The sequence below is a fragment of the Agrobacterium cavarae genome (assembly GCF_004310285.1).
GTDB lineage: Bacteria > Pseudomonadota > Alphaproteobacteria > Rhizobiales > Rhizobiaceae > Agrobacterium > Agrobacterium cavarae.
This window is the reverse complement of record NZ_SISF01000029.1, coordinates 154,755-212,425: the sequence shown is the minus strand read 5'-3', so window position 1 is coordinate 212,425 and position 57,671 is coordinate 154,755. Positions and strand designations below refer to the sequence as shown.

Here is a 57,671-nt window from a genome sequence, read left to right as displayed (position 1 = left end):
TGGGATTCAACTGATAGCGACCGGCCCAACAGCTTGTTTGGCTGTGAGCGTTTCAACCAAATGGTCTGCCAGTCGCATACTGAGTGCGACTGCGGGCATGGTCGGGTTTGCGTGCCCGCCCGTGGGGAAAACGCAACTTCCCGCAACGAAAAGATTGCTGACGCCGTGAACCTTGCAGTCACGATCGACAACGCCCTCTTCGGGCGAAGCGCTCATCCGCGTCAAGCCGATCTGGTGAAAGCCGTCATAGGCCTGATCACGGAGTGCTTGCAGGCGGGCGGATGCCGGGTGCAGGTAATCGAGCCTTCCCATCCCTCTTTCTTTCAGCCACCGATCGAGAACAGCATGCGACCTTTCTATCGATATGAGGTCCTCATTCCGCACGCGATAATCGATCGCAACCGCTGCCACTTGATCCTCCTGCGTCGACGGCGATGGCATGACGGTGCTGGACATGTCGGGAGCCTGTTCGGCATGGTAGCGCAGCAAATAGCGCCGGGCGGGGTTGACGATCGGCACTCTCCGATCGCGGCGCCGCAGCAATTGGCCGATGGTGCGGCGAATATCCTTCAAGACTGACGCAGAGGGGACGAGATTGCGAAGATGATCCCGGTATCGACGACCTCTTCGAAGCCGCGAGCCAGCAGCTTTACCATTGGCAAAAAAACGGTAGAGACCCGTCAGTTGAAGGGCGAGAAACACCGCGGAAAGTCCAGCCGAATGGTGGAGGGCATTCGAGATGGAGATCGTGTCGAGCCAGAAGACGCAATTGAGTAAGCCGAGGCGCTGTTGCGCATCACCTGAAAGCTGGAAACGGCGCCGAAAGATGCCTCCCCCTTTGGTCGCTTGAAATGACAGTGCATCGACGCCAACGTCGTCTTCTAGTTCCACAATGGCAATGTAACCCGTCAGATGTCCTTGGTAATAGCGCCCAAGTGCAGGGGAAAGAACCCCGGGATGCGCCGTGTGCAATTGGTGGAGCAATCGCACGTTCCCGATGCCACCGGCGGCAAGCACCAGCCTTTGAGCGTGAATTCGCAAAGTCCCCGCCTTGCCTTGAAGCTGCAGATGAGTGACGGCGTGGTTAGAATCGAGCTCGATCGCGCTGAGAACCGTGTCTGGGAGAAAATGGATCAGCTTGGATTGATCGATACGGTCGCGGTACTGCAGTCCGAGGTTGGGCTGAGAACTCCACCACTCTATGGCGTCGAGGTGAACCTCATCGGGATCGCCGTTTATTTGCTTATCACCTAAATCGATGTCGGCGACATTCAAAAACTTTAGCGCGTCTCCGTAGTAGCGACTTACCTCCTTATGGGAGATCGGCCATCCGGAGTTCGGAACGTATGGGCGCCGAAGAAAATCGATGTCGTCAAAGGCGACGCATCGCCCTCCCCATAGCGATGATGTACCGCCCAGCCCACTCGCCGTTGCAGACATCAATGGAGCATGATGTTGATTTGCGACACTGACGTGGCGTCCTCCATCGCCGTTCTCACCCGCTTCTACTAGGAGAACGCAGATACCCTGCTCTTCCAACCTGCACGCAAGAGCAAGGCCAACCGGACCAGCCCCGACAATGCAGACCTGAAACGGTATCGATGTCGCGTTGAGCGCGTCGTGAATCATGGCTTCTCATTTCTGCAAACCATGAACACTAAAAGGCGATCCTGCAGTCGTTACAACGACCAGATCTTGTCCTTCACTTTATATCAGAAAACTGCCTAAAAACGGGTGACCGATCCGTTGCCTGAGGTTGATCGAACCCGCAAGCAAACGCCCAAATCCGTCTCAACGCAAAGCCGCTCCCAAGCCTGTTAAGCGCGCGTCTATAAAAAAGTTCTGGTAAAAAAACGCACCTTCCAGCTGCACCGCAAAGGAGTACCAAGGCGGCGGGATCTACGGGGAAGCATCTGATAAAGGAGAGAAATTTGACAAAACTGATGAGATTTTTTGTTTGTCTGGCGTTCACCATGGTCCTCGCCCCAGCTGCTTGGGCGCAATCTGGAGAAGAGGATCACGGTGCTGCGGTGGAGAAAATGAATGCCTATGTCGGCTTCATGAACCGCGCGATCCGCGCGTCGGACTCGCTTTCCCGATACGAAAGCTGGGTAAACATGAAGAAGGGTCCAACCGGTAAGGAACGCATCATTTACGGGCTTTACGCACCTTATGACGTTCGCACCGAAATTGCCAAAGCGGAAGAGGCAACAGGCGCAGAGCCAAAGATGCCTGATCTCGACGCAGCCATGACGCGGTTCATTGCCGTCTATAAGGAGCTTGCGCCGGTTCTGGAAAAGGCCAGCAAATATTACGACCGTTCAGACTATAAGAGCGACAAGATGCAGGGTGGCAAGGAATTTCACGCTCGGATCATAAAGTTTGCGGATGAATTTTCAACGGCAAGGACCGAGGCCGACACGCTTCTGGCCAAGGAGAAGCGTCAAATCGACTTGCAGGAATTGGCATCGCTGGAGAAAGCCGAGGGCAAGAAATCCCGCTGGCAGGTGCGTAACATCATGATCAAGGCGCAAGCCGTCATGGAGACATTGCCGAGCGGCAATGAGACAAAAGTCGACCTCGGCGCCTATAACGCGTCGCTCAAGGACTATGCCGAAGCCGTCAAGGTGTTCGATGACTACGCGACTGAACATCCCGGCTCGTTCCACGTCTTCGAATCCAGCCCAGGAACGCTTCTCAGCAAGCTGCGGGACTTCCAGGAAAAACTGCAGAAGGCCAAGGGCGATGCTCGTAAAGCCGCCAATGATCTGGAGTGGATTTACAACGACTACAATATGATGGTTTCAACATCTCAGAGCGCAACGACGTTCTCAAATGATTGATCTTTCCTGTTGTGCAAATAGGATTTTCGGCGCGGCGGCCTTAGAACGCCGCGCGTAATCTTAGACGCATCAGAACCGTACGACGTCCTTTTTGCCCACACAGCGTACAATTTAAGATCAGTCCAGATTTCGGGTCCGATGAGGCGTGGCTGCCAAGATCAGAGGAAGCTGCATCCACCGGAGGGCTCGAGCCTATTGATCTGTATTCACGCGGTCACCGTTGCTGTCAAAGACGTGGAGCCTGGCTTGCGGCAGACCAACGCTGATCGAAGCCCCGGGCTGCAACAGTGCACGATCGGAAGAAAACAGCTTGAAGGGAAGCCCGTGTACCGTGAGGTGCAGGATAATACCGAGGCCTGTCGGCTCGACAAGCTCCACCTTGGCATCGACACCACCCGTCTCTGGTGAGACAACGACGTGCTCGGGACGGATACCGAGGGTCATGGCCTCGCCATCTCTAAGCGGAATCGTTCGGCCCAGGGGAAGCTGGCTACCGTCTGGCAAGGACATTGCGCTTCCATAGGGCTTTTGAACACAGCGGCCTTCAAGAAAGTTCATTCCTGGCGAACCGATAAACCCGGCGACAAAGAGGTTGGCCGGACGATCGTAAAGATCGAGCGGCGCACCGATCTGCTGCACATAGCCGGCATTCATTGCGACGATGCGCGAGGCGAGCGTCATCGCCTCGATCTGGTCATGGGTGACGTAGACGGAGGTAGCACGTAGATCGGCATGCATCCGCTTGATTTCGGCGCGCATCTGCTCACGCAGACGCGCGTCGAGGTTGGACAAGGGTTCGTCAAAAAGGAAGGCTTTGGGTTGGCGCACAATGGCGCGCCCCATGGCAACGCGTTGACGCTGGCCGCCGGACAGCGCCTTCGGGCGCCTTGCAAGATAGGGATCGAGACCGAGCTTACTCGATGCTGACGAAACGGCCGCAGCAATCGCCTCCTTGGGGCTGCGGCGAAGCCGCAGGCTGTAGCTCATATTGTCGGCGACGCTCATATGCGGGTAGAGCGCATAGGACTGAAACACCATGGCAATGTCACGGTCCTTGGGCTTGAGATTGTTGACGAGTTGCCCATCGATGGAGAGCGTGCCCGAGGTGATTTCCTCCAGACCAGCGATCATACGCAGCAGGGTGGATTTGCCGCAACCGGAGGGGCCGACGAGAACCACGAACTCGCCATCGGCAATGGAAAGATCGACACCGTGCAGGACAGGATGATCCCCATAGGACTTGGCGACGCGGTTCAGCTCGATGGAAGCCATGGATTTATCCTTTCACTGCACCGGCCGTCAGGCCCTGTACGAGGTATCTTTGGATCAGCAGGAAGAAGAGGCATGCGGGAATGAGCGCCAGGACGCCCGCTGCCATCATCTGCCCGAAATCGACGGAGAATTTCGACACGAATGTCAGGAGGCCGACCGGGAAGGTCGCGTTTTGATTTCCAGAAATCAGCATCAGCGCAAAGAGAAGCTCGCTCCAGGCCGCGGTGAAGACGAAGCCAAGCGTCGCGGCAATTCCCGGAAGCGTCAGAGGCAGGATGATCTGGCGGAAGGCGGTAAAGCGGCTTGCGCCGTCGATCATGGCGGCCTCCTCCAGATCCTTCGGAATGCCGTCGAAGAACGACTGCATAAGGAACGTGGCGAAAGGCACGTTGAACGCGGTGTAGACGATGACGAGGCCGGTCAGGCTGTTGGTCAGGCCGAGCGGAGACAGCATCTTGAAGATCGGTGCCACCAGCATGACCAGCGGGAACATCTGGGTGATGAGCATCAGGGCGATGATCCAGTATTTCCCGCGGAACTGGAAGCGTGAAAGCGCATAGCCGGAGAGTGACGACAGCACCGTAACGGCAAAAGCCGTTGATCCCGCCACGATGACGCTGTTCTTGAAGAACGTCGGAAAAGCGCTGTTTTCAATGACGAAGCGATAGTGGTCGAAGGTTGCGCGCGACGGCCATAGCCGCACACCCTCGCTATAGAGCAAGTCGTTCGGCGTCACCGAAACCTTGAGTAGCCAGAACAAGGGAAAGAGCGCGAATGCGATGTAGACGAGGATCGCCAGGCGGTGCGCGACTGTCAAAAAAATTCGGCCGGTCACGGATCAATCCTTCTCGATGAGGCGCTGGCGCATGATGACGATCAACATGGAGTAGGCGAGCAGAAGCACGAGCAGAACCAGCGCGATCGCCGACGCATAGCCAAAGTCCAGCCGCTTGAAGGCCTGGGTAAAAATATAGCTTGCAACGATTTGCGTGCGGTCGGCCGGGCCACCATTCGTCATGACGATGATGAGATCGGCGAAATTGGCGATCCAGACGGTACGAAGCAGAACGGTGATGGCGATCGTCGGGGCCAGAAACGGCAGGGTGATCGAGGTAAACCGCTGGAGCGGGCTCGCTCCATCGATAGAAGCCGCCTCGTAAAGGTCGCGGGGAATGGCCTGCAAGGCGGCCAATAGCGTGATGGCGAAGAAAGGTATGCCCCACCAGACATTGGCGATGATCGGTCCCCACATGGCAAGATGCGGATCGGCCAGAATGTTATTCGGTGCCGAGAGCATGCCGAGCGACGTCATCCAGTACGGCAGCGGTCCGATCACCGGGTTGAACAACCAGGCCCAATTGAGGCCGGCCAGAAAGGTTGGAACAGCCCATGGAAGAAAGACCAAGGCTTGGGCGATACCGCGACCGGCAAAGGGCTTGTCGAGCAACAGGGCAAGGACAAGGCCGAAGAAGAATTGAAGGAACACCGACGCGCCCGTCCACCACAGCGTGTTCTTGAGAGCGCGGTAGAAGGCGGCATCCTGAGACAATGTCTTGAAATGCTCGAGGCCGATGAAGCCCCCGGAAAACGGATTGAGCAACTGGACGTCGCGGAATGCGTAGGAAAGCCCGAGCACCAGCGGCACCATCATCACGGTGACGATGAGAACGAGGACTGGCGCGCTATAAAGCCATGGCTCAGCCGAGGTGGCCAGCCTTCGCAACATAGGTTTGCGCGACATCGCAGGTGCGGCGCTTGAAAATGACGACATCAATGGCTCCTCAGCGTAACGAAGTCTGGGCCGTAGGCCACGCGCTAATCTCAACTTCACGGCACGTCGCACAAAGGTGTTCGAGAACTTTGCGGTAACGACATGTGACAAAACAACGGCTTAAAGCGCGGGCGTATCGACAAGCTCGCGAAGCGCTTCAAAGCTCGTGGCAGCAGGAAGGTGGCGTACCTTGAAAGATACGCCACCGGTGTCCCTTACTTGGACTGAAGGAACCTCTGCTGCGCCTTCGTCATGTAGTCCGCCCATTGCTTGGCGAGGTCTTCAGGTGTGATGTCACCCAGAAGAGCTTCCTGGGACGTCTTGATCACAAGCGAATCCTTGAAGTAGGCAAACTCCTGAAGGTAGGTCGGCATGGTTGTCGGCACGGCATTCTTGTCGGCCAGTTCCTCGAACCATCCCTTGAACTGCTCGCTTGCATAGAATGGGTCCTTCTCGGCGGAGGTGTGAACCGGAAGAGCACCGGTCTTCTTGTTCCACTCGATATTGCCTTCAGGTCCTTCCAGCGTTTCGATCAGCTTCCAGGAAAGATCCTTGTCCTTGGAAGACGCCATCATCGACCAGCCGGCAAAACCGATTGTCGGGAAGGTCTTTCCATCCGGACCCTTCGGCATGGTCATGACACCGAAATCTTCGCTTTTCATGCGCTGGGCGATGGCGATCAAAGCGTCCGGATCCTGATCAAGGAAGGCGCACGTGCCGGAATAGAAGCCAGCGACGATCTCGTTGAAGCCCCAGTTGACGCTGTCCTTTGGCGCGTAGCTGTTCTTGTAGAGATCGACGACGTAGGTGAGGCCCTTGACCCAGCCGGGGCTGTCGAATGTCGACTTTCCGTCCTTGGTGAAGAACTCGTTGGAGCCGGCCATGGATGCGCCGAACATCACCCAGCCATTCAGACCTCCGGCGCCGCCACGAAGGCAATAGCCATACTTGCCGGGAATGGCCGAAATCTTCTTCGACGCGTCGGCAAATTCGTCCAGCGTCTTCGGCAGTTCCTTCACGCCAGCCTGCTCAAGCAGCTTCTTGTTGTAGAACATCGCGCGCAGGTAGAAGCCGTAGGGCAGCATGTAGGCGGTGTTCTTCACGTCGCGGCCGAGTTCCAATGCGCGTGGTGTCAGATCCGACGTGTACTGCCACTTTGCCAGATAGGGCTCCAGGCTCTCGAGCATGCCGTTATTGGCATAAAGCGACAGCCAAGTGTCAGGCATTTCCATCACGTCTGGAACATCGCCAGCCGATACCATGGTGGCAAACTTCTGGAAGGCCTCGTTCCATGGAAGCGAAATGATCTCGACCTTCGTACCGGGATTGGCGGCCTCGAATTTACCCACGAGGCTTTTCAGAGTCTCGGTGCGCTCCGGGCTGGTGATGACCTCCACCAGTTTCAGGGTCGTGTCGGCAAGTGCCGTTCCGGCCATCATGGCGGTAAAGAATGCTGCTGCTACCAGTTTTTTCATGTCGTTCTCCCTTTTTGTTGTCGTCACGATGCGTCAGGCTGCGGCAGATGCCGCTCTGATGGCTGGTTCAAGATCATTCCAGAGAGCTTCAGTACCCTCCAGGCCCACATGCAGGCGCACGGAGCGCGCGCTGATACCGAAAGTATGTGCTGAATTCGGCTGCGCCTTCTGCTCAAGCACCACCTCCCCTGGGACGATCAGGCTTTCATGTCCTCCCCAGGAAACACCCAGTTTGAAAAGCTGAAGCTGGTCGGCGAAGGCCCGTACATCCACACCTTCTCGGAAGATGAAGGAGAAAAGACCGGACGTGCCGTTCAGCCCAGGCGGAAGACGGTTTGCAAGTCCCGGATGACAAACAGCCTCTACGACGTCGAGCGCCTGCAAACGCGATGCGATCGCAAGCGCCGATTCCTGATGCGCCTTCATGCGGATGGGGAGCGTGCGCAGCCCTCGGATCAACAGCCATGCGTCGAAGGGCGACATCTTGCCGCCAAGATAGGGGTAAGCTTCCGCACGGATACGGTCGATCATCGCCTTGGAACCGGCAACGACGCCCGAAACAACGTCGCTGTGACCACCGAGATATTTCGAAGCCGAATGCACCACCATATCGACGCCAAGCGCCAGAGGCGTCTGGAAAATCGGGCTGGCCCAGGAATTGTCGATGACAGAGAGCGCGCCGTGTCGCTTGGCAATCGCTGCCAAAGCACCGACATCATGCGCCTCCATCACCCAGCTTGTCGGGCTCTCCATGTAAAACAGCTTGGCGCCGGGCATCGCCTTCTCGACTGCGGCCTCATCGCGACCGTCGACATAGGTCACGTCAATCTTCATCCGCTTCATCAGGGTACCAAACAGACGGAAGGCATCCGGGTAGACGTGGCGGACCGCGACGATACGATCGCCGGGAGAAACGAAGGACAGTACGGTGGACGAAATCGCTGCCATGCCACTGGCAAAACCGAGTGCGTCTTCAGCACCTTCCAGCTTAGCCAGCATCTCTTCGAACATTCGAACCGTGGGGTTCAGCCCGCGTGTGTAAACAGGACGGCTCTTTTCGCCACGATAGGTCGCGACCATTTCGTCATAGCTTGAGAAGGTGAAGAGCGATGTCTGCACCAGCGGTGGGACCACGGCTTCGAAAGCGTGGGTTTCGTCATGCGCGACAACGAGCGATGCTGCATCAAAAAAATCAGAGCCTTGGCTCATTTGGACATGTCCTTAATATCTTCCTCGACGATCGCGAGGATTTTCAATGTTTCCTGCCGCGCCGCCGACGTGTCGCCAGCCACAATCGCGTCGAACAGGGTGCGGTGAAATGGAAAGGAGCGAGAGGCGAAATCGGGCCTGTCGAACGGCTTGGACCAGAAGCGCTCGAAGCCTTCGCGCATCTGCTCGAGCAATTGCTTGAACAGCGAATTGTGAGTGGCGTCGTAGATCGAAAGGTGAAAGGCAAGGTCCGCCTTGCCGGACGTACCCTCAGCCAGATGAACGCGCTCCATCTCTTCCAGCCGAAGACGCATCGTTTCGATATCGTCCTCGGTGCGGCGGCGAGCCGCCGCCATCGACGCCTCAACCTCGATCCCACGCCGCACTTCCAGCGTCATCAAAAGCGCGTCTCGCAAGCTCTGCGCCTCAATGGAAATCGGCATATGCACAGTCGCGGTGGAAATCGGCTTCAAAAGATAATTGCCGCTGCCCTTGCGAGAATCGATAATTCCAAGAGCTTGAAACTTTCGGATCACCTCACGAATGGTGGAACGCCCGACGCCAAGCGCTGACATCAACTCCCGCTCTGCAGGCAGCCGGCTCCCCGGCTTCAGATCAGCCCGTTCAACAAACTCGACAAGCGCGCCTTCGACCTGCCGCACCCGGTCTATGATCGGCAGCGGCGTCATCGCGTGTTTTTCGAGCGTCTGATCCATTTGCCCCCGCAACGTCAGCACCGTGAAATTGGTCTGACATCTTACCGATTAACATAATCTTCATTTTTAGAACGCGTCAAGCTGGGTTTCCAAGTTTTTGAGCGGCTCCGAAAATTGCACAGCGCCCGGCCTGAACAGTGAAACGGCGATGCCGATCAGATCATCGGCAAAGCTTCGCCCATTCCATCGTGGCTTAGGACTGTGCACGATACGCGAAAGAGGAGACGTTCCGTAGGTCCGCAGGTGTGGGGCCTAATCCAGTCAACGAGGACGCTTACTTACCAGGCTGATCTTTAAGCTCTATCCAGACCGGTGCATGGTCACTGCTGTGATCCCACGCTCGAACATGCCTGTCGACATCAGCTGCGATAAGGTCGCAGGCAGCTTCCGGACTGAGCAGGAAGTGGTCGATCCTGAGCCCGGCATTTCGGCCAAAAGCGTTTCTGAAATAGTCCCAGAATGTGTAGATCTGCTCGTCGGGATGAAGATGCCTCAAAGCATCCGTCCACCCCTGCTCAACAAGCGTTTTGAAAGCGTTCCGCGCTTCGACGCGAAAGAGTGCGTCGTCTTTCCACCGCTCCGGTTTGTAAACGTCGAGCTCTGTCGGCATGACATTGTAATCGCCGATAAGGATCGATAATATGTTCAGTTCGAGAAGCTCGGCTGCGTAGGCGCGCAACCGTTTAAGCCATCTGAGTTTGTAGTTGAATTTCGGTCCGGGATAGGGGTTGCCGTTCGGGGCATAAAGACAGCCGATCAGTATTCCATCGACAATTGCTTCGATGTAGCGGCTTTGGTCGTCTTTGCTGTCGCCTGGCAGTGCACGTCTGGTGAGATGAGGTTGCTGACCCTTAGCCAGGATCGCCACACCATTCCAGGATTTCTGCCCAAGCCAGACAGCGCCGTAGCCAGCCGTTTCTATTGCTTTGATAGGAAACTTGTTCTGTGGCGCTTTCAGCTCTTGAAGACACACAATGTCAGGCGACGCTTCATCGAGCCACCGGATAAGGTTCGGCAGCCGCCCGTTCACACCGTTGACATTGTAGGTCGCAATTTTCAAGCGTTGACCCCGTGGGTGACGCGCGAATACGGAACGGCGCATCCGATCTAAACTGTTGGCAGGCTGATCCCGTGTCGCTGTGGACTTGAACGAGCCGACGGCGAAAGACCGAAGCGTAGGAAGCTCGGTCTTGTCATCTCAAATTTAGCGATCAGCGGCCGAACTGAGCGCGCGGTGTGGGGCTATTTCTGAACGTCCGGCGTCTCAAGCGCGATCGGTATCACCGTTCTGGAACGTGCGGCGACCGTCACCTTTTGGCGGATCGAAGTCTTCCACCGAAGACGGTACCGGTTCAACCGGATCATGCGCGACACCGTCCGCAGCGGGCCAGTCATTGGACGGCTCGTGTACCTGCTCTTTATCGACCGTTCCGGTCGATGTCGGCGGAGAGACACCCCCGCCATGATCTGCCGACCATGTTTGCGGTGTCGCCTTTTTGTCGTCATTGGATGTGTTGGTCATGGCTTATCTCCCAAGTTGCTAAAGCTAACACAGTGGGACGGTTGTTGTTCCAGAGCAGGAAAAATGCGCTGCCCGTCCCTTTCCGCTGCTGGATGCCACCACGACAGACATCAATTCTCGGCCACGAGGTGGCCTTTAGACACTTCACGAAAACGAGCAGGCATCACCTTGTACTCGACCGGGCGTATGGGACTTTTCAGTTCCTCGACAACAGCTGCGCTTTTTACGCGTCTGCGTTCCGGGTCTGGCACCGGCACGGCAGCCATCAGCCGCTTGGTGTAAGGATGCTGCGGGTTCCCGAAGACGGCAGCGCGAGGGCCGATCTCGACAATCTCGCCCAGATACATGACGGCGACGCGGTGGCTGACACGTTCCACCACGGCCATGTCGTGCGAGATGAACAGGAAGGCGAGGCCAAGGCTTTGCTGAAGGTCGAGCATCAGATTGATCACTTGCGCCTTGATCGACACATCCAGTGCCGAGACGCTTTCGTCGGCAACGATGACCTTTGGCTGTAGCGCCAGTGCACGCGCGATACAGACACGCTGTCTTTGCCCACCAGAAAACTCGTGCGGGTATCGACCCGCCATATCGGGTGTTAGGCCCACTTTCGTCAGCATGTCGGCCACGACATCTTTCGCCTCTTTGGCACTTCCCATTCTGTGCTCGAGAAACGGCTCGGCGATGGCCGCGCCAACGGTCATGCGCGGATTGAGAGAGGCAAATGGATCCTGGAAGATCATCTGCACGGATTTGCGCATCTCGCGCATATCCTGCTTGTTCAGCGCCAGCACATCGCGGCCCTCAACGATAACGGAGCCGCTATCGGGTTCGATGAGCCGCATGATGGCGCGGCCTGTCGTCGACTTGCCGCATCCGGACTCGCCGACAAGGGAGAGCGTCTCCCCCGCTTGGAGATCGAAAGACACGTCTTCCACGGCATGCACGCGGCCGGTAAGCGTGCCAAAGAGGCCGGAGTGAATATCGAAGCGCTTGGTGAGATTGCGAACTTCCAGAACCGGCCGGCCTTCGACGACCGTATTCTTCACTTCAACAGGCACATCGGACTGACCTGTCGTGACATCCACCACCGGAAAGCGCAAAGGTCTCTGGTGGTTTTGCATCGAGCCAAGCACTGGGACAGCGGACAAGAGCGCGCGGGTATAGGGATGTTGACCACGATGGAAGATGTCGGCGGTCGGGCCCGTTTCCACCTGCTCGCCCCGATACATGACGACAGTCCGGTCGGCGATCTCGGCGACGACCCCCATGTCGTGGGTGATGAAGAGGACGGACGTTCCTTCCTCCTCCTGCAGCATTTTGATCAGGTCGAGGATCTGTCCCTGAATGGTCACGTCGAGCGCCGTGGTCGGCTCATCGGCGATCAGCAACGAAGGCTTGGTTGCAAGCGCCATGGCAATCATCACGCGTTGACGCATGCCGCCGGAAAATCGGTGCGGATACTCATCGAAACGAGAGGCGGCGGAAGGAATGCGCACCTTCTCCAGAATGCGGATGGTCTCGGCACGCGCATCCGCCTTGCTCATCGGTAGATGAGAAAGCAAGGCCTCGGAGATCTGATCGCCGATGGTAAGCAAGGGGTTCAGGCTCGTCATCGGCTCCTGAAAAATCATCGCGACATCATTGCCGCGCACCTTGCGCATCTCGTGCTCCGGTAGCGCAAGAAGATCACGCCCTCCCAGCATGACCTTGCCTTCGATCTTGCTCATGTCAGGTTGGAGCAAGCGCATGATGGAGAGCGAGGTGACCGATTTGCCGGAGCCACTTTCGCCGACGATCGCGACCGTCTCGCCAGGCATGACCGTAAAGGAGATATCGCGAACCACCGGCTTCCAGGCACCGTCGACAAGGAAGGATGTTCTGAGATTTTCAACGGCAAAAACCGGGCCGGTGGCCGGTGCAGTCGCGGTCTTGTTCAGGGCGTTGGACATCATCATCGTCGATCCTCGTCAATTCGTTGGAGTGGCAGGCTATGCGGCCGCTCCGGGCCGCACGCTTGCTCAGTCGGGCCAGCGCAACGCACCATCGAAACGATGGCGGCTCAGATCTTCGAACGGCGTGGCGATGACCTCGTTCGAGGCACGCGCCTTATCCAGTTCTTCCGCCAGCCGCGCCGCGACGATGCGCTCCTGACCGGGGTGAAGATTGCAGGGATCGAGGTAGAAGTAGTGGTGCTCTACCTCATGGTCGCGCACGATGATCGGTGTCGGGCCGCTGCGAAGGCGTGCGGCAAGATCCCAGGCCGTGATGTGAGCCTCCTGGGGAGAGACAATCACCCGCATACGATCCAATGGATTGTTCGTCGGGTCTGGTTCGATCAAAGCGGTGATGCCGGGGCGATCGGAAAGCGTCTCCTTCCACAGGTTCAGATAGCCGGTCTCGCGCTCGCGTATGCCCACATGGTCACGCTTTTCCCAAGCTTCCAAGGCCGCCATCACGCCGAAGATGCTTTCCTTGCCCACCTTCATGCCGCGACCAATTCCCATGTTCTGGAGAAAGGCATTGCGCACGAGCTCCTTCTTGCCGGCCACGATGCCGGAGGTAGGGCCGCCCAGAAACTTGTGGCCGGAATAAAGCGCGATATCGGCACCCTGCTCCAGGAAGAGTCGCAGGTCATATTCGGATGCAGCATCGACGATAACCGGCACGCCCTTGGCATGCGCGATCTCGACAAATTCCTTGAGATTGAGGAGACCATAATCGACCACGTGGTGGGAAACGACATAGACAGCCGCTGCAGTCCTGTCGGTAATCGCGTTTTCCATGTGATAGCGATGGGTGGAGGTTGCCTGGCCAATCATCACCACCTTGCCGCCCGCAAGCCGGATCGACTGATCGACGGGCGCGCCATAGCTGACCATATGCCCCATTTGCACCAGAACTTCGTTCTTTGGCGTGGACGTTTCCGGCAGTCTCTCGATTGCCAGAAGATCTGGCCCTGTGATGGTGCCGGCAACCGCGAGGCTAATACCAGCGGAGCAGGAGGCCGTAACAAAGCCGGCTTCACCGCCCGTCAGACGAGCAATGACTGCACTTGCCTTGCGCTGCAGATCATTGATCTCCACGAACTGCGGCAGGATCGCCGCCATAGCCTCGATCGCTTCGGGAACCACGATGGACGCGCCAAGGCTCGTCATCGTGCCGGAAACGTTGATGACTGGCCGAAGGCCCATCTTCGTGCGGATATCGTCTGACATTCTCATCTCTCCAGTTTGCCAGCCTGTCTGGCGCATGATTTCTGTTGCCCCGCGTCAGGCTATGCCATAATAACGCAATAGGTTCTTTGATGTGCGGGAGCGTGAATTGGATATGAAGTCTTCATCTGGTAATGCCCTTGAGCTTTCGTCTTCCGAGGAAGGAAGCAAGGCGCGGCGCTCGCGCGTCAGCGGCATCGACCGAGCCATTCAGATCATTGACCATCTGTACGAAACGGGTGCGCCGGCCGGTGCCTACGCCATTGCCAAGGCGGTGAAGGCACCGCTTTCGACGATTTATGCGATCATTGACGACCTTGTGGAAAAGAACATGCTGGCCCGTAACGACGATGGCAGCATCTGGCTTGGTGCGCGCCTCTATCATTACGGCCTCGCCTATGCTCGCTCGCTGGATTTCATGAGCGTCGCCATGCATGAAATGCACGATCTTTGCCGCGCGGCCGGTGAAACGGTGCAGGTTTGCGGACGCGACGACGAGCATATGCTGGTCCTCGCCATGGCTGATGGCCCCAGCCATTTTCAGGTTGCCTCGCGGGTTGGTACCCGCGTACCCCTGAACTGGACCGCGTCTGGACGCCTTCTTGTGGGCCATATGCCGGAGGAGCAGCGCATCGATTTGTTCAAGCGCGGAGCCCGCATCTCGCCGACGGGCCGCGCAACCATTGACGCCAAGAACCTGTCGGACGCCGCGCGCAAGGCTTTCGAAGAACGTCTGTCGATCCAGGCGGGGGAATCCGACTACTCGGTAGCCTGCATCGCCTCGCCCATTGTCGACAACCGCGGAGACTGCGTTGCGACGATTTCCATCGTCCTTCCCGAGCAGAAAGTCATGGCTGACAAGACCGGCTACGCAGACCGCGTGAAAGCGTCGGCCGCAAGGATCGAACAGCTGATGGGATGGCGCAACCACTAATCGTCTCCTTGCCGGTTAATCCTGCAATGCAATGATCGCTTCGATTTCGACGGTGATGTTTCCCGGAAGCGAGCCGAAGCCGACAGCGGAGCGGGCATGACGACCAGCCTCGCCGAAGACGGCGTTGAACAGGTCCGAGCAGCCGTTGATAACCTGCGGGTGGTCCTTGAAGTCCGGTGAGGCATTGACCATGCCCAGCAGCTTCACGACCCGCTTGACCCGGGATAGATCGCCGAGCGCCTCATTCATCACCGCCAGAAGATTGACGCCAGTCAGCCGCGCATCCTCATAGGCCTGCTCGACCGAAACATCCACGCCCACCTTGCCGGTGTGCATGAAACCATTCGCCTCGCGCGGCCCCTGCCCCGAAAGATACAACATGTTGCCTTCGACGACGTGGGTGACGAAATTGGCGATGGGCGGTGGCGCCGGTGGGAGATCTATACCGAGTGCGGCAAGCCGATCGCGCGGCGTCTCTGCTTTCGCTTCGATCTTGATCGGGGACTGTGTCACGCAAACTCCTGTCATCTTTTCATTCATTCCAGCGGCGACCCGCCATCTTATCGGTACGAGTAGCCGTGGCTGTGGCGCACAAGCTTGCGAGCGCGTGGTATGTAACGGCTCGCGGTAATGGCTTCCCCGCCGATGACGGCATAGCGCGGCTCAAAGAGCTGCTTCAGCACCGAGACGTCGCCATTGGAGTCGGTTGCCTCCAGATCGGAATCGACCAGATCGAAAATGGTGAAATCGGCGCGCGCTCCGACGGACAGCCGGTTTAGCATGTCGAGCTTGATGACCTCTGCCGGCGCATGCGTCACAGCATTCACCACCTTGTCGAAAGGCATTCCGACCGACAGAAGCTTCGACATGGTCGTTGCGAGATCCCAAACCGGGAAGTTCATCGAATGGCCGTGCAGGTCGGTCGAGATGGAATGGGGCAGAAGTCCACGCGCAATCGCAGCCTCTGCCACCTTGAAGGAGAAGGACGCGCCGCCATGGCCGATATCGAGCCGGACCCCTTCGGATGCGCAGCGTTCGGCGAGGTTGAACAAGTCCTCGTCTTCCATGATTGACGAACCGGATTTGCCATTAAAGCAATGGGTCACAACGTCGCCGGGGCCCAAGATTTCCAGCACCTCATCATAAAGTGCCGGTGGCTCGCCGACATGAACCATCATCGGAACTTTGAGGATCTTGGCGATCTTCTTGCCGAGCTTGACCGGTGTTACGCCCCAGGATCCGGTGATGACATGGCTGGCGCGAACTTTGATGCCGACAATATGCTCGCTGTTTTCCGCGTAGCATTCGAGGATGCGGTCGAGATCGATATCCCTGATGTCGCGAAGTTCCGCAACGCGGTTACAGGCAACAAGACCGATCGAACCGAGATTGAGGAATGCCTTGATCCGCTCTCTGGACGGCTCGATGATATATTCGCGGAAGCCATGAAAGTTCGCTTCACCCGCAGATCCTGCATCGACAAGCGTCGTGACACCGCGCTCGGCACCGCATTCGGACGGACGGATCGAGATGTCTGTGCCGCCGTGCCAGATATGGACGTGCAGATCCACCCAGCCCGGCGAGATCCAGGCACCTTTACCATCGATCACCGTTGCCTCATCGGACGCAAGCGCTTGTCCGATGGCGGCAATGTTGCCGTCGCTGTTCACCAGAATGTCGGTGACGGCATCTTTTCCGCTTCCGCCGAAAGCCATGGGCTTGACGTTCTTGATGAGCAGCGGCTTTGCCTGTTGGCCGGTCATATTACAAATCCCTTCGCAGTCTTGGATCGAGCATGTCCCGCAACCCGTCGCCGACCATTTGCAGCGAGAGAACGGAAAGAATGATGGCGAAGCCGGGGAAATAGGTCATCCAGTCGGCTTGCCCGATATATTGGCGACCAGCGGCAATCATCGTGCCCCAGGTCGGAATTTCCGGGCTGACACCTAGCCCGAGAAAAGAGAGGCCTGCTTCCGCCAGCATGGCGCTGGCAAACAGGAAGGAGGCCTGCACCAGGATCGGCGACAACAGATTGCGCAGCACATGCCGCGTCATGATGTGGAAGGTCGATATCCCAAGCGCCTGGGCCGCCTCGACATAGGGAAGCTCCCTGATGACAAGGGTCGAGGCGCGCACGATGCGGGCAAGGCGCGGCGAATAGACGATGGAAAGCGCGACGATCACGGTGGTGAGCGATGGTCCAAGGGCTGCAACGAGCGCAATGGCGAGAAGAATATCCGGGAACGCCATCATCGCATCGATCAGGCGTGCAATCGGTGTGTCCAACCGCTTGAAGAAACCGGCCAGCAGACCAAGCGTCACACCGATGATCGCGGACAAAGAAACAACGGACGCGCCCACAAGCAGCGACAATCGGCCTGCATAAATGGTGCGCGAGAAGACGTCGCGGCCAAACTCATCCGTGCCGAACCAGAAGGTTTCGCTGGGCGGCTTGAGGCGATTGACGATGGACAGCTTAGATGGCGAGTAAGGTGCAATCCAGGGCGCGAGCGCGGCCAGAAGTACGAAGATGACAAGCACGATCAGGCCGAAGGCCACCGTCTTTCGTTTCAGAAACCGTTTGAAAAACTTCATGCCTTCGCTGCTAGAAGGGGCCGGTGTAGTTGTAGCAATATCCGTCATCGGTTCCCGCCCCCTTTAATAGCGCACGCGCGGATCGATCAGCAGGTAGAGCATGTCGATCGCGAAATTGATGAGGACGTAGAGCGCTGCAATGACGAGAAGCGCACCTTGAATGACCGGATAGTCTCGTCGCAGAACCGCGGAAACCACGAGACTGCCAACGCCTGGAAGCCCGAAGACCGTCTCGGTGACGACAGCGCCTGAAATGAGTACCGCAGCCGTCAACCCGAGAACGGTGAGGATGGGGATGAGCGCGTTCTTCAACGCATGTTTCATCACCACCCGCCGTTCGACCACACCCTTCGCCCGAGCGGTGCGAATATAATCATCACCGAGCACATCAAGCATTGATGCGCGGGTGAAGCGGAGGATCAATGCCGACGACACCAATCCAAGTGCGAAAGCCGGAAGAGTGAGGTGATACATGCGATCGAGGAAGCTTGAACCAGGCCCCCCATAGCCCGACACCGGGAAAAGATTGAGCCGCACCGCAAAGAACTGCATGAGGATAAGGCCAAGCCAGAAGCTCGGAATGCTGGCCGCAAGCATCGCAACGGTCGTTGCAGCCTGGTCCACGAAAGATCCGCGGCGATAGGCGGCGTAAATGCCAATGGGCAAGGCGATGACACTGGCAATCAGCAACGAAAACAGTGTGAGAAAGAAGGTCGGTTCAGCGCGATCAAGCAGCGCCGTCGTGACGGGCATATTCAGGAAGATCGACTGCCCAAGATCGCCTTTCAGCATCTGGCCGATGTAGTAGAAATATTGCACGGCCAGCGACTGATCGAGCCCCAAACGCGTTCTCAGATCAGCAATGTCTTGTGCTGACGCATCCGGGCCGAGCATGACGGCTGCCGGGTCACCCGGGGTAACGCGCACGATGATGAAGACGATCGTGACGACGAGAAACATCACGACGATCATGCCTGCGAGGCGCTGGAGAATATATCGTATCATGGGCTTGGCGTTCCCTTGCCGCAGGGTAAAGGAGTCTGCTTGGGTATGCGTTGCTGGACTGAGTATCAGGGTCGCGCCAACTCTCTCTGCGTCCCGTTGGACATGAGATGAACAATGGCGCGACGACGCTCGCTCGATGGACTACTTCTTGATGGAAGCGTTCCAGAAGTATGGCCAAGGTGCTGCCTGGATACCCTCGATCTTCTTCGACTTGGCAGCGACCGCATTGAAGTCACCGATCTTCATGTAGGGGATCTCCTCATACATGGCCTTTTGAACATCAGCCCAGAGAGCGATACGCTTTTCAGGATCGGATTCGGCCGAGAACGCTTCAACTGTCTGCTTGCGCAGCGGCGTATCCCACCATCCTGGCGATGTCGGCGCGAGAGAGCCGATCAGAGCTGGCTCTGGCAGGAATGGGCTATGGGTAATGTAGATGTCCCATAGCGCCTTGTCTGCGCGGCGTTGGGTCAGCGTTGCCCAGTCCACCACCTGCATGTCCACCTTGAAGCCTGCAAGCTTCAGATACTCGGCAGCGACCTGCGCCATCTTGTAATGGAACTCGTATTGACGGCTTGTGAGGATGCGGATGGGCTTTTCGCCGTCATAGCCTGCGGCCTTGGCGGCTTTTGCAGCGCCTTCCGGATCGGCAATATTGTAATTGCCCTCGACACCTGCATTTGTGTTCCAGATAAAGTTCTTCGGATAGATATCACCGTCAAGCGCATAAAAATCCGTGCTGCCAAAGGCGGCTGCCAGCATGTCTTCCATGCTGAGCGCCTGGCGGATTGCCTTGCGCATCGCGACATCCTTGGCAAGCCCCTGCGCCGTATTGAAGACGAAGACGGGATAGCCGAACGGCGTCAGCACTACCGGCTCTGTCGCCGAAGAAGACTTGATCTTGTCGAAGGATTCGACCGGGATCGAGTCGATGTAATCATATTGACCGGAAACCGCCGCCTCGACGCGGGTGTTGGCGTCAGGCACGGGTACGAAGCGGATCTCGTCGAGATATTGATGCCGCGCGCCACCATACCCATTGCCGTCGCCTTCGCGGGACTTATATCCGTCGAAGCGGACGAGCTGGATATATTGGTCGGCTTTGCGCTCCTTCAGCATATACGGGCCGGTACCGATAAACTCCTTCATCGGCTCTTCCTGCTTTTCCTTAGGAAGAATGATCGCCGCGGAGTTGTTGAAGGCAAGAAGCGAAACGAGCGGCGCATAAGGCTGCTTCAGCGTGATCGTGACGGTCAACGGGTCGGTGGCTTCGATCTTGTCGATAAAGGACGCGGCCTGCTTGCCGCGCGATGCAACTTTGATCCACCGATCGAGGGAAGCAACCACATCATCCGACGCCATGTCGGAACCGTCGTGGAACTTGATGCCGGCGCGCAGCTTGATCGTGTAGGTTTTTCCGTCTGCGCTGATCTCCGGAAGACTTTCCGCCAAAAGCGGTGTCGTCTTCCACTCCTTGTCGAAGGTATAAAGTGTCTCGAAGATGTGCTGCGTGACGATGCCGACGAGATCCGCGGTTGATGCCATTGGATCGAGCGTTGGCGGCTCACCGATGGTTGCGACATTGATCACGCCACCACGATCCTGCGCAAAGAGAACCGACGGGCTGACGATGAGTGCCGTGGCGAGAAGGAATGCGAGCTTCAGTTTCATATCATACTCCCAGCTTTATTGTTCCGTTATTATGTTATATAAGCTTTTATAAGAGAATATCGGAAAGGGAGTTACTGTCAATCAAGTTCTTGATGGTGAGTTAGGACGTGCTGAAACGCAGGGCGATTTATTGTCACCTTCCACTGGAGGGGAGCGGCACGCTTGGCTGAAATTAGATGAGGCGAGATGACGGGTTATAGAGTTTGACCGGGGTCGGATTTCTCGCTGGTGCGCGAGTGCGATCTTTAATGATCGGCAACCTCGCCAAAGGACAGCGGGATTCCGCCACTGTCGAGATGGTGTCGATCAGAGATTGAAGCAGCGATGTCACATGTGGCGGGCGCTTTTAGACTTTGACCGTCGAGTTCAGCTGGCCTCGAACGCCTGATAAACTCCGGCTAGCCTGGTCGAGGCCTCACCCAAGAGACGCCTATTTATCGCGCTTCAGTTGATATCGGTCGTCATCGGTGACGAACCCGTCGATCGTTGGAATCAGCGAGTAAGCGTAGTCCTCGCCACCGATGAATACGAGCTTGATCTCATCGATCTGCCATCCGTCCATTTTCTTCTTTTTGACATTGGCAGCACAGTCGCCTCTGATCTGCAGGCCCTTGGTGTCGTCACCCCTGGTGGAAGCGGTATCCAGCAAAGACAGGTGGCAGAGCGCTTTTCCCTTCTTGTCGGTCAAAACCCATTTACCGATAGCGTCCTTCTCCGTTGCGGCACGGTCCATCTTTCCAGGCTCAGGAACGAAATAAATACGGGGCGACCGCTCGATGTCCGTTACCCATGGACCAACCTCCCGTTCGCCGAAACAGATGATCTTTTTTCTGGTCGCGTCGCGCAGGACGATCCCTGGGCCGCCGAAATCCCAGGCAGCGATCTGATCATGCCAGGGTGCGCCGCACGTCTTTCCTTCCGCCACGGCTCGGCCGCCGATCGTCTTGTCTTTCTTCAGCGTGATGTGACAGCCAAGGCTCCCATCCTCCGACACGATCAGCCAGTCACCTACCGTCGCGTCCACAATGTCCTCGCTGACCTCCTGAGCCCAACCGACACCGCTCAATGCCAGCATGATAGCAAAGCTTGTCAGCACGCTCCGAACTACTCGCATCATCCACCCTTCCCAGATACGATCTCGTCCCTATTGGGCTCCGCTTCCGGTTTTTTATCAAGACCTATTTGTGTGATGGCGGTCGGGCTGCCTCTCGCCCGCAACGACGGCTGGCCGCGATAACGTCCTGATTTGCTTCCTAAAGATGATGAATTGCATGTCCCCATGTTGACCATATCCGCCGTCGCCACCACTTCAGTGCTTATGGCGAAAAAGAAATCCAACACCGTGCCGCTTCTGACCGAGTCCTGGACGCTGCCGCCCGCGGCAACGCTCGGCTCGTCCGTCCGCGCCAAAGGCATCTTGATGGAGTTGCGCGCCAAATTGCCTTTTGCCGTCCGCAGGGATCTGGATATCGCAGGCATGGTTTTGACCCTCGCGGTTCCAGAAGACGACGAGGACGACTTCAAGGCGGCGCGCGCCAAGGTCTCGAAATTGCTGGAAACCATGGAAAGCCTGCCGGTGCTACCGCGCGAGATCGAAGATATCCTGACCATCTCCACCACGGAGCGCCGACGCTGGCTTGAAGATGGTCGCCTGCCGAGCGGCGGCATCAGGACGGTAAGACTGCGTGGCCGGGCGAAACGGATCACCTTCCACGTCTTTGAGCCGAAGGTGGTCGAGGAGCTTCTCAACAGTGGCGCCATCGACGAATGGCGAGAACATGATCTCGCCGCGAAGGCAGAGAATAGACGGCGCGCGGCGCATCAAGCCAAGCTGACACGTTCGCTCAAAAAGGCGAAGTCGGCGCGTCCGCCTGAGCGTAGTTCGGCCGAACTCTCCGGTTGGGAAGAGTTCGACCGCGATGGCCTTCTTCGATAGCGCGGAGCTACGCTGTGGCGCGGGCGCCGAGCGGGCCTTGGTGGACGACAATCCGAGCGTGGTATGGCACGCGCTGGTAAAGATCGATCACGTCCTGATTGACGAGGCGAACGCAGCCCGAAGAGGTTGCCTTGCCGATCGACTGCCACTCCGGCGAGCCATGGAGACGGTAGAGCGTGTCCTTGCCATCCTTGAAGATGTAGAGCGCGCGGGCACCAAGCGGGTTCTTGATCCCCGGATCCATGCCGCCATTCTCGACAGAGAAGCGTGCCAGTTTTGGCTGGCGAGCAACCATTTCAGCCGGAACCTTCCAGCGTGGCCAAGGCTGGCGCCAATGAACGATCCCCTCACCTTCCCAGGCAAAGCCGTCCCGTCCGAGGCCAACACCGTAACGCATCGCCGTTCCGCCAGGCTCGACCACATAGAGGAAGCGGTTTGGCGTATCGACGACCACCGTGCCGGGCTTCTCGCCTGTCGGGTCTAGCACGCGCTGACGGTAATATTTCGGATCGATCTGCTGGTAGGGAATTGCAGGGAGGCTGTGTCCGCCATCCTCCAACGCCGCGTAGCGCTGCTGCAACTCCGCCTCATCCGGCGGCACGATAGGCCGCCGAGCGGCTTGCGGCACCACTGCGGGTGTGGAGTTTGTCTGGCAGCCCGCAAGCGCTGCCGCTGCCGAAAGCGTCCCTAAGATAAAGCTGCGACGAGATACGCGCTGAAGAAGTGTCATGTGGGAAATCCATAGAAATTGCGCCTCCTTCTCGCCCATCGAAAAACGCATGGCAAGCCGGAGAAGATCACATCCATGGCATCGGACTAATATACGCTGGGGGCTGCGCCAAAAGTGTCACGGTCATCGCGAATGCGCGTTGATGACCTCAAGAAAGGCGTCGCCGAAACGCTCCAGCTTTGAAGGCCCGACGCCGGAAATATCCAGCATCTCGTCTTCGTCGGATGGCCGTTCGGTCGCAAGCGCAACCAACGTCGTGTCGGGAAAAACGACATAGGGCGGCACGCCGAGATCCTTGGATATGTCCATGCGGACAGCGCGTAACGCCTGAAAGAGCTCGAGATCGGCGCCTTCCAATCCAGACTTCGCATTTGCTGAACTTGCCGAGGACGATCGGGACGCCTTGCCCGTCGTCGGCCGATCCTTGCGGAAGCGGACCTCGCGTTCCTTTTTGAAGACGGCGCGCGATTCCGGCTCCAGCTTGAGAGCTCCATAAGCGCCATGATCGACGCTGATCAGTCCCGCGGCAAGAAGCTGGCGATAGACCGATTGCCAGGTCTTGGCCGGCAGGTCCTTGCCAGCTCCGAAAACCGGCATATCGACGTGGCCGAAGCGGGTGGTCTTGTCAGTCTCGTTGCCGAGCAGAACATCGACGAGGTGTCCGGTACCGAAGCGCTCTCCCGTTCGATAGATCGCCGCCATCGCCTTGATCGCGGCATCCGTCCCATCCCAGGTTTCCACCGGTTTCAGGCAGGTATCGCAGTTGCCGCAATTTCCACCATGGGCTTCGCCGAAGTGCTTGAGGATCGCCTGCCTGCGGCAGCCGGCCGTCTCGCAAATGCCAAGCAGCGCATTGAGCTTAGCGCGCTCGACACGCTTGATCTCTGGGCTTGAATTCCCCTCATCGATCATGCGACCGCGCTGAATGACGTCAGCCATGCCGTAGGCCATCCAGACATCGGACGGCAGCCCATCGCGGCCCGCACGCCCGGTTTCCTGATAATAGGCCTCAACCGATCCGGGCAAATCCAGATGGGCGACGTAGCGCACATTCGGCTTGTCGATCCCCATGCCGAAGGCGACCGTTGCCACGAGGCAAAGTTCTTCCTCTTTCAGGAACGCGTCCTGATGGCGGTCGCGCATCTCCCGCTCCATGCCGGCATGATAGCCAAGTGCCCTGATGCCCTGCGTGTTCAGCCACTCCGCCGTCTCGTCCACCTTGGCGCGGGAAAGGCAATAGACGATGCCGCTCGATCCTTTGTGGTGCGACAGGAAGCGCAGCAATTGCTGCTTCGGCTGATCCCGCTCGACGATTTCATAGCCGATATTGGGCCGGTCGAAGGAGGTGGTGAAAACACCAGCGGACTGAAGTTGCAGCCGTTCAATGATGTCATCACGGGTATGAGGATCGGCAGTCGCCGTCAGCGCCATGCGCGGAACGCCGGGATACTCTTCTGCCAGCCGGCCAAGTTCGCGATATTCAGGCCTGAAATCATGGCCCCACTGCGAAACACAATGCGCTTCGTCAATCGCAAACAGCGCGATTTTCGTGCGCCCCACGAGATCCTTGAAGCCTGGCGTGACGATGCGCTCAGGTGTCACATAGAGTAGATCGAGCTCACCGCTATGGACCGCGCTGCGCACATCCATGAACTCTTCGCGCGACAGCGAAGAGTTGAGCGCCGCTGCGCGAACACCGAGTTGCTTCAGCGCTTCGACCTGATCGCGCATCAGCGCGATCAACGGCGAGACCACAATTCCAAGCCCATTCCTGCAAAGCGCTGGAACCTGGAAACACAGCGATTTGCCCGCGCCGGTTGGAAAGAGCACAACGGCATCGCCACCCGCCATCACATGGTCGACAACCTCTTCCTGTCGGCCTCTAAAAGAGGCGTAGCCATAGACGCGTTTCAACAGCGAAAGCGGCGTTTCGCTTCCGCTCTCGGCAAAAAGACTTTTGGTAGGACTGTGGGACTGCGGCATGGAATCGCTCGTTAGGCTAAAGGCACTCTATGCCATAGAGCGCCGACAAGCGCGAGCTTTGTACGAAACCGGATAGCGAGTTCGCGCAATGGCGGGCAGACCAAGCGATTGTCGATGCAGCCCAGCGCACCCAGACAGCTTCCATGACGGAGTGGTTGATGAGGAACCTTAGTTCACGGGACGGCGTTTCTCGTTTTTGCTTAGGAGCGCAACTTTGACAGCCCAGCCCATCCGCTATTCCGCCGATCTGGAAACCGTGAGAGAAAAGGAGCCGGAAACCATCTCAGGCCTCATCGAACAGTTCGATACCATCCTCGAAACCACGGCCAAGAATTACGGGCACGCGGTTCGCTCCGTCCACGCGAAAGCGCATGGCATCATCGAAGCGGAGATGGTGGTAAAACCCGGTCTGCCGCCGGAGCTGGCACAGGGCCTATTTGCCATGCCCGGCACTCACAAGGCCTTCATGCGCCTCTCCACCAATGCAGGCGATATCCTTCCCGATGCCGTGTCGCTTCCTCGCGGAATGGCATTGAAGGTGCTGGATGTCCAAGGGCAGCGCTTGCCCGACGCGGAAGGTTCGACGCAGGACTTTGTCATGGTCAACGGTCCGGTCTTCCAGGCACCGAATGCGGAGAAATTTCTTTCCAGCCTCAAGCTGCTTGCCAAGACGACCGACAAGATGGAAGGCACAAAGGTGGTGATGTCGAGCGTGCTTCAGACCGTCAATAAGGGTCTTGAAGCGGTGGGTGTCTCTAGTCCCGCCATCCAGTCGCTCGGTGGCGCACCCGATGTCGATCCGCTGGGTGAAACCTACTTCAGCGTGACGCCTTTCCGTTATGGCGACTATGTTGCCAAGTTCCGGCTTAAACCCGTTTCGCCCGATCTAACGAAACGCACCGGAACAGAGATCGACGTCAGTGTGCGAGAAGACGCCATTCGCGAAACGGTCCAGGCAGAAATGCAGGAAACCCATGGTGTTTGGGAGTTTCAGGTCCAGCTCTGTCGCGATCTCGAAAAACAGCCAATCGAAGACCCCACTGTCGAGTGGAAAGAAGACGATGCACCATTCGTCACCGTCGCGACCATTACGGCACATCCGCAGGATAGCTGGAGTGATGAGAAGGTGCAGAAGGTGGACGAAGAGATGCGGTTCAGCATCTGGACAGGTCTTACCGATCACCAGCCGCTCGGCAATATCAACCGGGCGCGGAAGGACACCTACCGCCACTCAGCCGAGTTCCGGGCGAAATTCAACGGCTGTCCGTTCCATGAGCCTGCCGCATAAGCGCGCCCAATGATTGCTGAAGGCGCTCCGTTCCCGCGGGGCGCTTGCTCCTTTTTTGAATGGAAGACATCATGACCGACACCATCCCTAACCCTGAATCTGAAGGTCCCTCTGGCGGTTGGGGATCGGTAAAATCGATTGCGCGAATTCTGGGTGACGACAAACCCTCGCCCATGGTGCTCGAGGAATTGGCACGGCAAAACAAGCCCGGCGGCGTGATGTGCGTCTCCTGTGCCTGGCCAAAACCGGCCAATTATCATCCCTTCGAATTCTGCGAGAACGGCGCGAAGGCAACGATTTCCGACCTGACCAGCGCGCGATGCACGCCGGGTTTCTGGTCCGATCACACGGTCCAATCACTTCGCGGCTGGAAAGACTACGATCTCGAACAGACGGGCCGGCTGACGCACCCACTTCGTTATGACGAAGCCAGCGATCGCTATGTCGAAGTCTCGTGGGATCAGGCCTTCGACGATATCGGCCAAACCCTGAAGTCCCTTCCACGCGAGAGTGTTGTCTTCTATTCCTCCGGACATGCGGGCCTGGAGGCTTCCTATCTCTACGCGCTGCTTGCCAGAACCTACGGCAACAATAACCTGCCCCAAAGCTCGAACATGTGCCATGAGACGACCTCGGTCGGCCTACAGAAGGTAATCGGCTCGCCTGTCGGCACCGTCGTCTGGGAAGACCTTGAGAAAGCCGATGCTTTCTTCTTCTTCGGCCAGAACCCCGGTTCGAACAGTCCCCGTTTCCTTCATCCTCTGCAGGAGGCGAAAAAGCGCGGTGCCAAGATTGTCACCTTCAATCCCGTGGTCGAGCAAGGGCTCGTCTCCTTCGTCAATCCGCAAAGCCCGGTCGACATGCTGACGGGACGTGAAACGCAGATCTCGGACGAATATCTTCAGGTGAAGGCCGGAGGTGACATCGCCGCCATCCTCGGCCTCTGCAAGGTGGTCGTCGAAGCGGATGATGCGGCCGTCAGCACGGGGGCAGCGAGGGTCCTCGATATTGCATTTATCGACGAGCATACGGTTGGCCTGGAAAGTTTCATCGATCTCGTGCGCAGCACCGACTGGTCGGTCATCGAGAAAGAAAGCGGCCTGACCGAGACGGCAATCCGCGGCGCCGGCGAACTCTACATCCAGGCGGAACGCGTCATCGGTGTCTATGGCATGGGCTTGACGCAGCATTCGCAAGGGGCACTCAACGTTGCAATGGTGGTGAACCTGCTGCTGCTGCGCGGCAATATCGGTCGCGAGGGAGCCGGATGCTGTCCTGTACGCGGTCACTCCAATGTCCAGGGCCAGCGCACCGTGGGCATTGCTGAAAAGGCAAAGCTGATCCCGATGGACAAGCTGAAGGCCCTCTTCGACTTCGATCCGCCGACAGAGGATGGGGTGACCATTGTCGACGCCGTCAAGGGCATGATGTCGGGCCAGATCAAGGCGACGATCTCGCTTGGCGGCAACCTTGTACGCGCTGTTCCAGACCAGAAGGCCATGGAAGAGGCATGGGCGAGCCAGGATCTCACGGTCGTCGTGTCCACCAAGCTGAACCGAAGCCATCTCTTTCCGGGAAAGAAAGCTTACATTCTGCCCTGCCTCTCGCGACTGGAGCGAGACGAGCAGGCATCCGGTCCGCAATCGGTGACGACAGAAGACAGCTTCTCGCATATCTCGGGCTCCGTCGGTAAACGCACGCCAGCATCGAAGCATCTGAAAAGCGAACTGGCGATTGTGACGAGCATCGCCAAGGCGACTGTCGCGCCCAACCCAAAACTAAAATGGGACGAATGGACCGCCGACTACAGCCTCGTCCGAGACCTTATCGAGGCCACGTATCCAGATCAGTTCGGGGCTTACAACGAGCGTATGTTCGAACCGAGCGGCTTTTATCGCGGCAATTCGGCCCATGACCGGGTCTGGAAGACGGAGGAAAAGAAAGCGGTCTTCACCACGCCAAAGCAGCTCAATGCTCTTTCGTTCGATGATGCGGAAGGCCGCTTGCGCCTGATCACCATGCGCTCCAACGACCAGTTCAACACCACGATCTACGGCTATTCGGACCGCTTCCGCGGCATCGAAGGAACGCGCGACGTGCTGTTGATGTGCCGTGAGGACATCCGCTCAGCTGGTCTTTCGGAAGGCCAGGAGGTTAAGCTCGTCAGCGACTTCAACGACGGCGTGCGACGTGAACTCGCTGGACTGAAGGTCAGGGAACACAATCTCCCGCGGGGAACGATCGGCGCCTATTACCCGGAAGCCAACGTTCTTATTGCCATCGACCATCACGACGAACTGTCGAAAACGCCAGCTTCGAAGGCCGTACCCGTTCGCATCGAGGCTTGAGACCTCTGAAGTGCACTGGGTCTTAATAAGCCGCGAAAGCGAAGATTTCGCGTTGGCCGGGGCCGGGCTTTATGATGTCCGGCCAGCGAACTCTGGGTTTTTGCCATAGGAGAGGCAAGGCTCTGACATGAACAGGCGTTCGGCAAGAAAATCGACGAGAACGCGCACCTTCGGCGACAAATGCCGACTGGATGGCCAGAGCAGGTTGAACTGACCGGGCGCGTCGAGATGATCGAGAAGCAGGGGAACGAGATCGCCGGAACGGACCGGACCCTCCGCCAGGAAATCCGGCATGCAGCCAATCCCCAAATCGCGCATCACTGCGCCACGCAATGCTTCCATATTGTTGCAGGTCAGCACGTAGCTCAGCCTCGGTTCCGGTTCACCTTCTGGCCGACGCAGCGGCCACGGCTGTATCTTGCCGCTATTGGGGTAGCGGAAGCCGATGCTGGCATGATCGGCAAGATCACGCGGACAGCCAGGTGTGCCGTGGCGGGCAAGATAGGCAGGCGTCGCCGCCAGCAACAGGCGGAAAGGCCGGAGTGCGCGCACCATCAACCGGCTGTCCGGCAACTGGCCGCTGCGAATAGCGACATCCACCCCTTCCTCGATCAAGTCAACGATGCGGTCATTGAAATCGAGATCGAGCGTGATGTCGGGATAGCGGGCCATGAAGTCGGGGATTACCGGCAACAGCAGATGATAGGCGATGATCGGGCAGGACATACGGATGACGCCGCGCGGCGCTTCGCGTGTGCGCATAAGGCTTTCATGCGCATCGTCGAGGTCGTCGAGAATATGCCGACATCGTTCGTGAAAGGCCCGTCCCTCCTCCGTCAGCCGAAGACTGCGGGTGGTTCTCTGGAAAAGCCGTACCTGGAGTTGAGCTTCCAGCTTACTCACTGCCTTCCCCACGGCTGAGGGCGACAGGCCCAGTACCCGACCGGCTGCGGCAAAGCTGCCAAGATCGGCAGTTCGAACAAAGGCGGAGAGGCCGGTGAAACGGTCCATCAAAAACTCCCATTCAAGACTTTTATTCCTGATTGATCGGATAAGGTTGGAGGTTATCGCACATTAGAGCGCAAGTATATTGGTTGGCGACGGTTTCACCCGTGATTAATGAAGCCTGTTTTTCAGGAGGATAGTTTATGCAGCCCCATATCTCCGCGCGTCCCCACACGCATCCCTACCTCGCTTTGCTTGCCGTCTGCCTGGCAGCGGCAGCCATGCCACTGACTTTCACCGGCACGGCAGTCGCGCTTCCATCGATCGCGCAAGCGCTTGATGCCTCGCCCGTGGCGACCGCGTGGGCCACCAATGCCTTCATGCTGACCTTCGGTTCAACCCTGATGGTGGCAGGCGCACTGGCCGATAGTCTCGGCCGCCGCCGCGTCTTCTTGTTGGGTGCGGCAAGTTTCGCGCTCTTCTCGCTGGCGCTGACCGTGGTGCCGGATATCTTGCTCTTCGATCTGCTTCGCGGTGGCCAGGGTCTTGCGGCCGCGGCCGCCTATGCCGGCGGCGCCGCAGCACTTGCACAGGAATTCAATGGAGCAAGCCGCATGCGGGCCTTCAGCGTCCTCGGCACAAGCTTCGGCGTCGGTCTTTCCCTTGGTCCGGTGGTTTCGGGTGCGATGATTGAAAGCTTCGGCTGGCGCAGTATCTTCCTCGCTGTGGTGCTCCTAACCTCACTTTCCTTCCTGATCGGTTACAGGTTCCTGAAAGAGAGCCGCGACCCGGCTGCGGGAAGATTGGACTGGCGGGGTGCGCTTGGCTTCACCACCATGCTCGCCCTGTTTACCTATGGCATGCTGCTGGTTCCCGAACGCGGCTGGAGCGACGGCCTGGTCGTCGGCGCCTTGATTGGCTCTGCGGTCTGCCTCGTCCTGTTCATCCAGATCGAAAGAACGGTAGCGCGACCAATGCTTGATCTCTCGCTCTTCCGCTATCGCCGTTTCGTCGGTGTCCAACTGCTCGCCGCAGCGCCTGCCTATGGTTTTGTGGTTCTTTTGGTTCTGCTGCCGCTGCGCTTCGTCGGCATTGAGGGAATGGGAGCCATTGCGGGCGGTGGATTGATGATCGCTCTCTCCGCGCCGCTTCTGATACTGCCGATCGTGGCTGGTTGGCTAACACGCTGGCTGCGTCCCGCAACCCTATGCGGCACCGGACTGATCTTGACAGCCTGCGGCCTGGGCTGGCTTTCCACCTTGCCATCCGGCACCCCGGCGGCTCTGCTCCTATTGCCGATGTTGATGATCGGCACGGGGATCAGCCTGCCATGGGGTTTGATGGACGGTCTTGCCGTTGACGTGGTTCCCAGCGAGCGTGCGGGTATGGCGATGGGCATCTTCTCCACCGTCCGGGTTGCCGGGGAAGGAGTGGCCCTTGCCGTCATCGGCGCCATTCTCTCATTGTTGATCGCCGGACGCCTCAGTGCTGCAGGTCTCCAAGGTTCGGCACAAACGGCAGGCCAAAACCTTGCCATCGGCAATCTCGAAGGCGCGCTTGCCGCACTGCCTGGCTCCACGGTCAGCCAACTCCAGTCGTTTTACAGCCAGGCTTTCTCGTCGGTGCTGATCCTGTTGTCGGCCATCACCACCATCACCGCCATCATCGTTTTTCTGTCCCTGAACCAGGCGAAAGACGAGGCAGTCGCGGCAAAGGCGTTATAGTACCTCTACCGGACAACGCCCCACGGCCAATGACGGCGCGCAACTTCGCACTTGCGCGCCTTCTTCTATCTTGGGAGAACACCATCGACACCCCGTTAGAGGGCACCACAGGTCGAGTACATCATGGCAATATCCCATCATCAGTTCCCTGCGCCGAAAAATCCCTGGGACAACGGCCCCGCCATTCGTAAGGAACGCATGACCATTCTCGGCAGCCTGGACACGAAAAGCTTTCTGCCCTGGATCGACCGCCATGCCGCCAAGCTCGGCTTGGAGCAGCGGATCTCCCATGCCGACCAGGCACGCATCGAACTGATCCTCGCAGGGCCTATAGAGCTGATCGACGCTATGGAAATGGGCTGCTCCTTGGGACCCATTAACGTCTGGGTGGAGGATATTCAGCGCGCTGAAGCTGTAGACGATACCGTCTAAACAGCCGGTGATGGAAAAGCAGTGATAGGCATCAAAAAGAGTGTTTGCGTAAATATCAGCCACAGTTGCAAGTGCGAAAATTTTATGCAAACGTGCCCTGCATGTCGCGCGGTTTTGCCCGCTGACGCCTTCTTTGTGCAGGGGCCAAGCCTCTCAAATCACTCGGAACTTTGAAATGCCTCAGAATATTGCCCCCGCCTGGATACCGGTCGCGTTGTCGACGGATTTGCCGGTGGCATCGGTCATTCCCGCTCGTCTTAAAACTGCGTCCTTGGCGATTTGGCGCGCTCAAAGCGGCGCTGTCTCTGCAGTCGCCGACCGCTGTCCACATCGCGGCATGCGGCTCTCGCATGGTTTCGTTCGTGGCGAAGCCTTGTCTTGTATCTATCACGGCTGGCGTTACGGAAAATCCGGCAACTGTCTTGCCATTCCGGCCCATCCCAGCCTGACGCCGCCTGAGGCAATCCGCGTCGCGACCTATCGGGCTGGCGAGCGTGACGGCGTGATTTGGGTATCGGCAGAAGAGGTCGCGGCCGACATGCCTTCGAATGAGGGCTTCGTCGGGCTGCGCAGTATCACGCTGTCAGCGACAGCCGAAACGCTTGCTGCCTGTATCGGCGCCGACCTTATAGAGGACGCCATCGATTGGGCGATCGACGGAATGAGGGCACGCCTGCTGACTGCGCCTTCGGGAGAAGATGGCGCGCTGCTTGTTCATCTATTGATCGACAGCAGCGCGACCAAAGCACAGAAAATTGCCGCATCGACCGCATTGGAAACACTGCGTCGTCAGGCCGAGGCCGCTGCCAACCGGGGAGAAGCCGCATGAGCCGCGACGCGATGATCGACCAATGGTATCCTGTCGGCTTGATCAGCCGGCTCTTGTCCGACGGGCAAGAGACGTTGCTGATGGGCGAAACGATCTGTGTCTCCCGCAACGGCGAAGGTAAGGCCGAGGTCGCGACGGCCGATGGCCGCGCTCTTCCCGTAACAGAAAGATATGGTCACGTCTGGTCTTCTCTAGGCGTGCCTGAAAAACCGCTCTTCGATATTCCGGAAGCCGAACAGCCCGGCCGTCGCCTGGTCGATGTCGGTGTCGTCCGGGTTCGCTGCTCGCCGCTGCGCGCCGTCGAGAACTTTCTCGACATCGCTCATTTTCCCTTCGTCCACACCGACATTCTTGGCTCCGAGCCCCATACGGAAGTGGAGAACTACAAGGTCGAAATCCGCGAGGACGCCGACGAGGTTTGGGCAACGCAGGTGAAATTCTATCAGCCGCAGGCAGCAAAGTCGGCCAGCGGCGGCATCACGACGGAATACATGTACCGCGTGCCCGCGCCCACCTGCTCCGTGCTCTACAAGACCTGCCCACCGAAGCCTGGCGAATGGGACGTGATCACGCTTTTCGTCCAGCCGCTGACGGAAGAACTCTGTGACGTGTGGCCGTGGATGGCGCTATACGACGATGAGACGCCGATGACTGATCTCATCCACTTCCAGCAGATGATCTTCCTGCAGGACCGCTCGATCCTCGAAAACCAGATCCCGCGCCGTCTGCCGCTCGATCCCGGCATGGAAATTCCCACCCGCGCGGACCTCACCTCCGTCGCTTACCGCCGCTGGCTGAAGCGCCACGACTTCACCTATGGCGCACAGCTGGTAGCCCAATGATCCTTTACGACTATATCCTCTCGCCAAGCTGTTACAAAGCGCGCCTGATGGCAGCACTCACCGGCCTCAAACTGACGCTGCGCGCCGTCGATTTCCATCCGGGCGGAGAACATCGCGGGCCGGAGTTGCTGGCGCTGAACCCGGCAGGCTCTATCCCAATCCTGGTGGACGGCGATCTGGTCCTGACGGAATCCTCTGCGATCCTCGTCTATATCGCGGGCAACGCTGCGCCCGCATGGCTTGGTACCGGCGAACCTTCCACAGCGGCCCGTATTCAACAGTGGCTCTCCTTCTCAGCCCGGCTGACGGCCAGCCTTGGCGGCGCGCGCTTGCATGAGATGCTGCATCGTCCGGGCGATATCGCCACCTTGCGCGCCTCGGGCGTGATTGCGCTTCGGGAACTGGAAGCCGCCCTCTTCGAGCAAAGGCTGAAGGGAGAGGCTTTCCTTGTCGGCAACACAGCAACCGTCGCCGACATCGCCTGCTTCCCCTATGTGGCGCTCGCGCCCGATGGCGGGGTATCGCTCGATTTTTACCCCTCCATCCGCCTGTGGATGCGTGCCATCAGATCGCTGGAAGGCTTTATCGAGATGCCAGGCATCCACCGTCTGCATGAGCTGAAGCCGGACCCGCACGAGACGCCAGCGCTGACCGAAACGGCAGAGGCGTAAAGCGTATGGCCGGACATCTTTTAAAAAACTGTGCTGCTGTGATCGTCAATGACGGCACCGGCATGTCCGTACGCCGCAATGTCGATCTCCTGACGGACGGTCCCGCAATCAAGGCCATCGGCGAGGATCTTGCGAGCGGACCGATCCCAGAGGGCACCGAAATCACCGATGCCAGCGGCTGGTTCGTTTATCCGGGGCTCGTCAACACGCATCACCATTTCTTCCAGTGCTTCGTGCGCAACCGCGCCGATCTCGACTGGACGAAGCTTTCGGTGATCGAGTGGCTCGATCGCATCTACCCGATCTTCTCGCGGCTGACGGAGGACTGTTTTTATCACGCCTCCGTCACCGCCATGGCCGAGATGATCAAGCACGGCTGCACCACGGCCTTCGATCATCAGTATAATTTCCCGCGTCATGCTGGTAAAAGGCTGATCGACCGGCAATTCGAGGCCGCCGATTTGTTTGGCATGCGCTTCCACGCCGGTCGCGGTGGCAACTCGCTGCCCAAGTCGGAAGGGTCGACCATACCCGACGAGATGCGCGAGACGACGGACGAATTCATCGCCGACTGCGCCCGTCTGATCGAGACCTATCACGACACCTCGCCCTTCAGCATGCGCCAGGTGGTGGTCGCACCCTGCCAGCCCGTCAACAGCTATCGCGAGACCTTCGTGGAGTCTGTTCGTCTTGCGCGCGACAAGGGCGTCCGGCTCCACACCCATGTCGGTGAGGGTGAGAGCGACGTGATCCTTGCCCGCCACGGGCTGCGCACTGTCGATTATCTGCACGAGATGGGTTTTGCCGGACCGGACACCTTCTACGCCCATTGCTGGGAACTGACCCACGACGAGTTGCGCACCATGGCAGCTTCGGGAACGGGCGTGGCCCACTGCCCTGAGCCGGTCTATCTCGTCGGCGCGGAAGTGACCGACATCCCTGCCATGAGCGCCTTCGGCGTGCCGGTGGGTCTCGGTTGCGACGGCGCTGCCTCCAACGATAATTCCAATCTCATGCACTGCATCCATTCCGCCTATATGCTGCAATGCCTGGCGGCCTCGACACGCGCTCATCCTGTGCCTGCACCCGCAGACTTCCTCGGCTATGCGACCACAGGCGGGGCGCAGCTTCTCGGCCGCACCGACATCGGTCGGCTTGCACCGGGCATGGCCGCCGATCTTTTTGCCATCGATACCCGCCGCATGGATTATGTCGGCACCCGACATGATCCCTTGAGCCTGATCGCCAAGGTCGGCATCGGCGCGCCGGCGGACATGACCATGATCAATGGCCGTGTGGTGTGGGCAAAGGGCGAATTTACCGGTCTGGATGAAGGAAAACTTTTCGCCGACGCAGAAGCGGCGCTCGCCACCATCGATTTCTGAAACAACACAACCGACAAGGGGAACCATCATGATCAACGCACTCAATCGCCGCACGCTGCTGAAGGGCGTCGCACTCACCGGTCTTGCCAGCGCCGTTGGCGCGCGTGCCACACTCGCAGCTGATAAGCCGCTCGGCATCGCACTTGTCGTGCCCTCGCCCATTGGCGACGTGGGCTGGGGCCATGCGCTCGCCGCCGGTCTTGAGCCGGTCAAAGCGGCCTATGGCGACAAGGTGAAAGTCACCATTCTGGAAAACATTCCGGAAGGTCCCGATGCCGACCGTATCATGACCAAGACCGTTGCCGACGGAAACAAGTTCCTGATTGCCGGCTCCTTCGGCTATCAGAACGGCGCGCTGCAGATCGCTCGTCGCAACAAGGACGTCAGCGTGCTGCACGCGTCCGGCTTTCAGGTCGCGCCGAACTTCTCGCCCTTCGCCGCCAAATATTTCCAAGGCACCTATCTGATGGGCATGGCGGCTGCCGCGCTGACGAAATCTGGCAAGCTCGGCTCGGTCTCGGCCTTCGCCATCCCCGAACTCATCACCTCCATCAATGCGTTTACGCTGGGTGCCCAGGCCGTCAAACCAGATATCGAAGTTTCCGTTGTCTGGGTGAACTCCTGGTTCGATCCAGCAAAGGAACAGGAAGCCGCCAAGGCGCTGATGTCGCAAGGTTGCGATGTGATCTTCTCCAACGCGCAGGACACACCATCCGTCATCTCCGCCTGCGAGGAAGCCGGCGTCTACGCCTTCAACCTCAATTCCTCGATGAAGAGCTACGCGCAGAAGACCTATCTCGGTTGCGTTGCGACCGACTGGTCCCCCTACTTTCTGGCGCAGGTTAAGGCGCACATGGACGGCACTTTCAAGGGCGCGAATGCCTTCCTCGGCATGTCGGACAAAGTGGTCAAGGTCGTGGACTGGAACCCCAGCGTTCCGGCCGACACCATGACGAAAATCAACGAGACCGAAGCAAAGATCGCCGATGGCAGCTTCTCGCCCTTTACCGGCCCCATCACCAAGGCGGATGGGTCGGAAGGCGTCGCAGCCGGCAAGACGCTGACGGACAAGGAGATCATGGCCATGGATTGGCACGTCAAGGGCGTCACCACGCCTCTGCCGAAGTGATCCCTCATGGCTGAGACGACCCTGCCCGCATCGGCAGACAGTGAACGGGCGAAGGCACCCCTACTTTCGCTGCGTGGCCTGTCGAAAAGCTACGGCCAGATCCGCGCCAATCAGGCGATCGATCTGGACGTGGCGGACCATTCGATCCACGCCATTCTCGGCGAAAACGGCGCGGGCAAATCCACGCTGATGAAGCTGATCTATGGTGTGGAAACGCCGGATGAGGGCACTGTGACATGGCGAGGCGAGCCGATCCGGCTAGCTTCGCCCGCCGAGGCCCGCCGCCAGGGCATCGGCATGGTCTTTCAGCATTTCTCCCTTTTCGAGACGCTGACGGTCGTCGAGAACATCTCGCTCGTCGTACCAGGAAAGAAGAGTGATCTTGTCGAGCGGGTGCGCTCATTGGGACGCGACTTCGGCCTTGAGGTCGATCCGCTGGCCCATGTGCATGCGCTCTCGGTCGGCGAGCGACAGCGGGTCGAGATCATCCGCTGCCTGATGACCGACCCCAAGCTCATCATCCTCGACGAACCGACCTCGGTGCTGCCGCCGCAATCGGTCGAGAAGCTATTCGAGACGTTGAAGCGCCTGCGAGATCGCGGCGTCTCCATCCTCTTCATTTCCCACAAGCTTGAAGAAATCCGGGCGATCTGCGACCGCGCCACCATCCTGCGCGGCGGAAAAGTGACCGGCCACGTGGATCCGCGTGAACACGATGCCCATGATCTTGCCCGTATGATGATCGGGCGCGACATGCCGGAGATCAAGGCTCCGACGGTTGTGGCGACCGGCGAAAAGCGCCTCGAACTGATCGGCCTCGACTACGAGCCGGACGATCCCTTTGCTGTGCCGCTGAAGCGCGTCACGCTGGAGGTGAAGGCAGGAGAAATTCTCGGGCTTGCCGGCATTTCCGGCAATGGGCAAGCGGAACTCTCGTCTATCATTTCAGGCGAAACGCGGCTGGGTCGTGAAGCGAAGGACCGCATCTTCATGATGGGCGAGGATGTCGGTCGCCTCGATGCCGCTGCCCGTCGCAGGCTCGGCTTTGCCTTCGTGCCGGAAGATCGTCTTGGCCGTGGTGCGGTGCCAGAGCTTTCGCTCACCTTGAACGGTCTCCTGACCGCCCATCCGCTCGGCCTGCTGAAGCACGGTCTGATCGACCACACCGGTGCCAAGACGTTCGCCGAGACCTGCATTCGCGATTTCGATGTGCGGACACCTGGACCCGACGCAGAGGCCGGCGCGCTTTCCGGCGGCAATCTGCAGAAATTTATCGTTGGCCGAGAGATCATGCTGGGGCCGAAATTGCTCTTCGTCGCCCAGCCGACGTGGGGCGTGGATATCGGTGCCGCCATGGCGATCCGGCAAAGACTGATCGCGTTGCGCAATGCCGGCATGGCGATCCTCGTTATCTCCGAGGAAATCGAAGAGCTCTTCGAAATCTGCGACCGCATCCAGGTGCTGAATGCCGGTACGCTCAGCCCGTCCCTCGTGACGTCTGAAACGCGTGTCGAAGATGTCGGCCGCTTCATGATTGGTGCCGACGCTGCCACTCACACCGAAAACCCCGCTGCTGGAAAGCTGTCCGCATGAGCGCCTTCCCTCATTTCGTTCGGCGCGAACGTGCCTCGCTGAAGGCGACCATAGTGGCACCGCTTGCGGCGCTCGCGGTTGCCACACTCATCAATCTCGCGCTTTACGCCGTCATGGGTAAAAGCCCTGGTGCCGTGTTCCATGCCATGCTGCTGGAGCCGTTCCTCTCCTGGGCAGCCTTCTCCGAAGTGCTTTTGAAAATGGGGCCGCTGCTCGTGATCGCGCAGGGACTTGCCATCGGCTTTCGCGCCAAGGTGTTCAATATCGGCGCCGAAGGACAGTTCATTCTCGGCGCGATCTTCGCCTCAGCAATCCCCATCTATTATCCGGAAGCAACCGGCGGCTGGATCTGGCCGGCCATGCTTGTCTGCGGGGCCATCGGCGGCGCGCTCTGGGCCGCGATTACCGCTTTCTGGCGGGTGCGGCTCAACGCCAACGAAATTCTCGTGTCCTTGATGCTGAGCCTGGTTGCCGCACAGGTCCTCAACTATCTGCTGCTTGGCCCCTGGAAGGATCCAAACGGCTTCAACTTCCCGCAATCGGTGATGTTTCAATATGACGCCATGGTCCCGACCCTGATCGAGGGCACCCGGGTCAACTGGTCGTTTCCGCTCACCATCCTCTTTTCTCTGGCCGCTTATGTCTTCATGCAGAAGAGCTTTCTCGGCTATAAGCTGCAGGTCGGCGGCCTTGCCCCGCGCGCGGCCGACTATGCCGGTTTCAGTCAGGGCCGCGCCATCTGGCTCTCGCTCCTGATTGGCGGCTTTGCAGCGGGTCTTGCGGGAGCGGCAGAAGTGGCGGGCCCGATCGGCCAGTTGCAACGCTCGATTTCCACCGGCTACGGCTACGCGGCCATCATCGTCGCCTATCTCGGCGGACTGCATCCGATCGGCATCATCCTGTCGTCGCTCGTCATGGCGGTGATCTATATTGGCGGTGACAACGCCATGGTCTCCGCCGAACTGCCGATTGCCGCAGTGCGCGTCTTCCAGGGAAGCCTGCTCGTCACCTATCTCATCGCGGTCGCCTTCGTCCGCTACCGCCTCGAATGGCCGAAAACTGCAGATCGGAAAGTGGCATGAACGCGGTCGATTTTATCCTCTCCGGCATGCTGGCGGCGGCGACGCCCTTTCTGCTGGCGGCGCTGGGCGAACTCGTTGTCGAACGCGCAGGCGTTCTTAATCTGGGTGTCGAAGGGATGATGGCGCTCGGCGCCGTCATCGCCTTTATCGTCGTCTATCATGGCGGCGGTCACATGCTGGCTTTCATGGCGGCGGGCTTTGCTAGCGTGTCGCTGTCCCTCATCTTCGCACTGGTTGCGCTTGGCTTTCGTGCCAACCAGGTCGCAACCGGGCTTGCCATCGGCATTCTGGGCCAAGGCCTCTCGGCCCTTTTCGGCAAGACCTATGAAAGCCTGACGGTCAGGGGACTGCCGAAACTTGCCATTCCCGGCCTGTCCGATCTTCCCGTCATCGGCGGTCTTTTTGTGCAGGATATCGTCGTCTGGCTGTCGCTTCTCCTGACACTTGCCATCTGGGCGGGATTTGCCTTCAGCAAGACAGGACTCGTGATCCGCGCGGTTGGGGAAAATCCGAAAGCGGCACATGCGATCGGCTATTCTGTCATTGGCGTGCGTGTCGCGGCGATCGCCTTCGGCGGTCTTCTGGCAGGCTTCGCCGGCGCCTATGCCTCTGTGGTCTACACGCCGCTTTGGGCGGATGGCATGATTGCCGGACGTGGCTGGATCGCGATCGCGCTCGTTGTCTTCGGCACATGGCTGACGGGACGCATCTTCCTCGGAGCATGCCTGTTCGGCGCAGTGTCGCTGATGAGCCTTGCGGCACAGGCAACCGGTGTGGAACTGCCGTCGCAGTTCCTCTCAAGCCTGCCCTATCTCGTCACCATCATCGTGCTCGGCATCATTTCCGCCAACAAACGGTTGCTGAAACTGAACGGCGTCGCCTCGCTCGGAGAGCCTTTCGAGCGATAGTCTGAGCGCCCAGCTCAGACACTGCCCGTGCTGAGATCGCGCAGACCTCTCGGCAGGCTGTTCATGCATTGCGTGCCGTTCGGCGTGACCAGGAACTGATCCTCGATCATCAGCGCTCCAAAGTTTTGGCCGTAAAAGGGCGCTTCCAATGCGACGACCATATCCGCCTCGATGATCTCCGAATTGCCTGAAGAAAAGAACGGCCATTCTTCAATACCCACACCGCCACCGACGGAGTGCCCGAAGTGTCCGCGATAATATTCGCCGAAGCCATCGCGCCGCATTGAGCGAAGCATGGCGTCATGCACCGCGCCGAAGGTCTTGCCAGGGGTGATCTCATCCAGCCCCGCGTGAAATGCTGTCTCAAGCGCCTTAAAGATATCGTCCGCCAATGGCGATGCCGGACCGTAGGTTACGGTGCGCGCGCCATCGGACGAATACCCTTCGACGAGGGTGCCGACATCAGCCTTGATCAACGCGCCAGGCGTCACCTTCGCAGCGCCATTCGACAAGTCCGGCCCGACAGAGATGTAGTCCCAATGTCCACTCAGCGAGAAGCCACCTGTGGCCGCCGCTTCCTGCGCGCCCGTTTTCCACGCTGCAGAGAGGCTTGCGACCGAAGTTCCAAGCGAGACGGCTTCCATCATGCGCATGAGGCCAGCCTCCGCCGCCATGGCCGCGTGCCGGAGTCGTTCGATTTCACGGGGCGTCTTTATGGCGCGCAGGCGCCTCAAAACCAGGGAGCCATCGACCCAGCGGATTGAGGGAATAGACGTTTTCAAAGCCTCGAAATCGGCAGCGGGCATGAATTCGAGATCGACCCCGATCCTCGCAGGGCGGAGACCCTTCTCCTGCAACAGATCGGCCAAGAGATGGAAGCATGCAGCCCGATCGAAGGTTTCCGGTCTCGGCCCTCCAACGCCTGAACCTCGATACGCGCCATCGATGCCGAAAACCGTGTTTACGCCCGACAGATCGACCCCATCGATCCAGATGCGATGTGTGCGGACGTCAACGTCTGGAGCCCGCTGCAGTACCACTGGTGCCGCATGATCGCTGACGATCGCCGCAAGCGAAAGCTGTGCATCACTTGGAACCAGTGCGATCGCAGCCCCTGCCCTGCCCCACATGGTGGCGACACCCGCGGGCGCCCCGATCGCATATTGAAACGCTTCCGGCTGGAAAAGAACCAATGCATCAAGGCCGGCTTCACGCATCAACCGCTCCGCCCGTTTCCTGTCCAAATCGCTCAAGGCTGCCTCCACGAACACTCAATTCGGTTTAGCCGAGGCCGATGGATGCCGCCAGTCGGATTCATGATGACACACCAAAGCGGCCTAGGGTCTGTACCTATAAACGGGATGATGCCGGGTCGAAAATGATGGGCTTTGGACGAACGAAGGTTCTTCGTCCTGCCTTCCAGCCCGCAATCGCAGGTGCCACCGAGCGGACAGCATGACGAGGATCGTCAGCGTCCAGAATGACGATATCGGCGGGACCCCCAATCCGTAATTGATGATCTACGCCCATAATAGAAGCGGCCCTGGAGCTGACCATGGCAAAGACTTGGTCGACATCATCATCCCGCGAAAGCTGCATCAGATTGGCATAGAGATTGGCCATCCGCCCAAGCGAGCCATCGCCGAAAGGCGTGAATGGGTTGAGCACATTGTTGGTGGCTACCGCGGTGCGGACGCCATCTGCCGAAAGGAGATGAGCCGGTGTGATACCACGCGGAATATTTGTCGTTTGCCCCCGCCCCATGAGAAAAAGATCCGTCGCCGGCAGAACGACCAGCGCGATGCCAGCCTCGCCAATTTGGCGGGCAACAACGGAGCGATCCTCAGGAGCAAGAGCGGAGAGATTGGTGACATGGCCTATCGTGACGCGGCCTGCATAGGCGTTGGCCTTGGTTGCGGCAATCACCGCCGGAAGATCCGTCTTGGCGGGGTTGAGGCTGAAATCCAGATGGAAGTCGACATCGACATCATGCTTTCTTGCGAGATCGAAGATGCGACGCACATGCTCTTCCGGGCGAGGATCAGTATAGGGACATCCGCCAACGAGGTCCGCGCCGGTGCGAAGTGCTTCATCGAGCATGGCTTCCGTCTCGGGCTCCTGCGTCAATCCTTCCTGCGCGAAAGCGCAAATCTGGGTATCGATGGCGTAGGCATAATGTTCGCGTACCCGCTTGATCGCCTCGAACGACCGCATCCCCGCGCGAGGGTCGATCTCGACAAAGGTTCGCATGCGGTTCGTGCCATGCATGATGGCTTGGCGCACGACTGAGCTTGCCCGCTCGAACACATCCTCCTGCGTAAAGCCCGCCTTGGCCTTCGCTGTTTCCCGCACGGCCTCCTCCAACGTGCCTTCACAGATCGTGCAGCGCTTCAGAATGCAGGCCTTGTCCAGATGGACGTGACTATCGGCGAAGCCGGCGAAAGCAAACCGGCCGCCGAAATCCTCCTCCTCGACGGCGTCGCAACGAATATCGTGGCGCATATCGACAATCAGACCGTCGCGAATGGCGATATCGATGACGCCGGGCTGGTTGGCCGTCTGAACGTTTCGCAGAAGGAAATCGGCCCGCATGTCTTGCTTATACTCCGACTGCGCAACCGTCGCTGCGCGGATCATGCGCACCATCGATCCACCCATCTGGGCCAATCTTGATGACCCCTGCCTGACCGGCAAGCGCACTGAGTTCTGGAATGGCGACGACACCATGGCCGTAGCTTGAAAGCGTATCGATCACGTCCGAGCCGACGGATTGCTCGATCTTGAGATTGTCCCGGCTGTCTGAAAAGGTGCGCCCAAGAAGAAAGCGCGGCGCCGACAATGCCGAAAGCGGATCAAGGCCGTGGTCAATCAATCGGCTGAGGAGCAATGTCAGCGTTTGCGGCTGACCATCGGCACCTTGCGTGCCGTAGAGGAACGCCGGTTTGCCATGGCGCAACGCGATACCGGGATTGAGCGTGTAAAAAGGCCGCTTGCCCGGCGCGATCACATTGGGGCTCCTGGGGTCTGTGCTGAATGCCGCGCCGCGGTTCTGCCAGAGGATGCCGGTATCTTCCAGCAGCACGCCGCTGCCCCAATCGTAATAGGTGCTTTGAAGCACGCTGGCAGAACGGCCTTGTGCATCCGTCGCGGCAAGAAAGACCGTGTCACCGTTGCGGAAGGGTGCGGGCCAAGGCAGGGCGACATTGCGATCGATCTTCCGGGCCTTGGTCGCGAGGAAATCCTGCCCCAGCCGGGCGGCGCAATCCTGCTCGATAAACGCCGGATCGGCGATACCGCCCCGCTCCAGAAAGGCCTGTTTGATGGCTTCCGCGCAAAGGTGATAGAACTGCGACGTATCCGGAGCGATGTCCTGCATTGCGAAGTTCGACAGGATGCCCATGATCGATAGGGTCGTGATGCCCTGGCTGGGCGGCGGTGGGGCCAGAAGCTCGAAATCGCGATAGGCGAGCGACAGGGGCGCGGCCAGTGTCGCGAATGTCTTTTCCAGATCGCGTTTTCTGATCGGGCTGCCGGCCGCCTCAAGCCCGCTCGCAATCCGGTCAGCAACGTCGCCCTCGTAAAATGTCCTGTAGCCATGCAGGGCGATCTCTTCCAGAACAGCGGCCAATTGCGGCTGATGCTGGACACCTTCCTTCACGAAGAACCGGGAAACGCCCGGCCATCCATCGATCTCGTCTTTGCGAAACGCATGCCAATGCGCCTGCGACTGGCTGACGGGAAAGCCGCCCGCCGCAAATTCTATGGCATCTCCGAGCAGGCTGGCAAAGCTTTCGCTGCCACCCCAATGCGTACGAGAATAGTCAAGCGCCTTACCCCAACTGTCGACCAGTGCCGCGGTCGTCAAGGTGGAGAGCGGGCCACGAGTCGGGATAACATCGAGCTTTGGCAGCGCCTCAGCCGCTTGCCCGATCCCCATGATCGCGTCGCGTCGCCCTTTGCTATCGGCCACGATCCAGATGGCATCTCCGCCCAGCCCGCAAAAATGCGGATAGAGAACCGTCAGTGCCGCCCCCGCCGCAATCACGGCCTCGATCGCCGTGCCGCCCCGCCGCAACACCTTGGCACCCGCTTCGCTTGCAGCGCGATGTGGCGTCGTGACCATGCCATGACTCGACCTCGCGGCATGCGTGCTCTGCGGCAAAAGAGTGTTCTCGTTCGTCGCCATTCCGTACAGCCCTTACTCGGAGGCCGAGATGTAACGGCTGAGGATCTCGCTGATATCCGGACCGTCATCCTCGTCATCCGCCTTGGCGCGATCTTCGACCGCATGCAGATGATGATCCATGATGTCGGTCGCAGCTTTCACGTCGAGGTTTTTCAGTGCCTCGATCAGCTGAATGTGCTCGTCGATACCGCATTCGGCCGAGTGCGGCCTGCCGAAACGCGCAAGGATGAGAGAAGACCGGGAGACGACCTGGATGATGAATTCGATCAAGAGCTTCGAGCCGGTCAACTCCGCCAGCAGAATGTGAAACTCGCCAGCCAATCGGATGGACCGCGGCGAGGATGCCCGCAACGCTCGCTCTTCTTCACGCACATGGCTGACCAAGGCATCGATGCCGTCCTTCGGCATACGCTTGCAGAGCCTGTCGATCACCTCTCGCTCCAGGCACCGTCGAAGCGCAAAGACTTCCACCGCCTCCTCCAGCGTCGGCATGGCGACGGCAGCGCCGCGGTTCGGTTTGATCTCGACAAGCCCATCCGAAGACAGCCGGACAAGGGCGTTGCGCGCGCTCGTGCGGCTGACGCCGAAGGTATCGCCAATCGAATCTTCCGGCAGCTTGGTGCCTGGCTTCAACGCCTGCTCAAGAATGGCGCGACGGAGCGAGGCGTAGATCGCGTCGCTTCTGGTCAGATTGGTGGACATCGCTGCGAGACCCTGTTCGTATACATTTTAGAGGCATATTGCACAGAATTTGTATTTTAACCAGTCGATTTTATTGCATACAATTTTTGGCTTGATATTGCATACGAAGTTGCCTAGGCTCCCTCAAAAGCCGCATAGAACGGCCTCTCGACATGCTAGATGTCGCCAAACTCGGCCGCACTTGAGAAAATCGTATGCAATACTAAGCGTAATTTTGCGCGGATTGCATTCAATAAAAGGGGTTCATAATGATAAGCAAACGCATACTGTTCGGGACTGGATTAGCGCTTCTTTCGCTCACCATGCCCGCCATGGCCAACACGCTAAAATGGGGCGCTTCGCGAGACATCAGCTCCCTCGACCCATACTCCTATGGAGACAGTTTCGCGCTCGGCGTGCTCAATCACGCCTATGAAGGCTTGATGCGCTACAACCGCGATCTCAAGCTGGAACCGGCGCTTGCCACGTCATACGAAATCATCTCGCCCACCACATGGCGTTTCAAGCTCCGAGAGGGCGTCAAATTCCACAACGGCGCCGAGTTTACCGCTGACGATGTCCAGGCTTCGCTTTTGCGCGCCACCGACCCGAAGTCGCCACTGCGCGGCAACATTCCAGCCTATAAAGGCTCGCGCGTCATTGATCCACACACTATCGAGATCGATGTCACGGCAAACTACCCGCTGCTCCTGAACGACCTGACAACCATCTACATCTTCAACGCCAAATGGCTGAAGGACAACAAGGCGGAAGCGCCGACGGATGTGGGCTCCGGCACTGAAGGTTACGCGACCTATAATGAAAATGGCACAGGCCCGTTCAAGGTCGAAAGCCGGCAGCCCGACGCCAAGACGGTCTTCGTGAGATATGATGGCTGGTGGGACAAGCCTGAGCACAATATCGACCGGATCGAATTGACGCCGATTGCCTCCAGCGCAACCCGTGTCGCAGCACTGCTCTCCGGCGATATCGATTTTACCGATCAGGCGCCGGTCCAGGACCTGCCACGCCTGGAAGCAGCCGCATCGCAGGTGAAGCTTCTGGAAGGAACCGATCTTCGCACCGTGATGATCGGCTTCAGCCAGCGCGACACTCTGCTGTCCGGCGCCCCGAACCCGATGAAGGATCTGCGCGTCCGCCACGCCATGCAGCTTGCGATCGATCTGGACCTCATCCAAAAACGCGTCATGCGCGGCAAGTCGCGCAATGCCGGCACATTGGTCGCGCCGCAGATCCCCGGCTATGACGCGGTACTCGACACGCTGGTCAAGGCCGATCCGGAAAAAGCCAAGGCCCTTCTGAAGGAAGCGGGTGCAGAAGGCTTCGAATTCGATTTCAACTGCTCCGACACGCTGGTGAATGAAGAGCAGGTCTGTCAGGCGGTTGCCTCCATGTGGTCACGTGTCGGCCTCAAGCCAAAGCTCGACCAGGGGCCTCGCGCCGTGCAGACACCGAAGCGCTCGTCCGGCAAGGTCGATGTCTACACGCTCGGTTGGGCAACACTGCCGATGCTCGATGCCTACAGCCTCACCTCGCAGGTTCTCCACACCAAGGAAGGTTCCTTCGGCATCTTCAACTGGGGTGGATGGTCGGACAAGGAGTTCGACAAAGTGACGGAAGCCTCGGCTGTGGAACTCGACCGGACGAAGCGCCTGGCTCTTTCGGCCGATGCCCTGAAGATTGCCAAGGACCATGCGCTGATGATCCCGTTGCACCAGCAGCCGCTTGCCTGGGCAACCAGCGCGAAAGTCAAGGATTTCCCGCTCTTCTCGGATAACCTTCCACGCCTCTGGCTGGTGAAAATGTAATAGCGGACGGCCCTCGCCGCGCAAAGCCGTCGCGGGGGCCAGCTTTCTTTCTTCCGACAAAGGACAGGGTGTCATGCTCGCCTTCCTCATCAAGCGGATCGGCAATGCCGTTCTCGTGATGCTCACGGTTGCTTTCTTCGCCTTCCTCATCTTCCGTTTCCTTGGCGATCCGGTGGAGATCATGGTCAATGAAAGCGCCACCCAGGTCGAACGCGACGAGCTACGCGCCAGGCTCGGTCTCAATGACGGATTTCTCGTTCAATATGTTCGCTTCGTCACCAACGCAGCGCAGGGCGAATTCGGCCTGTCCTGGCGCAACCAACAATCCGTGCTGACGCTGATCGCAGAGCGTTTCCCGGCGACGTTCGAACTGGTGCTCATCGCCACCTTCCTGTCGCTTGCCATCGGCATACCGCTTGGCGTCTTTACCGCCATCGGTCGCGGGCGCTGGTGGGCCGAAGCATTGCAGTTCTCATCGATCGTCGGCGTTTCCCTGCCAAGCTTTCTGGTGGGCATCCTGCTGATCCTCACCTTTTCCGTTACGCTTGGCTGGTTGCCGGGTTATGGTCGCGGCGATGTGGTGCGCATCGGCTGGTGGTCCACCGGGCTCCTGCCCCCCTCGGGGCGGGCGGCCATCGTCTTGCCGGCGCTATCGCTGTCGCTCTTCCAGATCACATTGGTGATGCGTCTGGTGCGCGCCGAAATGCTGGAAACGCTGCGGACCGATTTCATCAAGTTCGCCCGCGCCCGCGGCGTCAAAAGACGCGCACTCTGGTTTCGTCATGCGTTGAAGAACTGTCTGATGCCAGTGGTCACACTGACGGCCATGCAGGTCGGCAATCTCATCGCCTTTGCGCTCGTCACCGAAACGGTTTTTCAATGGCCGGGAATGGGTATGCTCTTCATGCAGGCCGTGACCTTCGTCGATATCCCCGTCATGGCGGCCTATCTCTGCATCGTATCCTTCATCTTCGTCACGCTGAACACGTTGGTCGACATCGCCTACGCGGTCATCGATCCACGTCTGCGTGCAGCATGACCGGGAGACCATCATGACCGCCATCGAACAGACGGCCACCGTTTCCCGTCCATCTCGCCTGTCGAGGGCTCTCCAATCCGATCTGTGGTGGAGCTTCAAGCGACACCCTTCGGCGATTGCTGCAGCCATCCTGCTTCTGATCCTCATCTGCACGGCCTTCTTCTCTCCACTGATCACGGTGCAGAACCCCTATGATCTCGCGTCACTCGATCTTCTGAATGCGGAGATCCCGCCGATCTGGATGCCGGAGGGACAATGGCCCTTCATTCTCGGCACCGACGTGCAGGGCCGTGATGTGCTCTCGGCCATTCTCTATGGCTCGCGTGCCTCGATCATTATCGGCGCAAGCTCGGTTCTCGTGTCGCTCGTCATAGGTACCATGCTTGGCCTCGTCGCCGGCTATCACGGCAAATGGGCCGACGGTCTGCTGATGCGCACGGGCGATGTTCTCCTCTCCATGCCGACCATGCTGATCGCCATCCTGGTTTCAGCGCTCGCCAGACAGGCACTCCCGCCGTCCCTGCGGGAAGCTGGCGCCTCCGGCGTCATCGTGCTTGCGATCTCGCTATCGGCTTGGGTGCAATATGCCCGTACCGTGCGCGCGCAAACCATGGTGGAGCGCAACAAGGAATATGTTCAGGCCGCCCGGCTGATCCGCCTGTCGAAATGGAAGATCATGCTCAAGCATATTCTTCCCAACACCACGACGCCGCTGCTCGTCACGGCAACATTGAACTTCGGTCTCGGCATTCTCATCGAGGCGACGCTCTCCTTCCTCGGTGTCGGCATGCCGCCCGAGCAACCGTCGCTCGGCACGCTGATCCGCATCGGCAACCAGTATCTCTTCTCTGGGCTCTGGTGGATCGTGCTCTTTCCTGGACTGCAGCTCTGTCTGCTCGTTGTGTCGATCAACGTGCTCGGCGACTGGCTGCGCGACGCCCTTAATCCCAAACTGCGCTGAAACCGTGCGGAGACATTTCACATGAGCGATCTTCTGATTACCAACGCAAGACCGATGGGCGGCGACACCGCAGATATCCTGATCCGCGACGGTCGTATTGCCGAGATCGGGAAGGGTCTTGAAACAGCGGGCCTGCCTGTCGAGGATGCCGGCGGACGCATCGCCATTCCGGGCCTTGTCGATGCCCATACCCATCTCGACAAATCTCTGCTGGGCTACTCCTGGTACGTCAATGAAGTTGGTCCGCGTCTGATCGACAAGATCGACAATGAGCGCAAGGTCAAGCGCGACTATGGGTTGGACGCCCATGTCCAGTCCATGCGCCAGGCGCTGCAATCGGTCGGCTACGGCACGACCCTCATCCGCAGCCATGTGGATATCGACACGGACGAAGGATTGATCGCTCTGGAAGGCGTAATGGAGACCCGCCGCCAGCTGGCCGGCATTGTCGAAATCGAGATCGTCGCCTTCCCTCAATCGGGACTGATGCGCCGCCCCGGCACAGCGGAATTGATCGATGCCGGCATGGCGATGGGGGCTGATCTCGTTGGCGGTCTCGACCCCTGCGGCATGGATCGCGATCCGAAGGCTCATCTCGATACGATCTTCGCCATTGCCGAGAAATACGCCAAGGGCATCGATATCCATCTGCATGAAAGCGGAGAACTCGGTGCTTTCTCGATGGAACTGATCTTCGAGCGGATCCGTGCGCTCGGCATGCAAGGCAAGGTCGCCGTCAGCCACGCCTTCTGCCTTGGCGATCCGGACTGGAACATGACGCAGGCGCTGATCGACACCTGCGCCGAACTCGACGTGCCGATCCTGACGACCGCCCCGCCCTCACGCGAAGTGCCGTCTCTGCGCCGCCTGCGCTCCGCTGGCGTCCGCTTCGGTGCAGGTGTTGATGGCTTCCGCGATACCTGGGGTCCTTATGGCAATGGCGACATGCTGGAGCGGTCCATGTTGCTCGGCATGAAGAATAACCTGCGCCGCGATGATGAGCTCCTCTGGGCGCTCGATGTCTGTACCACTGGCGGTGCTCACGCGATGGATCGTGCAGAACATTCGCTGACGATCGGCGGTCGTGGGGATGTCGTCATCGTCGAAGGCGAGACCGTCGGCGAAGCGATCGTCACGCATCAACCTCGCAAGCTTGTGGTGACCGCTGGCAATGTCGTCGCGCGAGACGGCAAGAGCCTGAAGGAGCGTCCATGAACGCGCCTTCATCCTGGTCGATGCTTCCCCTTGGCAAGAGGCCGCACGGGCGCTGGGCGCTCAAAGCGCGCTTCGTTGTTGCCGATCTGCCGGAAGGACGATGCCTTATTCCAGATGGCGAAATCGTCATCGAGAACGACACAATTCTCTGGGTTGGGCGCGATTTCGAGGGCGACGTTTCGGCTCGCTATGACATGGGCGACGCCCTTATCGGTCCGGGCTTTGTCGATCTCGACGCCCTTTCCGATCTCGATACGACCGTGCTTGCCATGGACAACCAGCCCGGCTGGAAAAAGGGCCGCGTCTGGGCCGCGGACTACGCAACCCGCGCCTATGAGATGTACAGCCAGGCCGAACTTGCCTTCCAGAAGCACTACGCCTTCGCCCAGCTTCTCTTGAACGGGATTACGTCGGCACTTCCGATCGCCTCACTGTTCTACCGTGCCTGGGGCGAGACGGTCGCAGAATTCGAAGCAGCAGCAGATGCAGCCGAAGACCTCGGCATCCGCGTGTGGCTCGGTCCCGCCTATCGCAGCGGTGGCGTCATCCTTGATGAGAACGGCGCTATGCAACCTGTCTTCGATGAAGAGCGGGGATTGGCCGAGTTGGCTGAAGCAGCGTCTTTTGCCAAACGCATTCACGGCAGAGCCAATGGCCTCATTTCCGGCATGTTCGCGCCGGACCGCGTGGAAACCTGTAGCGAAACACTGCTCCGCCAGACCTTCGCTCATGCCGATGATATGGATATGCCTGTTCGCCTGCATATGGCGCAGGGCGAGATGGAATTGCAGACCATGCGCCGCCTGCATGGTGTCACGGCTCCGGAATGGCTGGACCGCCTTAGCCTTCTTTCGCCTCGCCTGATCGCGCCGCATGCGACCGTCGCGACGGAGGACGATCTCGCACGCTATGCCGACCATGGCGTGACCGTCGCTCACTGTCCACTCGTTTCGGCTCGCCATGGCTCGACGCTCAAATCCTTCTCCCGCTTGAAGGCGATGGGGATCCGCATCGGCATGGGCACCGATACCGCCCCTCCCGATGTGGTTCTCAACATGTCGGTCGGTCTGATGATGAACCGGCTTGCCGAGGGCCGCGGGGATGCCGGTTCTGCCGCCGATTTCTACGATGCCGCCACCATTGCCGGCGCCGATGCGCTGAAACGCTCTGATCTCGGCCGCATCTTTCCGGGGGCGAAGGCAGACATCGCCGTGTTCGACATGGCCGACAGCATGATCGCGCCACGGATCGACCCGATCCAGACCCTTGTTTACGGAGCCACCGGTCGTGTCACCCGCGCCACCATCGTCGATGGCCGGATTTCGATGCGCGACGGCGCGGTTGCGGGTATCGACATCGCCGCCGCACGAGAGCAGGCACAGCGCCAATTCGATGGTCTTGTCGCCAAATATCCGGAACGAACCTTCCAGCACCCCCCAGTCGAAGACATTTTCCCGCCGAGCTATCCGCTCTCGCATCACATTAGCGAGGTCTCGCGATGATCACCCCCAACCAGACATCAGCCGCAATCCCGGCCCTCGAGGTCAAAGGACTGTCCGTCGAATTCCCGACACGAAAGGGCATCCTCACCGCCCTGTCCGATGTTTCGCTCACCGTCGAGCGTGGCGAAATCCTGGGCGTCGTTGGTGAATCCGGCGCTGGCAAGTCAATGACCGGCATGGCGGTGCTGGGCCTGCTCGAACCGCCGGGCCGGATTGCAGCGGGCGAAATTCGTATCGGCGGAACGCGTACCGACACTCTCAGCGAACTTGAGATGAGCATGGTACGCGGACGCATGGTCGGCGCGATCTTTCAAGATCCCCTCACATCGCTCAACCCGCTCTTTTCGGTTGGGCAGCAATTGACCGAGACGATCCGCCTGCACTCCGATCGCAGCCGCGCAGAAGCACGCGCTCACGCGATCGATCTGTTGAAACAGGTTGGTATTCCGGGCGCAGACGAGCGTATCGACCATTATCCGCATCAGTTTTCAGGCGGCATGCGCCAGCGCGTCGTCATAGCGCTCGCACTGGCGGGCGATCCGCAATTGATCATTGCCGACGAGCCGACGACAGCGCTCGACGTGTCCATTCAGGCACAGATCACCACGCTGCTGCGCAAGCTTTGCCGCGAGAAAGGCGCCGGCGTCATGCTCGTCACCCACGACATGGGCGTGATTGCCGAAACAGCCGACCGCGTGGCCGTCATGTATGCCGGGCGGGTGATCGAGGTTGGCCCGGTGGACGAGGTGCTGCGCAACCCCAAGCACCCTTATACACGTGGCTTAATGGGCTCCATTCCGGCCCTTGGCGCCCGCGTCGAGCGACTGACACAAATTGACGGTGCCATGCCACGCCTCAATGGCATTCCGGAAGGCTGCGCCTTCAATCCTCGCTGCCCGGATGTCGGCTCCCGCTGCCGAGAGGTCAAACCGGCGCTGGTACGCAATGATCACGGCAGCGTCGCCTGCCTCATTCACGATGGAGGCGTCGCATGAGAAGCCCTGACAACGCGCTCGAAGTAGATCAATTGACGCGCGTCTTCGACGTTTCCGCGCCATGGCTAAACCGCGTCATCGACCGCAAGCCGAAGCGCTATCTTCGCGCCGTGCAGGATGTGACTTTCACGGTGCAGAAGGGAAAATGCCTGGCGCTTGTCGGCGAATCCGGTTGCGGCAAGTCCACTGTGGCCCGGCTGGTGACGGGACTTTACGATCCCAGCGAAGGCGCCATCGTCTTTGCCCCAGCCGAAAAGGGCGCAAACCGCGGCAAGCCGCTCGAAGCCCAGATGATCTTTCAGGATCCGCATGCCAGCCTCAATCCGCGCTGGCGCGTCGGCAATATCATTGCCGAGCCGATCGAGGTGTTCGGATTGCGAGATGGCAGACAAGCGATCGACGCACGCGTGGCCGAACTGTTGCGCACCGTCGGTCTGTCGCCGGACGACGCCAACCGTTTCCCGCACGAATTTTCCGGTGGCCAGAGACAGCGCATATCGATTGCAAGAGCGCTGGCCAGCGAGCCCGAATTTCTCGTTTGCGACGAACCGACCTCTGCACTCGATGTCTCCGTCCAGGCGCAGATCCTCAATCTCATGCGTAGATTACAGGATGAGCTTGGCCTGACCTACCTCTTCATCAGCCACAATCTCGCAGTCGTCCGCCACATGGCCGACCGTATTGCGGTGATGTATCTCGGCCGCATCGTGGAGGAGGCAGAGACCGAGGCTTTGTTTGCCAATCCGCAACACCCATACACACGGCTTCTGCTGCAAACGATCCCCGATGTCGCGGCGCCTAACCGGGACCGCGCATTGATGGGCGGAGAACCGCCAAGCCCGCTCGATCCGCCGAAGGGCTGCGCCTTCCATCCGCGCTGTCCCATCGCAACAGAGCTCTGCACCAAGGTGGCCCCCGAGGTCCGCAACCGGGATGGCGGCGGCAAGATCGCCTGCCACCTGGCGCCACTATAAACACATGCCGTGATGAGCAAGCGCAGGCTGGCGCCTCACGAGAGTGAATACGAAAAGGAATCCCAATGACCACCACAACAATCTTCACCAATGCCAAGCTGGCCGACGGCTCACTGCGCAACATCACCGTGGAACATGGTCGGATCACAGCCATTGAAACAGCGGCGAGTTCAACGCCTCCCGGCGCGGCATCGCCCCCGTCGATCGACCTTTCCGGCGATCTGCTGCTTCCTGGCTTCGTCGAAGGACATATCCATCTCGATACCAGCTTTTATGGCGGCAAGTGGGTGCCGCATCGCCCATGCACCAATGGCTTTGATGTGCACGAGCGCGTCGCCTTCCAGGCCGAGAACATGGCGAAAGCCGAGCCGATGGCGGAACGCGCGCGCAATCAACTCGATCTTTGCATTTCCAAAGGCACGACCCAGATGCGCAGCCACGTCATGGTCGATGGCTCGGTTGGGCTAAAGTCTTTGGAAACCATCCTCGCTGTGCGCGAGGAATATCAGGACATGATCGACATCCAGCTGGTCGCCTTTCCACAAAGCGGCATCCTGAAAAGCCCGGGCACGCCTGAGCTTCTTGATGAGGCCATCGGCCTTGGCGCAGACCTTGTCGGTGGTCTTGATCCTGCAAGCTTCGACCGCGACGTCAATGGCCATCTCGACGTGGTCTTCGGCGTGGCCGAGAAGCACGGCGTCGATATCGACATCCATCTTCATGATGCAGGTTCGATGGGTGCTTTCACCATCGAGGAAATTTGCGACCGCACCGTCGCACTCGGCATGCAAGGACATGTCGCCGTCAGTCATGCCTATGGGCTCGGCGACCTCGCACCCGACGCGGCGAAGAAGATCGCGGCCCGGATCGCGCGAAGCAGCGTGTCGATCATGACCAATGCCCCCGGCAACCATAATTTCCCACCGGTCGCCCTGCTGCGCCGCGAGGGCGTCACCGTTTTCAGCGGCAGCGACAATATCCGCGATTCCTGGTGGCCCTATGGTGATGGCGATATGCTGCACCGGGCCGAGATCATTGGCTACAGATCAGGCTTCTACACCGACGTTGAACTGGCAGCAGCATTCGACATCGTGACAGCAGCAGGTGCGAAAGCCTTGCGACTTGAGGGATATGGCATCGAAGTGGGCGCGAAGGCGGACTTCGTTTCCCTTGCGGCAGGCCATGTACCGGAGGCCGTGATTGCCTTCCCAACGCGGCACAAGGTCTTCAAACAAGGGCGTCTGGTTGCCGAAAACGGCCGTGTGACGCGCTAATCATCGATCTCGCATTTCAACGATCGTGGCTGGGACGACCTGACAACTCGCCCTCGCCACGCCTGGGTTCTCTCACCGTCGTGAAAAGCGGAGACGCCAGCAGATAAAGTCCGGCTCCCACCAGCCATGTGGTGCCGATCCAGCTTGCCTTGGTCGAGAAGAACAAGGCAGTGGTGAGGACAGGTCCGACGATACCGGCGAGGCTCATCAGGCTCGCCAGTACGCCTTGCAACTGGCCCTGTTGCTCATCGCTCACCCGGCTTGTTGCAAGCGACTGGAGCGCTGGCATCGCGACACCGCCGAGTGCGAAGAGCGGCGCTACGGCATAACCCATCCAGCTTTGAGTGGCGAAGGCCATCAGCGTATAGGCGAGCATGTCGAAGGCGACGCCGATCATCAACGTGCCAAGGTCACCGAAGCGGCGCGACAACGGCCCAACGAGAAAGGCTTGAGCGAGCGCGCCACTGACACCGAAGACCGACAATGACAGCCCGAGATGAACGGAATCCCAACCGAACCGCTCGGCCCCGTAGAGAACCCAGACCGTCCCGGGTATTGCCGCAACCAGGCCAAAGACCACGAAGACTGTGACAAGCGGCAGAAGGTCTTTAAAATCCCACAGCCAGAGCAGAGGTCGCAACGGGTTGAGTTCTTTCAGCTCGAACTTGTCTTGGCTCGTCGACCGGCTTTCCGGCAGTGCGAAAAGCGCAACGAGAAGATTGACACCATTGAACAGCGCCGCCGCCAGGAAGGGTGCGCGAAGCCACCAGGCACCCATGACACCGCCGATCACCGGGCCAATGATGAAGCCCGTGCTCATCACCGCACCGATTGTGCCAAACCGCTGCGCACGCTGAGCGGCTGGCGTGATATCGGTTATGTAGGCACTCGCGACGGCCATATTGGCGCTGGTTATTCCCGCAACCGCTCTCCCCACCACAAGCACCCAACCGAGCGGCGAAAGGCCCATAACAAGGTAATCGATGAGTGTGCCCGCAAGAGAGAGCAGCAAAACGGGACGCCGCCCGAACCGGTCGCTGAGCGCGCCGAGAACGGGTGAGAAGACGAATTGCATGATCGCAAATACAGACAGCATGAGCCCGTACAGGAAGCCGAAATCGTCTCCGCCCGTCACCTCGCGCAACAGATCCGGCAGGATGGGAAAGATCAGACCGGCGCCAATCGCGTCGAGCGCGACGGTGGAGAGAATGACGATGAGGGCCTTGTTCATGGAGAGATATCCTCATAGACTTTATCAGCGATAAATTTATCAGTGATAAGCTCCCTTATCACCGATAAGTCAAGAGGTGTTTTTCCATGGCAATTGGACGCGAGCGCATCATCGATGAGGCTTTGCTGCTGTTGAACGAAGTCGGGATAGACAAGCTATCCACCCGGAAGCTAGCAGAACGGCTTGGGGTTCAGCAGCCGGCGCTCTACTGGCATTTCCGCAACAAGTCTCAGCTGCTGGATGCGATCAATTCAGAAATGCTGCTGCGCTATCATGACGTCCGCGTGCCAAAACCTGGACAGGAATGGGTGTCGTTTACGCTTTCCAACGCCCGCAGCGTCCGCAAGGCGCTGCTCAGCGTGCGTGATGGCGCGCGATTGACCGCAGGCACGCGGCCATCGGTCACCGATTTTGCCGATACGGAAAAGGTGTTGCAGCTCTATGTCGATGCGGGCTTTTCAACCAAGGAGGCGTTTGGCATCGCCATCTGCGTGACGCGCTATGTGGTGGGGTATGTTCTTGAAGAACAGGGCGAGCAAGAGCGAGAACGGATCGAGCAAAACGGCGCCAAAGTCGACTTCGATGCAGAACTTGCTCCCCTCCCTCTGTTGACCGAAGCCCTGGAAACCTTTCGGCAGGTTGGAACGGTCAACACGGAATACGTCTTCGAGAGCGGTCTTGGATATCTCGTTTCGGGCCTGCAAGACGCATTGCGGCGAAAGCAGTCGAATTAGCGCTGCTCTCATCCACCAGCGCTGCCTCGCTCAAACCATGACGACACGGCCGCCTCGTATCCGAGCGGCCGTGTGTTTTTCCAGCTATGGTGCGAACCTCAAATATCAAGGCTTGTGAGGACCGCCTTCCGGTCCACGGGGACCACCTTCCGGGCCGCGCGGCGGCTTGCCGGCCGGGCCGAGCGGGTTGGTCTTTCCATCTTCATGAACGATGTAGCTACCGTGAAGGAAGCCGTCATCGAAGCGGCCCTGAACGGTAACGACTTCGTCCTTGTTGACGAGGGTACCGCCCCTGCCCTCCCGTCCCGTTTCTACGAGAGCACGGCCACTTTCATCCTGAATGATGAACTTGTTGCCAAAGATCTCGACCACCTTGCCCTTGATGCTGGTCAGGCTGTCATCCGGCATGGCGGAAATGGCGACGGGGACAATCGGCGCAAGCTCTGCCTTGGGCTGCGTCAGCTTCATGGCGCCGGCACCACCGGCAACGCCGACGGCCAGAATGGCAATGGCGCCGACCGCGAAGGCCGCCACAGACCGCTTCTTCGGATGCGGGTGGACGTGGTTGACGTCGTCGTGGTGCTTGGTTTCGGTTTCAGGTGTAATAGACATGTCTGGTCTCCTTTGTGATTGGAATGACGCCTTTCTATCAAAGCCCCACCACCGCCAGCCTGAACCATCCCGTTCAGTTTGAGTTAAGCGTCCAGCACCATAAGAAAGCCCGATCCCACGGAGTAGAATTCCCTCATGCGTGTCCTTCTTGTCGAAGACGATACCGACCTTGCAGGCCGGATTGCCGGCAGTCTCCGAAACGAAAACTTCGTTGTTGATGTCGCGCGCAATGGTGAAGACGGTCAGCATGCGGGCCTGACAGAAGCCTTCGATGTCGCGGTTCTCGATCTCGGCCTCCCCAAGATCGATGGCGTTTCGGTGCTCGCCTCCTGGCGAGATGCAGGCAAGACGTTTCCTGTACTCGTACTGACGGCAAGAGACGGCT

Annotated in this window: 51 protein-coding genes (1 of these 51 only partly in view); 25 read left to right on the top strand and 26 right to left on the bottom strand. The window is 59.0% G+C overall.

The window, feature by feature from the left end; translation table 11 throughout:
• Positions 1–6 precede the first annotated feature (6 nt).
• The gene (locus EYC79_RS11070) at positions 7–1,629 is read right to left on the bottom strand and encodes a GMC oxidoreductase (RefSeq protein ID WP_130978014.1); all 1,623 of its coding nucleotides are present in this window, start codon (positions 1,627–1,629) and stop codon (positions 7–9) included.
• Positions 1,630–1,973: 344 nt separating this feature from the next.
• Between EYC79_RS11070 and EYC79_RS11065 the strand changes: the two genes are divergently transcribed.
• A complete protein-coding gene (locus EYC79_RS11065) occupies positions 1,974–2,843 on the top strand; it encodes a YiiG family protein (RefSeq protein WP_245495258.1) in 870 nt (289 codons plus the stop codon).
• Positions 2,844–3,035: 192 nt separating this feature from the next.
• Here the strand turns inward: EYC79_RS11065 and EYC79_RS11060 are convergent, their stop codons facing one another.
• The 10 genes from EYC79_RS11060 to EYC79_RS11015 all read right to left on the bottom strand — a co-directional run bounded on the left by EYC79_RS11060 (position 3,036) and on the right by EYC79_RS11015 (position 14,026).
• On the bottom strand, positions 3,036–4,115 hold the full coding sequence (locus tag EYC79_RS11060) for an ABC transporter ATP-binding protein (RefSeq protein WP_130978012.1): 1,080 nt from the start codon (positions 4,113–4,115) through the stop codon (positions 3,036–3,038).
• 4 nt (positions 4,116–4,119) lie between these two features.
• The gene (locus EYC79_RS11055; protein WP_130978011.1) at positions 4,120–4,950 is read right to left on the bottom strand and encodes a carbohydrate ABC transporter permease; all 831 of its coding nucleotides are present in this window, start codon (positions 4,948–4,950) and stop codon (positions 4,120–4,122) included.
• Positions 4,951–4,953: 3 nt separating this feature from the next.
• Complete coding sequence (locus EYC79_RS11050; RefSeq protein ID WP_376784964.1) at positions 4,954–5,856, bottom strand: carbohydrate ABC transporter permease; 903 nt, start codon at positions 5,854–5,856, stop codon at positions 4,954–4,956.
• A 245-nt stretch (positions 5,857–6,101) separates the two neighbouring features.
• A complete protein-coding gene (locus EYC79_RS11045) occupies positions 6,102–7,361 on the bottom strand; it encodes an ABC transporter substrate-binding protein (protein ID WP_130978010.1) in 1,260 nt (419 codons plus the stop codon).
• A gap of 33 nt (positions 7,362–7,394) precedes the next feature.
• Entirely contained in the window at positions 7,395–8,570 is a 1,176-nt protein-coding gene (locus EYC79_RS11040; protein WP_130978009.1) for a PLP-dependent transferase, read from the bottom strand.
• Positions 8,567–9,259: a FadR/GntR family transcriptional regulator gene (locus EYC79_RS11035; RefSeq protein WP_165457014.1), complete on the bottom strand. Its 693-nt coding sequence runs from the start codon at positions 9,257–9,259 to the stop codon at positions 8,567–8,569. Before EYC79_RS11035 ends, EYC79_RS11040 begins: the two co-directional genes overlap by 4 nt.
• A gap of 301 nt (positions 9,260–9,560) precedes the next feature.
• Positions 9,561–10,346 (bottom strand): exodeoxyribonuclease III, encoded by a 786-nt coding sequence (xth, locus tag EYC79_RS11030; protein WP_130978007.1) that lies wholly within the window; start codon positions 10,344–10,346, stop codon positions 9,561–9,563.
• Between the two features lie 204 nt (positions 10,347–10,550).
• Positions 10,551–10,808 carry a hypothetical protein gene (locus EYC79_RS11025; protein ID WP_130978006.1) on the bottom strand — a complete coding sequence of 86 codons (258 nt, stop codon included), beginning with the start codon at positions 10,806–10,808 and terminating at the stop codon, positions 10,551–10,553.
• Positions 10,809–10,918: 110 nt separating this feature from the next.
• A complete protein-coding gene (locus EYC79_RS11020; RefSeq protein WP_418122479.1) occupies positions 10,919–12,766 on the bottom strand; it encodes an ABC transporter ATP-binding protein in 1,848 nt (615 codons plus the stop codon).
• Positions 12,767–12,829: 63 nt separating this feature from the next.
• On the bottom strand, positions 12,830–14,026 hold the full coding sequence (locus tag EYC79_RS11015) for an aminotransferase class V-fold PLP-dependent enzyme (protein ID WP_130978005.1): 1,197 nt from the start codon (positions 14,024–14,026) through the stop codon (positions 12,830–12,832).
• 112 nt (positions 14,027–14,138) lie between these two features.
• On the opposite strand from EYC79_RS11015, the gene EYC79_RS11010 reads away from it, so the two are divergent.
• A complete protein-coding gene (locus EYC79_RS11010; protein ID WP_130978004.1) occupies positions 14,139–14,957 on the top strand; it encodes an IclR family transcriptional regulator in 819 nt (272 codons plus the stop codon).
• 15 nt (positions 14,958–14,972) lie between these two features.
• Here EYC79_RS11010 and EYC79_RS11005 read toward each other — a convergent pair whose 3' ends face one another.
• From EYC79_RS11005 to EYC79_RS10980, 6 genes are all read right to left on the bottom strand, one after another.
• Positions 14,973–15,485 (bottom strand): RidA family protein, encoded by a 513-nt coding sequence (locus tag EYC79_RS11005; RefSeq protein WP_062426971.1) that lies wholly within the window; start codon positions 15,483–15,485, stop codon positions 14,973–14,975.
• Between the two features lie 32 nt (positions 15,486–15,517).
• Positions 15,518–16,720: an amidohydrolase/deacetylase family metallohydrolase gene (locus tag EYC79_RS11000; protein WP_112359765.1), complete on the bottom strand. Its 1,203-nt coding sequence runs from the start codon at positions 16,718–16,720 to the stop codon at positions 15,518–15,520.
• A gap of 1 nt (position 16,721) precedes the next feature.
• Positions 16,722–17,600, bottom strand: a complete 879-nt coding sequence (locus EYC79_RS10995) for an ABC transporter permease (RefSeq protein WP_130978003.1) — start codon at positions 17,598–17,600, stop codon at positions 16,722–16,724.
• Between the two features lie 15 nt (positions 17,601–17,615).
• Positions 17,616–18,557, bottom strand: a complete 942-nt coding sequence (locus tag EYC79_RS10990; protein WP_062442384.1) for an ABC transporter permease — start codon at positions 18,555–18,557, stop codon at positions 17,616–17,618.
• Between the two features lie 141 nt (positions 18,558–18,698).
• A complete protein-coding gene (locus EYC79_RS10985) occupies positions 18,699–20,228 on the bottom strand; it encodes an ABC transporter substrate-binding protein (protein WP_130978002.1) in 1,530 nt (509 codons plus the stop codon).
• A 430-nt stretch (positions 20,229–20,658) separates the two neighbouring features.
• Positions 20,659–21,345: an AprI/Inh family metalloprotease inhibitor gene (locus EYC79_RS10980; RefSeq protein ID WP_130978001.1), complete on the bottom strand. Its 687-nt coding sequence runs from the start codon at positions 21,343–21,345 to the stop codon at positions 20,659–20,661.
• A gap of 201 nt (positions 21,346–21,546) precedes the next feature.
• Here EYC79_RS10980 and EYC79_RS10975 point away from each other — a divergent pair, with 201 nt between their 5' ends.
• A complete protein-coding gene (locus tag EYC79_RS10975) occupies positions 21,547–22,164 on the top strand; it encodes a hypothetical protein (protein WP_130978091.1) in 618 nt (205 codons plus the stop codon).
• Between the two features lie 7 nt (positions 22,165–22,171).
• Here EYC79_RS10975 and EYC79_RS10970 read toward each other — a convergent pair whose 3' ends face one another.
• Positions 22,172–22,894, bottom strand: a complete 723-nt coding sequence (locus tag EYC79_RS10970) for a L,D-transpeptidase (protein WP_130978000.1) — start codon at positions 22,892–22,894, stop codon at positions 22,172–22,174.
• A 123-nt stretch (positions 22,895–23,017) separates the two neighbouring features.
• A complete protein-coding gene (gene recQ, locus EYC79_RS10965) occupies positions 23,018–24,877 on the bottom strand; it encodes a DNA helicase RecQ (RefSeq protein ID WP_130977999.1) in 1,860 nt (619 codons plus the stop codon).
• Between the two features lie 214 nt (positions 24,878–25,091).
• Here recQ and EYC79_RS10960 point away from each other — a divergent pair, with 214 nt between their 5' ends.
• Both EYC79_RS10960 and EYC79_RS10955 read left to right on the top strand, forming a co-directional pair.
• Positions 25,092–26,165 (top strand): catalase family protein, encoded by a 1,074-nt coding sequence (locus EYC79_RS10960; protein WP_130977998.1) that lies wholly within the window; start codon positions 25,092–25,094, stop codon positions 26,163–26,165.
• Positions 26,166–26,236: 71 nt separating this feature from the next.
• Positions 26,237–28,513 carry an FdhF/YdeP family oxidoreductase gene (locus EYC79_RS10955; RefSeq protein WP_130977997.1) on the top strand — a complete coding sequence of 759 codons (2,277 nt, stop codon included), beginning with the start codon at positions 26,237–26,239 and terminating at the stop codon, positions 28,511–28,513.
• Positions 28,514–28,582: 69 nt separating this feature from the next.
• Here EYC79_RS10955 and EYC79_RS10950 read toward each other — a convergent pair whose 3' ends face one another.
• On the bottom strand, positions 28,583–29,524 hold the full coding sequence (locus EYC79_RS10950) for a LysR family transcriptional regulator (protein WP_130977996.1): 942 nt from the start codon (positions 29,522–29,524) through the stop codon (positions 28,583–28,585).
• Between the two features lie 137 nt (positions 29,525–29,661).
• Here EYC79_RS10950 and EYC79_RS10945 point away from each other — a divergent pair, with 137 nt between their 5' ends.
• From EYC79_RS10945 to EYC79_RS10900, 10 genes are all read left to right on the top strand, one after another.
• Positions 29,662–31,182: an MFS transporter gene (locus EYC79_RS10945; protein ID WP_130977995.1), complete on the top strand. Its 1,521-nt coding sequence runs from the start codon at positions 29,662–29,664 to the stop codon at positions 31,180–31,182.
• Positions 31,183–31,380: 198 nt separating this feature from the next.
• Positions 31,381–31,614, top strand: coding sequence for an acylphosphatase (locus tag EYC79_RS10940; protein ID WP_062426968.1), 234 nt, complete (start codon positions 31,381–31,383; stop codon positions 31,612–31,614).
• 175 nt (positions 31,615–31,789) lie between these two features.
• Positions 31,790–32,443, top strand: coding sequence for a Rieske (2Fe-2S) protein (locus EYC79_RS10935; protein WP_130977994.1), 654 nt, complete (start codon positions 31,790–31,792; stop codon positions 32,441–32,443).
• Positions 32,440–33,285, top strand: a complete 846-nt coding sequence (locus EYC79_RS10930; RefSeq protein ID WP_130977993.1) for an aromatic ring-hydroxylating oxygenase subunit alpha — start codon at positions 32,440–32,442, stop codon at positions 33,283–33,285. Before EYC79_RS10935 ends, EYC79_RS10930 begins: the two co-directional genes overlap by 4 nt.
• Entirely contained in the window at positions 33,282–33,956 is a 675-nt protein-coding gene (locus EYC79_RS10925; protein ID WP_130977992.1) for a glutathione S-transferase family protein, read from the top strand. The genes EYC79_RS10930 and EYC79_RS10925 overlap by 4 nt, the downstream gene beginning before the upstream one ends.
• Positions 33,957–33,961: 5 nt before the next feature.
• Positions 33,962–35,341, top strand: coding sequence for an amidohydrolase (locus EYC79_RS10920; protein ID WP_130977991.1), 1,380 nt, complete (start codon positions 33,962–33,964; stop codon positions 35,339–35,341).
• A 31-nt stretch (positions 35,342–35,372) separates the two neighbouring features.
• Positions 35,373–36,470 carry a BMP family ABC transporter substrate-binding protein gene (locus tag EYC79_RS10915; RefSeq protein ID WP_416334227.1) on the top strand — a complete coding sequence of 366 codons (1,098 nt, stop codon included), beginning with the start codon at positions 35,373–35,375 and terminating at the stop codon, positions 36,468–36,470.
• Between the two features lie 6 nt (positions 36,471–36,476).
• Positions 36,477–38,063: an ABC transporter ATP-binding protein gene (locus EYC79_RS10910; RefSeq protein ID WP_130977990.1), complete on the top strand. Its 1,587-nt coding sequence runs from the start codon at positions 36,477–36,479 to the stop codon at positions 38,061–38,063.
• Positions 38,060–39,145: an ABC transporter permease gene (locus EYC79_RS10905; RefSeq protein WP_130977989.1), complete on the top strand. Its 1,086-nt coding sequence runs from the start codon at positions 38,060–38,062 to the stop codon at positions 39,143–39,145. The genes EYC79_RS10910 and EYC79_RS10905 overlap by 4 nt, the downstream gene beginning before the upstream one ends.
• A complete protein-coding gene (locus tag EYC79_RS10900; protein ID WP_130977988.1) occupies positions 39,142–40,053 on the top strand; it encodes an ABC transporter permease in 912 nt (303 codons plus the stop codon). Before EYC79_RS10905 ends, EYC79_RS10900 begins: the two co-directional genes overlap by 4 nt.
• A gap of 14 nt (positions 40,054–40,067) precedes the next feature.
• Here EYC79_RS10900 and EYC79_RS10895 read toward each other — a convergent pair whose 3' ends face one another.
• From EYC79_RS10895 to EYC79_RS10880, 4 genes are all read right to left on the bottom strand, one after another.
• A complete protein-coding gene (locus tag EYC79_RS10895; RefSeq protein ID WP_130977987.1) occupies positions 40,068–41,306 on the bottom strand; it encodes a M24 family metallopeptidase in 1,239 nt (412 codons plus the stop codon).
• A 97-nt stretch (positions 41,307–41,403) separates the two neighbouring features.
• Complete coding sequence (locus EYC79_RS10890) at positions 41,404–42,645, bottom strand: amidohydrolase family protein (RefSeq protein ID WP_130978090.1); 1,242 nt, start codon at positions 42,643–42,645, stop codon at positions 41,404–41,406.
• Between the two features lie 7 nt (positions 42,646–42,652).
• Positions 42,653–44,176: a gamma-glutamyltransferase family protein gene (locus EYC79_RS10885; RefSeq protein ID WP_130977986.1), complete on the bottom strand. Its 1,524-nt coding sequence runs from the start codon at positions 44,174–44,176 to the stop codon at positions 42,653–42,655.
• Positions 44,177–44,251: 75 nt separating this feature from the next.
• Positions 44,252–44,941, bottom strand: coding sequence for a GntR family transcriptional regulator (locus EYC79_RS10880; RefSeq protein WP_062426748.1), 690 nt, complete (start codon positions 44,939–44,941; stop codon positions 44,252–44,254).
• A gap of 248 nt (positions 44,942–45,189) precedes the next feature.
• Here EYC79_RS10880 and EYC79_RS10875 point away from each other — a divergent pair, with 248 nt between their 5' ends.
• The 8 genes from EYC79_RS10875 to EYC79_RS10840 all read left to right on the top strand — a co-directional run bounded on the left by EYC79_RS10875 (position 45,190) and on the right by EYC79_RS10840 (position 54,709).
• Positions 45,190–46,749, top strand: a complete 1,560-nt coding sequence (locus EYC79_RS10875) for an ABC transporter substrate-binding protein (RefSeq protein WP_130977985.1) — start codon at positions 45,190–45,192, stop codon at positions 46,747–46,749.
• Positions 46,750–46,822: 73 nt separating this feature from the next.
• On the top strand, positions 46,823–47,788 hold the full coding sequence (locus EYC79_RS10870) for an ABC transporter permease (protein WP_130977984.1): 966 nt from the start codon (positions 46,823–46,825) through the stop codon (positions 47,786–47,788).
• Positions 47,789–47,801: 13 nt separating this feature from the next.
• Positions 47,802–48,749 carry an ABC transporter permease gene (locus EYC79_RS10865; RefSeq protein WP_062442335.1) on the top strand — a complete coding sequence of 316 codons (948 nt, stop codon included), beginning with the start codon at positions 47,802–47,804 and terminating at the stop codon, positions 48,747–48,749.
• Positions 48,750–48,770: 21 nt separating this feature from the next.
• Positions 48,771–49,964: an amidohydrolase family protein gene (locus tag EYC79_RS10860; RefSeq protein ID WP_130977983.1), complete on the top strand. Its 1,194-nt coding sequence runs from the start codon at positions 48,771–48,773 to the stop codon at positions 49,962–49,964.
• On the top strand, positions 49,961–51,466 hold the full coding sequence (locus tag EYC79_RS10855; protein ID WP_130977982.1) for an amidohydrolase family protein: 1,506 nt from the start codon (positions 49,961–49,963) through the stop codon (positions 51,464–51,466). Before EYC79_RS10860 ends, EYC79_RS10855 begins: the two co-directional genes overlap by 4 nt.
• The gene (locus EYC79_RS10850) at positions 51,463–52,461 is read left to right on the top strand and encodes an ABC transporter ATP-binding protein (RefSeq protein ID WP_130977981.1); all 999 of its coding nucleotides are present in this window, start codon (positions 51,463–51,465) and stop codon (positions 52,459–52,461) included. Before EYC79_RS10855 ends, EYC79_RS10850 begins: the two co-directional genes overlap by 4 nt.
• On the top strand, positions 52,458–53,435 hold the full coding sequence (locus EYC79_RS10845) for an ABC transporter ATP-binding protein (protein WP_062597955.1): 978 nt from the start codon (positions 52,458–52,460) through the stop codon (positions 53,433–53,435). The genes EYC79_RS10850 and EYC79_RS10845 overlap by 4 nt, the downstream gene beginning before the upstream one ends.
• A gap of 65 nt (positions 53,436–53,500) precedes the next feature.
• On the top strand, positions 53,501–54,709 hold the full coding sequence (locus EYC79_RS10840) for an amidohydrolase family protein (protein ID WP_130977980.1): 1,209 nt from the start codon (positions 53,501–53,503) through the stop codon (positions 54,707–54,709).
• Between the two features lie 16 nt (positions 54,710–54,725).
• On the opposite strand, the gene tet(30) is transcribed toward EYC79_RS10840, so the two are convergent.
• On the bottom strand, positions 54,726–55,940 hold the full coding sequence (gene tet(30) / locus EYC79_RS10835; protein ID WP_130977979.1) for a tetracycline efflux MFS transporter Tet(30): 1,215 nt from the start codon (positions 55,938–55,940) through the stop codon (positions 54,726–54,728).
• 86 nt (positions 55,941–56,026) lie between these two features.
• On the opposite strand from tet(30), the gene EYC79_RS10830 reads away from it, so the two are divergent.
• Complete coding sequence (locus tag EYC79_RS10830) at positions 56,027–56,674, top strand: TetR/AcrR family transcriptional regulator C-terminal domain-containing protein (protein ID WP_130977978.1); 648 nt, start codon at positions 56,027–56,029, stop codon at positions 56,672–56,674.
• A gap of 105 nt (positions 56,675–56,779) precedes the next feature.
• On the opposite strand, the gene EYC79_RS10825 is transcribed toward EYC79_RS10830, so the two are convergent.
• On the bottom strand, positions 56,780–57,286 hold the full coding sequence (locus EYC79_RS10825; protein ID WP_130977977.1) for a hypothetical protein: 507 nt from the start codon (positions 57,284–57,286) through the stop codon (positions 56,780–56,782).
• 135 nt (positions 57,287–57,421) lie between these two features.
• Between EYC79_RS10825 and EYC79_RS10820 the strand changes: the two genes are divergently transcribed.
• Positions 57,422–57,671: the 5' end (the start) of a response regulator transcription factor gene (locus EYC79_RS10820; protein WP_062442305.1), read on the top strand. It continues 413 nt past the right edge of the window; only the first 250 of its 663 coding nucleotides appear in the window; it begins with the start codon at positions 57,422–57,424; its stop codon lies off the right edge, out of view.

Bases quoted from the DNA above. Each gene is read 5' to 3' on its own strand.
- EYC79_RS11035 (WP_165457014.1), bottom strand. From the start codon at position 9,259: ATGACGCCGCTGCCGATCATAGACCGGGTGCGGCAGGTCGAAGGCGCG.
- EYC79_RS10875 (WP_130977985.1), top strand. From the start codon at position 45,190: ATGATAAGCAAACGCATACTGTTCGGGACTGGATTAGCGCTTCTTTCG.
- recQ (WP_130977999.1), bottom strand. From the start codon at position 24,877: ATGCCGCAGTCCCACAGTCCTACCAAAAGTCTTTTTGCCGAGAGCGGA.
- EYC79_RS10970 (WP_130978000.1), bottom strand. From the start codon at position 22,894: ATGACACTTCTTCAGCGCGTATCTCGTCGCAGCTTTATCTTAGGGACG.
- EYC79_RS10975 (WP_130978091.1), top strand. From the start codon at position 21,547: ATGGCGAAAAAGAAATCCAACACCGTGCCGCTTCTGACCGAGTCCTGG.
- EYC79_RS10890 (WP_130978090.1), bottom strand. From the start codon at position 42,645: ATGCGGGCCGATTTCCTTCTGCGAAACGTTCAGACGGCCAACCAGCCC.
- EYC79_RS10955 (WP_130977997.1), top strand. From the start codon at position 26,237: ATGACCGACACCATCCCTAACCCTGAATCTGAAGGTCCCTCTGGCGGT.
- EYC79_RS11065 (WP_245495258.1), top strand. From the start codon at position 1,974: ATGGTCCTCGCCCCAGCTGCTTGGGCGCAATCTGGAGAAGAGGATCAC.
- EYC79_RS11005 (WP_062426971.1), bottom strand. From the start codon at position 15,485: ATGACAGGAGTTTGCGTGACACAGTCCCCGATCAAGATCGAAGCGAAA.
- EYC79_RS10950 (WP_130977996.1), bottom strand. From the start codon at position 29,524: ATGGACCGTTTCACCGGCCTCTCCGCCTTTGTTCGAACTGCCGATCTT.
- EYC79_RS10870 (WP_130977984.1), top strand. From the start codon at position 46,823: ATGCTCGCCTTCCTCATCAAGCGGATCGGCAATGCCGTTCTCGTGATG.
- EYC79_RS10905 (WP_130977989.1), top strand. From the start codon at position 38,060: ATGAGCGCCTTCCCTCATTTCGTTCGGCGCGAACGTGCCTCGCTGAAG.
- EYC79_RS10845 (WP_062597955.1), top strand. From the start codon at position 52,458: ATGAGAAGCCCTGACAACGCGCTCGAAGTAGATCAATTGACGCGCGTC.
- EYC79_RS10855 (WP_130977982.1), top strand. From the start codon at position 49,961: ATGAACGCGCCTTCATCCTGGTCGATGCTTCCCCTTGGCAAGAGGCCG.
- EYC79_RS10990 (WP_062442384.1), bottom strand. From the start codon at position 18,557: ATGATACGATATATTCTCCAGCGCCTCGCAGGCATGATCGTCGTGATG.
- EYC79_RS10995 (WP_130978003.1), bottom strand. From the start codon at position 17,600: ATGACGGATATTGCTACAACTACACCGGCCCCTTCTAGCAGCGAAGGC.
- EYC79_RS11045 (WP_130978010.1), bottom strand. From the start codon at position 7,361: ATGAAAAAACTGGTAGCAGCAGCATTCTTTACCGCCATGATGGCCGGA.
- EYC79_RS11070 (WP_130978014.1), bottom strand. From the start codon at position 1,629: ATGATTCACGACGCGCTCAACGCGACATCGATACCGTTTCAGGTCTGC.
- EYC79_RS10885 (WP_130977986.1), bottom strand. From the start codon at position 44,176: ATGGTCACGACGCCACATCGCGCTGCAAGCGAAGCGGGTGCCAAGGTG.
- EYC79_RS10910 (WP_130977990.1), top strand. From the start codon at position 36,477: ATGGCTGAGACGACCCTGCCCGCATCGGCAGACAGTGAACGGGCGAAG.
- EYC79_RS10930 (WP_130977993.1), top strand. From the start codon at position 32,440: ATGAGCCGCGACGCGATGATCGACCAATGGTATCCTGTCGGCTTGATC.
- EYC79_RS11060 (WP_130978012.1), bottom strand. From the start codon at position 4,115: ATGGCTTCCATCGAGCTGAACCGCGTCGCCAAGTCCTATGGGGATCAT.
- EYC79_RS11025 (WP_130978006.1), bottom strand. From the start codon at position 10,808: ATGACCAACACATCCAATGACGACAAAAAGGCGACACCGCAAACATGG.
- EYC79_RS10830 (WP_130977978.1), top strand. From the start codon at position 56,027: ATGGCAATTGGACGCGAGCGCATCATCGATGAGGCTTTGCTGCTGTTG.
- EYC79_RS11010 (WP_130978004.1), top strand. From the start codon at position 14,139: ATGAAGTCTTCATCTGGTAATGCCCTTGAGCTTTCGTCTTCCGAGGAA.
- EYC79_RS10825 (WP_130977977.1), bottom strand. From the start codon at position 57,286: ATGTCTATTACACCTGAAACCGAAACCAAGCACCACGACGACGTCAAC.
- EYC79_RS10920 (WP_130977991.1), top strand. From the start codon at position 33,962: ATGGCCGGACATCTTTTAAAAAACTGTGCTGCTGTGATCGTCAATGAC.
- EYC79_RS10925 (WP_130977992.1), top strand. From the start codon at position 33,282: ATGATCCTTTACGACTATATCCTCTCGCCAAGCTGTTACAAAGCGCGC.
- EYC79_RS11040 (WP_130978009.1), bottom strand. From the start codon at position 8,570: ATGAGCCAAGGCTCTGATTTTTTTGATGCAGCATCGCTCGTTGTCGCG.
- EYC79_RS10865 (WP_062442335.1), top strand. From the start codon at position 47,802: ATGACCGCCATCGAACAGACGGCCACCGTTTCCCGTCCATCTCGCCTG.
- EYC79_RS11015 (WP_130978005.1), bottom strand. From the start codon at position 14,026: ATGTCAGACGATATCCGCACGAAGATGGGCCTTCGGCCAGTCATCAAC.
- EYC79_RS10850 (WP_130977981.1), top strand. From the start codon at position 51,463: ATGATCACCCCCAACCAGACATCAGCCGCAATCCCGGCCCTCGAGGTC.
- EYC79_RS11000 (WP_112359765.1), bottom strand. From the start codon at position 16,720: ATGACCGGCCAACAGGCAAAGCCGCTGCTCATCAAGAACGTCAAGCCC.
- EYC79_RS10880 (WP_062426748.1), bottom strand. From the start codon at position 44,941: ATGTCCACCAATCTGACCAGAAGCGACGCGATCTACGCCTCGCTCCGT.
- EYC79_RS10935 (WP_130977994.1), top strand. From the start codon at position 31,790: ATGCCTCAGAATATTGCCCCCGCCTGGATACCGGTCGCGTTGTCGACG.
- EYC79_RS11050 (WP_376784964.1), bottom strand. From the start codon at position 5,856: ATGTCGCGCAAACCTATGTTGCGAAGGCTGGCCACCTCGGCTGAGCCA.
- EYC79_RS10945 (WP_130977995.1), top strand. From the start codon at position 29,662: ATGCAGCCCCATATCTCCGCGCGTCCCCACACGCATCCCTACCTCGCT.
- EYC79_RS11020 (WP_418122479.1), bottom strand. From the start codon at position 12,766: ATGATGATGTCCAACGCCCTGAACAAGACCGCGACTGCACCGGCCACC.
- EYC79_RS10860 (WP_130977983.1), top strand. From the start codon at position 48,771: ATGAGCGATCTTCTGATTACCAACGCAAGACCGATGGGCGGCGACACC.
- EYC79_RS10985 (WP_130978002.1), bottom strand. From the start codon at position 20,228: ATGAAACTGAAGCTCGCATTCCTTCTCGCCACGGCACTCATCGTCAGC.
- EYC79_RS10900 (WP_130977988.1), top strand. From the start codon at position 39,142: ATGAACGCGGTCGATTTTATCCTCTCCGGCATGCTGGCGGCGGCGACG.
- EYC79_RS10980 (WP_130978001.1), bottom strand. From the start codon at position 21,345: ATGATGCGAGTAGTTCGGAGCGTGCTGACAAGCTTTGCTATCATGCTG.
- EYC79_RS10840 (WP_130977980.1), top strand. From the start codon at position 53,501: ATGACCACCACAACAATCTTCACCAATGCCAAGCTGGCCGACGGCTCA.
- EYC79_RS10940 (WP_062426968.1), top strand. From the start codon at position 31,381: ATGACCATTCTCGGCAGCCTGGACACGAAAAGCTTTCTGCCCTGGATC.